This is a genomic window from Nostoc sp. CCY 9925 (genome assembly GCF_963920935.1).
Taxonomy (GTDB): Bacteria; Cyanobacteriota; Cyanobacteriia; order Cyanobacteriales; family Nostocaceae; genus Nostoc.
Map to the genome: position 1 here is coordinate 1 of NZ_CAWUDO010000017.1, position 56,598 is coordinate 56,598.

General features: G+C 40.7%; 60 protein-coding genes and 5 pseudogenes (1 of these 65 only partly in view). 40 read left to right on the plus strand and 25 right to left on the minus strand.

Annotation, left to right across the window (positions count from 1 at the left end; all coding sequences use genetic code 11):
* A partial coding sequence (locus tag ACM0OY_RS11480) for a HEAT repeat domain-containing protein (RefSeq protein WP_414569080.1) occupies positions 1–2,971 on the minus strand: 2,971 nt, incomplete at its 3' end.
* Positions 2,972–3,264: 293 nt separating this feature from the next.
* The gene (locus ACM0OY_RS11485) at positions 3,265–4,230 is read right to left on the minus strand and encodes an NAD(P)-dependent alcohol dehydrogenase (RefSeq protein ID WP_414568984.1); all 966 of its coding nucleotides are present in this window, start codon (positions 4,228–4,230) and stop codon (positions 3,265–3,267) included.
* Positions 4,231–5,341: 1,111 nt separating this feature from the next.
* Here ACM0OY_RS11485 and nifB point away from each other — a divergent pair.
* The 7 genes from nifB (at position 5,342) to nifD (ending at position 13,167) form a co-directional block, all read left to right on the plus strand.
* Complete coding sequence (gene nifB / locus ACM0OY_RS11490) at positions 5,342–6,787, plus strand: nitrogenase cofactor biosynthesis protein NifB (RefSeq protein WP_414568985.1); 1,446 nt, start codon at positions 5,342–5,344, stop codon at positions 6,785–6,787.
* A gap of 132 nt (positions 6,788–6,919) precedes the next feature.
* Complete coding sequence (locus ACM0OY_RS11495) at positions 6,920–7,273, plus strand: 4Fe-4S binding protein (protein ID WP_414568986.1); 354 nt, start codon at positions 6,920–6,922, stop codon at positions 7,271–7,273.
* Positions 7,274–7,433: 160 nt separating this feature from the next.
* A complete protein-coding gene (gene nifS, locus ACM0OY_RS11500; protein WP_414568987.1) occupies positions 7,434–8,639 on the plus strand; it encodes a cysteine desulfurase NifS in 1,206 nt (401 codons plus the stop codon).
* Between the two features lie 99 nt (positions 8,640–8,738).
* Positions 8,739–9,638, plus strand: a complete 900-nt coding sequence (nifU, locus tag ACM0OY_RS11505; protein WP_414568988.1) for a Fe-S cluster assembly protein NifU — start codon at positions 8,739–8,741, stop codon at positions 9,636–9,638.
* A gap of 298 nt (positions 9,639–9,936) precedes the next feature.
* The gene (locus tag ACM0OY_RS11510) at positions 9,937–10,293 is read left to right on the plus strand and encodes a group I truncated hemoglobin (RefSeq protein WP_414568989.1); all 357 of its coding nucleotides are present in this window, start codon (positions 9,937–9,939) and stop codon (positions 10,291–10,293) included.
* 375 nt (positions 10,294–10,668) lie between these two features.
* Complete coding sequence (nifH, locus tag ACM0OY_RS11515; protein WP_162397600.1) at positions 10,669–11,562, plus strand: nitrogenase iron protein; 894 nt, start codon at positions 10,669–10,671, stop codon at positions 11,560–11,562.
* Between the two features lie 162 nt (positions 11,563–11,724).
* Positions 11,725–13,167 carry a nitrogenase molybdenum-iron protein alpha chain gene (gene nifD / locus ACM0OY_RS11520; protein WP_414568990.1) on the plus strand — a complete coding sequence of 481 codons (1,443 nt, stop codon included), beginning with the start codon at positions 11,725–11,727 and terminating at the stop codon, positions 13,165–13,167.
* Between the two features lie 271 nt (positions 13,168–13,438).
* Here nifD and ACM0OY_RS11525 read toward each other — a convergent pair whose 3' ends face one another.
* Complete coding sequence (locus tag ACM0OY_RS11525; RefSeq protein WP_414568991.1) at positions 13,439–14,470, minus strand: hypothetical protein; 1,032 nt, start codon at positions 14,468–14,470, stop codon at positions 13,439–13,441.
* Positions 14,471–14,575: 105 nt separating this feature from the next.
* Between ACM0OY_RS11525 and ACM0OY_RS11530 the strand changes: the two genes are divergently transcribed.
* The gene (locus ACM0OY_RS11530; RefSeq protein WP_414568992.1) at positions 14,576–15,127 is read left to right on the plus strand and encodes an REP-associated tyrosine transposase; all 552 of its coding nucleotides are present in this window, start codon (positions 14,576–14,578) and stop codon (positions 15,125–15,127) included.
* 234 nt (positions 15,128–15,361) lie between these two features.
* Here the strand turns inward: ACM0OY_RS11530 and ACM0OY_RS11535 are convergent, their stop codons facing one another.
* The 3 genes from ACM0OY_RS11535 to ACM0OY_RS11545 all read right to left on the minus strand — a co-directional run bounded on the left by ACM0OY_RS11535 (position 15,362) and on the right by ACM0OY_RS11545 (position 17,173).
* Positions 15,362–15,562: a hypothetical protein gene (locus ACM0OY_RS11535; protein WP_414568993.1), complete on the minus strand. Its 201-nt coding sequence runs from the start codon at positions 15,560–15,562 to the stop codon at positions 15,362–15,364.
* On the minus strand, positions 15,549–16,070 hold the full coding sequence (locus tag ACM0OY_RS11540) for a type II toxin-antitoxin system VapC family toxin (RefSeq protein WP_414568994.1): 522 nt from the start codon (positions 16,068–16,070) through the stop codon (positions 15,549–15,551). Before ACM0OY_RS11540 ends, ACM0OY_RS11535 begins: the two co-directional genes overlap by 14 nt.
* Before the next feature lie 524 nt (positions 16,071–16,594).
* The gene (locus tag ACM0OY_RS11545) at positions 16,595–17,173 is read right to left on the minus strand and encodes a hypothetical protein (protein WP_414568995.1); all 579 of its coding nucleotides are present in this window, start codon (positions 17,171–17,173) and stop codon (positions 16,595–16,597) included.
* Between the two features lie 442 nt (positions 17,174–17,615).
* Here ACM0OY_RS11545 and ACM0OY_RS11550 point away from each other — a divergent pair, with 442 nt between their 5' ends.
* On the plus strand, positions 17,616–18,266 hold the full coding sequence (locus tag ACM0OY_RS11550) for a TraX family protein (RefSeq protein ID WP_414568996.1): 651 nt from the start codon (positions 17,616–17,618) through the stop codon (positions 18,264–18,266).
* Positions 18,267–18,317: 51 nt separating this feature from the next.
* Here ACM0OY_RS11550 and ACM0OY_RS11555 read toward each other — a convergent pair whose 3' ends face one another.
* A complete protein-coding gene (locus tag ACM0OY_RS11555) occupies positions 18,318–18,455 on the minus strand; it encodes a DUF6653 family protein (RefSeq protein WP_414569081.1) in 138 nt (45 codons plus the stop codon).
* Positions 18,456–18,968: 513 nt separating this feature from the next.
* Between ACM0OY_RS11555 and ACM0OY_RS11560 the strand changes: the two genes are divergently transcribed.
* Positions 18,969–19,394: a hypothetical protein gene (locus ACM0OY_RS11560; RefSeq protein WP_414568997.1), complete on the plus strand. Its 426-nt coding sequence runs from the start codon at positions 18,969–18,971 to the stop codon at positions 19,392–19,394.
* 195 nt (positions 19,395–19,589) lie between these two features.
* Here ACM0OY_RS11560 and ACM0OY_RS11565 read toward each other — a convergent pair whose 3' ends face one another.
* The 3 genes and pseudogenes from ACM0OY_RS11565 to ACM0OY_RS11575 form a co-directional block, all read right to left on the minus strand.
* Complete coding sequence (locus tag ACM0OY_RS11565; RefSeq protein WP_414568998.1) at positions 19,590–20,777, minus strand: calcium-binding protein; 1,188 nt, start codon at positions 20,775–20,777, stop codon at positions 19,590–19,592.
* A gap of 159 nt (positions 20,778–20,936) precedes the next feature.
* On the minus strand, positions 20,937–21,497 hold the full coding sequence (locus ACM0OY_RS11570) for a hypothetical protein (RefSeq protein ID WP_414568999.1): 561 nt from the start codon (positions 21,495–21,497) through the stop codon (positions 20,937–20,939).
* A gap of 378 nt (positions 21,498–21,875) precedes the next feature.
* Positions 21,876–21,959 (minus strand): annotated as a pseudogene (locus ACM0OY_RS11575) (hypothetical protein); the annotation flags it as partial.
* A gap of 64 nt (positions 21,960–22,023) precedes the next feature.
* Between ACM0OY_RS11575 and ACM0OY_RS11580 the strand changes: the two are divergent.
* Both ACM0OY_RS11580 and ACM0OY_RS11585 read left to right on the plus strand, forming a co-directional pair.
* Positions 22,024–24,219: an ATP-binding protein gene (locus tag ACM0OY_RS11580; protein WP_414569000.1), complete on the plus strand. Its 2,196-nt coding sequence runs from the start codon at positions 22,024–22,026 to the stop codon at positions 24,217–24,219.
* Positions 24,220–24,865: 646 nt separating this feature from the next.
* Entirely contained in the window at positions 24,866–25,513 is a 648-nt protein-coding gene (locus ACM0OY_RS11585) for a class I SAM-dependent methyltransferase (RefSeq protein ID WP_414569001.1), read from the plus strand.
* Positions 25,514–26,282: 769 nt separating this feature from the next.
* Here the strand turns inward: ACM0OY_RS11585 and ACM0OY_RS11590 are convergent.
* Entirely contained in the window at positions 26,283–27,080 is a 798-nt protein-coding gene (locus ACM0OY_RS11590; RefSeq protein ID WP_414569002.1) for a dienelactone hydrolase family protein, read from the minus strand.
* 237 nt (positions 27,081–27,317) lie between these two features.
* On the opposite strand from ACM0OY_RS11590, the gene ACM0OY_RS11595 reads away from it, so the two are divergent.
* Positions 27,318–27,857, plus strand: coding sequence for a DUF2267 domain-containing protein (locus ACM0OY_RS11595; protein ID WP_414569003.1), 540 nt, complete (start codon positions 27,318–27,320; stop codon positions 27,855–27,857).
* A 266-nt stretch (positions 27,858–28,123) separates the two neighbouring features.
* Complete coding sequence (locus ACM0OY_RS11600; RefSeq protein WP_414569004.1) at positions 28,124–29,113, plus strand: helix-turn-helix domain-containing protein; 990 nt, start codon at positions 28,124–28,126, stop codon at positions 29,111–29,113.
* Between the two features lie 189 nt (positions 29,114–29,302).
* Here ACM0OY_RS11600 and ACM0OY_RS11605 read toward each other — a convergent pair whose 3' ends face one another.
* Positions 29,303–29,608, minus strand: a complete 306-nt coding sequence (locus ACM0OY_RS11605) for a hypothetical protein (protein WP_414569005.1) — start codon at positions 29,606–29,608, stop codon at positions 29,303–29,305.
* A gap of 343 nt (positions 29,609–29,951) precedes the next feature.
* On the opposite strand from ACM0OY_RS11605, the gene ACM0OY_RS11610 reads away from it, so the two are divergent.
* Positions 29,952–30,452, plus strand: coding sequence for a hypothetical protein (locus ACM0OY_RS11610; RefSeq protein ID WP_414569006.1), 501 nt, complete (start codon positions 29,952–29,954; stop codon positions 30,450–30,452).
* A gap of 138 nt (positions 30,453–30,590) precedes the next feature.
* On the opposite strand, the gene ACM0OY_RS11615 is transcribed toward ACM0OY_RS11610, so the two are convergent.
* The 4 genes from ACM0OY_RS11615 to ACM0OY_RS11630 are packed head-to-tail and all read right to left on the minus strand — an operon-like array spanning position 30,591 to position 32,906.
* On the minus strand, positions 30,591–30,785 hold the full coding sequence (locus ACM0OY_RS11615) for a hypothetical protein (protein ID WP_414569007.1): 195 nt from the start codon (positions 30,783–30,785) through the stop codon (positions 30,591–30,593).
* Between the two features lie 32 nt (positions 30,786–30,817).
* Positions 30,818–31,216, minus strand: coding sequence for a type II toxin-antitoxin system VapC family toxin (locus tag ACM0OY_RS11620; RefSeq protein ID WP_414569008.1), 399 nt, complete (start codon positions 31,214–31,216; stop codon positions 30,818–30,820).
* Positions 31,201–31,476, minus strand: a complete 276-nt coding sequence (locus ACM0OY_RS11625) for a hypothetical protein (RefSeq protein WP_414569009.1) — start codon at positions 31,474–31,476, stop codon at positions 31,201–31,203. The genes ACM0OY_RS11620 and ACM0OY_RS11625 overlap by 16 nt, the downstream gene beginning before the upstream one ends.
* An 11-nt stretch (positions 31,477–31,487) precedes the next feature.
* The gene (locus ACM0OY_RS11630) at positions 31,488–32,906 is read right to left on the minus strand and encodes a site-specific integrase (RefSeq protein WP_414569010.1); all 1,419 of its coding nucleotides are present in this window, start codon (positions 32,904–32,906) and stop codon (positions 31,488–31,490) included.
* 110 nt (positions 32,907–33,016) lie between these two features.
* Between ACM0OY_RS11630 and ACM0OY_RS11635 the strand changes: the two are divergent.
* The 13 genes and pseudogenes from ACM0OY_RS11635 to ACM0OY_RS11695 form a co-directional block, all read left to right on the plus strand.
* Positions 33,017–33,175 (plus strand): annotated as a pseudogene (locus tag ACM0OY_RS11635) (nitrogenase molybdenum-iron protein alpha chain); the annotation flags it as partial.
* A gap of 289 nt (positions 33,176–33,464) precedes the next feature.
* Entirely contained in the window at positions 33,465–35,000 is a 1,536-nt protein-coding gene (gene nifK, locus ACM0OY_RS11640) for a nitrogenase molybdenum-iron protein subunit beta (protein ID WP_414569011.1), read from the plus strand.
* A gap of 157 nt (positions 35,001–35,157) precedes the next feature.
* Positions 35,158–35,505, plus strand: a complete 348-nt coding sequence (locus tag ACM0OY_RS11645; protein ID WP_414569012.1) for a Mo-dependent nitrogenase C-terminal domain-containing protein — start codon at positions 35,158–35,160, stop codon at positions 35,503–35,505.
* Positions 35,506–35,849: 344 nt separating this feature from the next.
* Entirely contained in the window at positions 35,850–37,262 is a 1,413-nt protein-coding gene (gene nifE / locus ACM0OY_RS11650) for a nitrogenase iron-molybdenum cofactor biosynthesis protein NifE (protein WP_414569013.1), read from the plus strand.
* On the plus strand, positions 37,263–38,600 hold the full coding sequence (gene nifN, locus ACM0OY_RS11655) for a nitrogenase iron-molybdenum cofactor biosynthesis protein NifN (RefSeq protein WP_414569014.1): 1,338 nt from the start codon (positions 37,263–37,265) through the stop codon (positions 38,598–38,600).
* A gap of 63 nt (positions 38,601–38,663) precedes the next feature.
* Positions 38,664–39,077, plus strand: coding sequence for a nitrogen fixation protein NifX (nifX, locus tag ACM0OY_RS11660; RefSeq protein WP_414569015.1), 414 nt, complete (start codon positions 38,664–38,666; stop codon positions 39,075–39,077).
* Positions 39,074–39,550 carry a NifX-associated nitrogen fixation protein gene (locus ACM0OY_RS11665; protein WP_414569016.1) on the plus strand — a complete coding sequence of 159 codons (477 nt, stop codon included), beginning with the start codon at positions 39,074–39,076 and terminating at the stop codon, positions 39,548–39,550. The genes nifX and ACM0OY_RS11665 overlap by 4 nt, the downstream gene beginning before the upstream one ends.
* A gap of 179 nt (positions 39,551–39,729) precedes the next feature.
* Positions 39,730–39,948, plus strand: coding sequence for a CCE_0567 family metalloprotein (locus tag ACM0OY_RS11670; protein WP_414569017.1), 219 nt, complete (start codon positions 39,730–39,732; stop codon positions 39,946–39,948).
* Positions 39,945–40,262, plus strand: a complete 318-nt coding sequence (nifW, locus tag ACM0OY_RS11675; protein ID WP_414569018.1) for a nitrogenase-stabilizing/protective protein NifW — start codon at positions 39,945–39,947, stop codon at positions 40,260–40,262. Before ACM0OY_RS11670 ends, nifW begins: the two co-directional genes overlap by 4 nt.
* 10 nt (positions 40,263–40,272) lie before the next feature.
* The gene (locus ACM0OY_RS11680; RefSeq protein ID WP_414569019.1) at positions 40,273–41,076 is read left to right on the plus strand and encodes a HesA/MoeB/ThiF family protein; all 804 of its coding nucleotides are present in this window, start codon (positions 40,273–40,275) and stop codon (positions 41,074–41,076) included.
* Between the two features lie 117 nt (positions 41,077–41,193).
* On the plus strand, positions 41,194–41,565 hold the full coding sequence (locus tag ACM0OY_RS11685; RefSeq protein ID WP_414569020.1) for a HesB/IscA family protein: 372 nt from the start codon (positions 41,194–41,196) through the stop codon (positions 41,563–41,565).
* Between the two features lie 101 nt (positions 41,566–41,666).
* Positions 41,667–41,966: a 2Fe-2S iron-sulfur cluster-binding protein gene (locus ACM0OY_RS11690; RefSeq protein WP_073640065.1), complete on the plus strand. Its 300-nt coding sequence runs from the start codon at positions 41,667–41,669 to the stop codon at positions 41,964–41,966.
* Positions 41,967–42,066: 100 nt separating this feature from the next.
* A complete protein-coding gene (locus ACM0OY_RS11695; protein WP_414569021.1) occupies positions 42,067–42,318 on the plus strand; it encodes a FeoA family protein in 252 nt (83 codons plus the stop codon).
* A gap of 389 nt (positions 42,319–42,707) precedes the next feature.
* Here the strand turns inward: ACM0OY_RS11695 and ACM0OY_RS11700 are convergent, their stop codons facing one another.
* Complete coding sequence (locus tag ACM0OY_RS11700) at positions 42,708–42,917, minus strand: TOBE domain-containing protein (RefSeq protein ID WP_414569022.1); 210 nt, start codon at positions 42,915–42,917, stop codon at positions 42,708–42,710.
* Between the two features lie 399 nt (positions 42,918–43,316).
* On the opposite strand from ACM0OY_RS11700, the pseudogene ACM0OY_RS11705 reads away from it, so the two are divergent.
* The 3 genes and pseudogenes from ACM0OY_RS11705 to ACM0OY_RS11715 all read left to right on the plus strand — a co-directional run.
* Positions 43,317–43,562: pseudogene (locus tag ACM0OY_RS11705) on the plus strand (CP12 domain-containing protein); the annotation flags it as partial.
* Between the two features lie 263 nt (positions 43,563–43,825).
* Positions 43,826–45,112 carry a nitroreductase family protein gene (locus ACM0OY_RS11710; RefSeq protein WP_414569023.1) on the plus strand — a complete coding sequence of 429 codons (1,287 nt, stop codon included), beginning with the start codon at positions 43,826–43,828 and terminating at the stop codon, positions 45,110–45,112.
* An 18-nt stretch (positions 45,113–45,130) separates the two neighbouring features.
* A complete protein-coding gene (locus ACM0OY_RS11715) occupies positions 45,131–45,508 on the plus strand; it encodes a hypothetical protein (protein ID WP_414569024.1) in 378 nt (125 codons plus the stop codon).
* 65 nt (positions 45,509–45,573) lie between these two features.
* Here ACM0OY_RS11715 and ACM0OY_RS11720 read toward each other — a convergent pair whose 3' ends face one another.
* The 4 genes and pseudogenes from ACM0OY_RS11720 to ACM0OY_RS11735 form a co-directional block, all read right to left on the minus strand.
* Complete coding sequence (locus ACM0OY_RS11720) at positions 45,574–46,056, minus strand: hydrogenase maturation protease (RefSeq protein WP_414569025.1); 483 nt, start codon at positions 46,054–46,056, stop codon at positions 45,574–45,576.
* Positions 46,057–46,072: 16 nt separating this feature from the next.
* Positions 46,073–46,207 (minus strand): annotated as a pseudogene (locus ACM0OY_RS11725) (element excision factor XisI family protein); the annotation flags it as partial.
* Between the two features lie 96 nt (positions 46,208–46,303).
* Positions 46,304–46,726 (minus strand): hypothetical protein, encoded by a 423-nt coding sequence (locus tag ACM0OY_RS11730; RefSeq protein WP_414569026.1) that lies wholly within the window; start codon positions 46,724–46,726, stop codon positions 46,304–46,306.
* A 163-nt stretch (positions 46,727–46,889) separates the two neighbouring features.
* The gene (locus ACM0OY_RS11735) at positions 46,890–47,270 is read right to left on the minus strand and encodes a winged helix-turn-helix transcriptional regulator (RefSeq protein ID WP_414569027.1); all 381 of its coding nucleotides are present in this window, start codon (positions 47,268–47,270) and stop codon (positions 46,890–46,892) included.
* A 119-nt stretch (positions 47,271–47,389) separates the two neighbouring features.
* Between ACM0OY_RS11735 and ACM0OY_RS11740 the strand changes: the two genes are divergently transcribed.
* Positions 47,390–48,127, plus strand: coding sequence for an SDR family oxidoreductase (locus ACM0OY_RS11740; protein ID WP_414569028.1), 738 nt, complete (start codon positions 47,390–47,392; stop codon positions 48,125–48,127).
* Between the two features lie 54 nt (positions 48,128–48,181).
* Here ACM0OY_RS11740 and ACM0OY_RS11745 read toward each other — a convergent pair whose 3' ends face one another.
* The gene (locus ACM0OY_RS11745) at positions 48,182–48,412 is read right to left on the minus strand and encodes a type II toxin-antitoxin system Phd/YefM family antitoxin (protein ID WP_414569029.1); all 231 of its coding nucleotides are present in this window, start codon (positions 48,410–48,412) and stop codon (positions 48,182–48,184) included.
* Positions 48,413–48,536: 124 nt separating this feature from the next.
* Between ACM0OY_RS11745 and ACM0OY_RS11750 the strand changes: the two genes are divergently transcribed.
* Genes ACM0OY_RS11750 through ACM0OY_RS11760 form a run of 3 tightly spaced genes read left to right on the plus strand, consistent with a single transcriptional unit; the run spans position 48,537 to position 49,681 of the window.
* On the plus strand, positions 48,537–48,824 hold the full coding sequence (locus tag ACM0OY_RS11750) for a DUF433 domain-containing protein (protein ID WP_414569030.1): 288 nt from the start codon (positions 48,537–48,539) through the stop codon (positions 48,822–48,824).
* Positions 48,821–49,186 carry a DUF5615 family PIN-like protein gene (locus ACM0OY_RS11755; RefSeq protein ID WP_414569031.1) on the plus strand — a complete coding sequence of 122 codons (366 nt, stop codon included), beginning with the start codon at positions 48,821–48,823 and terminating at the stop codon, positions 49,184–49,186. Before ACM0OY_RS11750 ends, ACM0OY_RS11755 begins: the two co-directional genes overlap by 4 nt.
* A 24-nt stretch (positions 49,187–49,210) precedes the next feature.
* The gene (locus ACM0OY_RS11760) at positions 49,211–49,681 is read left to right on the plus strand and encodes a hypothetical protein (protein ID WP_414569032.1); all 471 of its coding nucleotides are present in this window, start codon (positions 49,211–49,213) and stop codon (positions 49,679–49,681) included.
* 94 nt (positions 49,682–49,775) lie between these two features.
* Here the strand turns inward: ACM0OY_RS11760 and ACM0OY_RS11765 are convergent, their stop codons facing one another.
* Positions 49,776–51,371: a nickel-dependent hydrogenase large subunit gene (locus ACM0OY_RS11765; protein WP_414569033.1), complete on the minus strand. Its 1,596-nt coding sequence runs from the start codon at positions 51,369–51,371 to the stop codon at positions 49,776–49,778.
* On the opposite strand from ACM0OY_RS11765, the gene ACM0OY_RS11770 reads away from it, so the two are divergent.
* Positions 51,356–51,484: a hypothetical protein gene (locus ACM0OY_RS11770; RefSeq protein ID WP_414569034.1), complete on the plus strand. Its 129-nt coding sequence runs from the start codon at positions 51,356–51,358 to the stop codon at positions 51,482–51,484. The genes ACM0OY_RS11765 and ACM0OY_RS11770 overlap by 16 nt on opposite strands.
* Positions 51,485–51,515: 31 nt before the next feature.
* Here ACM0OY_RS11770 and ACM0OY_RS11775 read toward each other — a convergent pair whose 3' ends face one another.
* Both ACM0OY_RS11775 and ACM0OY_RS11780 read right to left on the minus strand, forming a co-directional pair.
* Entirely contained in the window at positions 51,516–52,478 is a 963-nt protein-coding gene (locus ACM0OY_RS11775; protein ID WP_414569035.1) for a hydrogenase small subunit, read from the minus strand.
* Positions 52,479–52,884: 406 nt separating this feature from the next.
* A pseudogene (locus ACM0OY_RS11780) lies at positions 52,885–53,676 on the minus strand (Rpn family recombination-promoting nuclease/putative transposase).
* A gap of 564 nt (positions 53,677–54,240) precedes the next feature.
* Here ACM0OY_RS11780 and ACM0OY_RS11785 point away from each other — a divergent pair.
* The 4 genes from ACM0OY_RS11785 to ACM0OY_RS11800 all read left to right on the plus strand — a co-directional run.
* Positions 54,241–55,209: a hypothetical protein gene (locus ACM0OY_RS11785; RefSeq protein ID WP_414569082.1), complete on the plus strand. Its 969-nt coding sequence runs from the start codon at positions 54,241–54,243 to the stop codon at positions 55,207–55,209.
* A gap of 88 nt (positions 55,210–55,297) precedes the next feature.
* Positions 55,298–55,564, plus strand: a complete 267-nt coding sequence (locus ACM0OY_RS11790; protein ID WP_414569036.1) for a hypothetical protein — start codon at positions 55,298–55,300, stop codon at positions 55,562–55,564.
* Positions 55,565–55,572: 8 nt separating this feature from the next.
* Complete coding sequence (locus ACM0OY_RS11795; RefSeq protein ID WP_193921925.1) at positions 55,573–55,797, plus strand: hypothetical protein; 225 nt, start codon at positions 55,573–55,575, stop codon at positions 55,795–55,797.
* Positions 55,798–55,926: 129 nt separating this feature from the next.
* Positions 55,927–56,598 carry the 5' portion of a NifU family protein gene (locus ACM0OY_RS11800; RefSeq protein WP_414569037.1) on the plus strand. It continues 171 nt past the right edge of the window, so 672 of the gene's 843 nt are visible here — the first part of the coding sequence; its start codon is at positions 55,927–55,929; the stop codon falls past the right edge of the window.

Here is a 56,598-nt window from a genome sequence, read left to right on the forward strand (position 1 = left end):
TCGCTAATTCTTGGACTGCTGCACGTCGCACATTTTCGTGCTTATCCTGGGTAGCGCGTTCTTTGAGGATGGATTTGGTATCGGGGTCATCTTTGAAGTTGTTCGCTAATTCTTGGACTGCTGCACCTCGCACATCTTCGCGATTATCCTGGGCAGCGTGTTTTTTGAGGAAGGTTTTGGTGTCAGGGTCATCTTTGAAGTTTTTCGCTAATTCTCGGACTGCTAAACGTCGAACAATCGTGTGATCATCCTTAGTAGAGCCTTCTTTGAGGATGGATTTGGTATCGGGGTCATCTTTGAAGTTTTTCGCTAATTCTTGGACTGCTGCACCTCGCACATCTTTGTCATCATCCTGGGCAGCGCGTTCTTTGAGGATGGATTTGGTATCGGGGTCATCTTTGAAGTTGTTCGCTAATTCTTGGACTGCTGCACCTCGCACATCTTCGCGATCATCCTGGGTAGCACGTTCTTTGAGGATGGATTTGGTGTCGGGGTCATCTTTGAAGTTGTTCGCTAATTCTTGGACTGCTGCACGTCGCACATCTTGTTGATCATCCTGAATAGCGTGTTCTTTGAGGAAGGTTTTGGTGTCGGGGTCATCTTTGAAGTTGTTCGCTAATTCTTGGACTGCTGCACCTCGCACATCTTTGTCATCATCCTGGGTAGCGCGTTCTTTGAGGAAGGTTTTGGTGTCAGGAGATTCTTGCCAGGCCATTACAATTGCTGTGACTGCTTGAGTGCGAATTTCCTGAACTAGCTTAGTTTCTTTTCTATTTCGCCAGATGTCGTAATAGTAGCAGAGGTCATATTTAGTTAAATCTTTAAGCTCGTTAAGTAATTGAGTAGCCGTTGACGCAATCGCCGAGCGATTTCTCACTTCTGCAAGACACTTAGCCGCTAAAAAGAGATTGACAAATTTTTCCTCTTCACCATCTTGCACCATTAAATACTCAAGAATCTCACCAACAAATCTTGGCTCAATCATTCCCGCAATTAGCAGCAACACCTCATGCCAACTTTCATCTTGCCAGTGTTTGCCAAAAACTTCATTCTTAAGTTCCTCAAGAGTCAGCGTTTGCGTTTCTTTAAACTGCCAGACAAACTCCCAAGCAGAGAAATATTCTAAAAATGTCCGATGCACAAAAGCATAATAATCCGCACCCAGGAAACATAACATAAAGTTACGAGTCCGCAGTTGATTAATCATCACCCGCGCAACTTCTCTGGGTTTATCAAATTCTATGGTTTTGAGATAATCAGTCAGAACTTTGACTAAATCATTTTCATTAATTAAATTACCAGCTAAACCTTTCTCACCAGTTTGCATAAGATAAGCAACCTGACGCAGCATCGCTTGTTTATCTTTATAATCAATAGTCTTGGGATCTAACCTCTTATCTTCAATCAAAACGCGCTCCACATCCCATTGATGCAGCAGTACCCGCGATGCTTGATTATAAAGCTCCGCTCTATCTCTTGGTAGCTCTTGATTCCGATTCAGAATTGCCATCATCGTCAACAGCAGAGGATTTCCCGCCAATTCTGCAATAGATTTGGAAGCTGCAATTCCTCTTTGTAGCCGTTCCCGTTTTCTCACTTTATCTACTGCATCGGTAAAAGTTAACTCATGCCAACGGTAGATAAAATCCTGAATTTGTTCTGAGTCTAAATCTTGTAAGATAAAGTGGCGAAACTCAGCATTAAGCAATCGTTGCGGTTTATAGCCAATAATCCGAGAAGTGACAATTACCTGCACATCAGGATAGTCATTAGTAAAGCGATGAATATCAGTAATTACATCCTCTCGCTTACCAGGGTCAAATACCTCATCCAAACCATCAAACATCACTAAGGCATTACCAGCTTTTAATTGTTTATCTAGTTCAAGCTGATTTAGATGATGAATTGCCCCACTACATTGATGAAAAAATTCGAGAAAATTATTGCACTCTTTATCTTCCCGTCGCCGCATATAAGTGCGTAATTCAATTAGCAAAGGAATAGGTAAAGATATAACATTATCCAGTGGTGACTCTGCCCAATTCAAAGCCAGAAATTGCAACAATGTAGACTTACCTGAACCAGGATCGCCCAAAATCACAGTATATTTATAATCTTGCTTCTTATTGACAACATCTAAAACTGAACGGATCGGCTGTTCAAAATAAACCCGTTTGTGGCGTTCTAATTCTTCTAATTCAACTGCTTCTACTTGTTCACTTTCTCGCAGCCGTCTAAGATGTTCTTTAGGCAGTTCGTGAACTTGTGGTAAAACTTGATGAGTTTCCCGGACATTTTGAGCAGTAAAAATCCGCCATAATTTCAGTTCGTTATAGGCATACCCGCTAGTATCTAAGCTATCTAACTTGAGATTGCCATAGCGTTCGCGGATTCCTTCTTGATATTTAACTAAATTAAAATCTACAATAACACCAGCAATTTCTTTGGTATTTATTTCAATATAAGACAACTTTTGTAATTCTAAGATGTGGTGTAATTCTTTTGAATCTAAAAGAAGTTCTTGGACTTGTGTCAAATACTGTTCTGTAATTGATTGCCAGTTAAACTTAGATGGCAGAGGTTTTAATTGCAGCTTGTTCCAACTATCTTCTAGGATTTTAGCGTCTAGAGATTCACAATTAATATCAAAAGCCTTACCAAGAGTTTCTGCAACCGACTTATCACTGATAAATTTTTTGATGTCTTTGGTGTACTCTTTAATCTCAGCTTCAGCAAGTTTGCAACGAACCTTTAACTGCTGTTGCATGAGTTGTAAAAATTCCTTTAAGGCTTTGCCAGCAGCAATTTCTATATCTTCCTTCTTAAGTTTCTGGAAAATCTTGCCAGGGATGCTTTTTAATAAATCTTTAGCCCAATCTTTAGCAGCATCCTTGGCTAAGTCTTCGAGAATGGGTTTAAAAATCAACCCGGCGGCCTGAGTTACACCCCAAATAACTAACCAGTCCAGCATAATACTCGCTTCTGTTGAGATTTTGACTACGAGTATATCCACTAGCTTGAGTAATGTTTCCAGATTTCAGGGTTATTGCGGAAATCTTACAGGTATCTAAGAACCTCTCTCCTGAAAGGCTATGGTGTACACACAAGTCACCAGTTTTACTCCAATACGCTTGGGATAAGTCAGAAAGCCTTCATGTAGAGACGCGATTTATCGCGTCTGAAAGACTGTCACGTTAGAGAGACGCGATTTATCGCCGTCTCTACAAGTGTTTTGGTCTTATCTGAACTATATTGCGCTATAGATTAATTGGAAACTGCGATGTCTACGACGGGCTGCGCCAACGCAATTTTACCCACTGCACGTCCAGTTTCACTATAACTATGAGCCGCCGCTAGTTCTTGCAAGGGATATGTGCGATCAATTACCACACGAATTTTACCCGCTTCAATCAATTCTTTGAGATAAACTAAGTCTTTGGCGTTAGGTTTTTCTAACACCAATTTAGATTTTTGACCGGGAAGAAACGCTGTTAAGACACTCTGGACAATGCTTTCCGGAGTGGGTAGGGTGCTGAGATAAATGCCGTTGGGTTTGAGGACTTTTTTAGTTTGAGAGAGCGATCGCTTACCCACTGCATCAAAAATAATATCGTACTGTGTCGTATCTTCAGTGAAATCTTGCCGCGTATAATCAATCACGCGGTCTGCTCCCAAAGATTTCACTAAATCCAAGTTTTTAGAACTGGTAACTCCCGTCACTACTGCCCCTAAAGCTTTAGCAATTTGTACTGCAAAAGTGCCTACACCGCCTGCTGCACCATTAATTAAAACATTTTGTCCTATTTGAATATTTCCCTGATCTCGCAGCGCTTGTAGAGCCGTAAGCCCTGCTAGAGGTACAGCCGCAGCTTCTTCATAAGACAAATTCGTTGGTTTGAACGTCGCCAAGTTTTCTGGGATAGCGGCAAATTCAGCATAACCTCCTCCAGGGAAGCTAGTACTGCCATAAATAGCATCTCCCGGTTTAAAACGCGTGACTTGGGAGCCAACTTCTACCACATCTCCCGCCACATCAAATCCTAAAATCTTCGGGAATTTGCTCCCTGTAAGCAAACTCAACATTCCCTGGCGGATTTTCCAATCAATGGGATTAACGCTACTGGCACGAACTTTCACAAGTAACTGCGTTGGCTGAATTTTCGGCTGTTCCAGGTCTTCATACTGCAAAACATCAGCGCCGCCATAGCGACGGATAACCATTGCTTTCATAACATTTCTCCTGCTACCCTGTTTTCTTTGATGAACTCAGACAGCTTATGAATCCAGTGTAGCGATGTCTACGACGGGCTACGCCTACGCTAAAGTTTGTAGTGAACAATTAAGAAAATTTATTGCGATCGCCAAGTCATGTTAGATTGAAGTTGATTGTTTTCTCGAAACACAAAATTCACCAGCCGCTACAACAACTTTCCTCCCATCTCCTCATACTCGGAATGAAAAAAAACGAGGTAAAAGTTAAATTTTTTGAAAAATATGTGCATCAATACATCCATTTTGATGAGCCTGTATGCCTTACCAGCTAAAAGTTAGAACCCTAATTGAATATCATTGCCAAAGTAAAAGTTAAAAAAAGATGAATTGCATTTTTAGCTGAAAAAAAATGATATGTTGGATACAGAATTGAATTTCGCACGTATCTGGAGTAGTACAACGTATTCTGCTCCAGTTTTTCCCCCAAATCCCTTGCTCTTTGTTGCTTTTGGCTGGATTTGAGGGCAATCTGAGTACACTTTTAAATAACTCAAACCCAGTTTCAAGTGAATTAAAATCCTTGCTGGGAGAAGATTTTGACTGAGTACAAAGAAATCCTGAACCCCTATCTCTAAACACTAGAACCCCAACCAAAAAATACTAGAACCCCTACCCGAAAAAAAAATTTCTAATTCTTGTAATGCTTAAAGAGTTAGGGTTTTTCGTATTTGAGTACAAGCTTAATAAATCCAATAAATTCTATCCTAGATAGACGCACAGCCTTGCTCAAATAAGGCTGATATAAATCTTATATCGCCAATTACTTAACGCTCCTACACAAAAACGAAGCGAAGAGTAAGTGGAGGGATGACATAGCACCGTGCCCCAAGTGAATAGAAGTCGTGGCTGTAAACACATAATTCTCCCAAGAACCGAACGTTGACACACACCAGCCCAAAATCAAAGCCCAAAATCAAATATCTACCGCCTGCCTTACTTGATAACAAGTCGCCCAAACCTGAGCGTTTGCAGGCAGTGTGCAAGCCACGACTTCAATTTCTGGGCATAGAGAGTAGCCACTGCATCTCCCACAGTGGCAGCCAAGTCCACCGACCTTTTGCGAAATTCAATGACATTACCGTCTACACGACTCCTCACCTCCCCCGCTACGGAATCGCCAACCCAAGCAAAATCTGGTGGTTGCGGCTGCGACAGCAGTACCACCGTGGAAATGGATGAAAAGCTCCAAGAACGCATTGCCAAACATCCCTGCTACAGCGAAGACGCCCATCACCACTACGCGCGGATGCACGTTGCAGTTGCTCCCGCCTGTAACATTCAATGTAACTATTGCAACCGCAAATATGACTGTGCTAACGAAAGCCGTCCTGGAGTTGTTAGCGAGTTGCTTACACCAGAAGAAGCAGCACATAAAGCTTTGGTGATTGGAGGCAAGATTCCTCAAATGACAGTCGTGGGAATTGCCGGCCCTGGTGACCCACTAGCGAACCCAGACAAGACATTCCGCACATTTGAGTTGATTGCCGAGCAAGCACCAGACATCAAACTTTGTTTATCTACCAATGGTTTAATGCTGCCCGACTACATCGATCGCATTAAACAATTAAATATAGATCACGTGACGATCACCATTAACATGGTAGATCCAGAGATCGGTGCTAAGATTTATCCTTGGGTTCACTACAAACGCAGGCGTTACAGAGGCATTGAAGGCGCAAGAATTCTCCACGAAAGACAGATGGAAGGATTGCAAGCCCTCAAAGAAGCTGACATTTTGTGTAAAGTCAACTCTGTGATGATTCCCGGAATCAATGACCATCACCTAGTTGAAGTGAATCGAGTCATTCGTGAAAAAGGTGCATTCTTGCACAACATCATGCCATTGATTTCTGCACCAGAACATGGCACACACTTTGGTTTAACCGGTCAACGCGGCCCCACACCCAAAGAACTCAAAGAAGTCCAAGACAACTGCTCTGGTAACATGAAAATGATGCGTCACTGTCGCCAGTGTCGCGCTGATGCAGTCGGCTTATTAGGAGAAGACCGCAGCCAGGAATTTTCTAAAGATAAATTCTTGGAAATGACTCCAGAATATGATGTAGAACAACGCGCTACCGTTCACGAAGGCATTGAGAAGTTTAAAGAAGAAATTAAAGTAGCCAAAGAGAAGGCGCTAGCCGGCAAGAAATTTGCCAACAGTCCTAAAGTCTTAGTTGCAGTAGCAACCAAAGGCGGCGGATTAGTTAACCAGCACTTCGGCCATGCTAAAGAATTCCAAATTTACGAAGTGGATGGTAATGAAGTTCGCTTTATCAGTCATCGCAAAATAGACCAATATTGCCAAGGTGGATACGGCGAAGATGCTTCGTTTGAGTATATTATGAAAGCGATCGCAGATTGCAAGGCAGTTTTAGTTTCCAAAATTGGTAACTGTCCCAAAGAAAAATTGCAACAAGCCGGTATACAGACTGTTGAAGCTTACGACGTAATTGAGAAGGTTGCTTTGGAGTTTTACGAACAACACGTTAAGGAATTAGGGAATCAGGAATAGGGACTGGGGATTAGGGACTGGGGGCTGGGAATTAACGAAGAATTTTCCCAATCAATACCCAATACCCAGTACCCAATACCCAGCACCCAATCCCCACTACCCAATCCCGAGTACCCAAAAAGGAGAATAATCATGGCTTACAAAGTTACTAGCCAATGTATTTCCTGCAATCTCTGTCTATCTGTATGTCCCACCAATGCAGTTAAAGTAATTGATGGACAGCACTGGATCGATCCTGAACTCTGCACAAACTGTGTTGGTAGCATTCATACGGTACCTCAGTGTAAAGCTGGTTGTCCCACCTGCGACGGTTGTGTGAAACAGCCTACTGATTATTGGGAAGGCTGGTTTGCCAATTACAACCGCGTAGTTGCAAAATTAACTAATAAACAAGATTACTGGGAACGTTGGTTTAAATGTTATTCCCAGAAATACTCAGAACAGTTAGAAAAACGTCAACCCCAAACAATGGGAGTAGAAGCCTAATAAGATAATTCATAATTCGTAATGGAAAATTAAACTCAAAAATTACGAATTGCTGAAGCTTAAAAGTAAAGGGCAACGGAGCAAAGGAATCTTGTACAGACGCTGATTCATCGCGTCTCCTAACTCCTAACTAAATTATTCTGATATCAAATTACAAACAATGCAAAAGAACTGCATCTATCTCGATAATAATGCTACTACCAAGGTAGACCCGCAAGTTGTAGAGGCAATGCTGCCTTACCTGACGGACTTTTACGGCAATCCCTCTAGTATGCATACCTTTGGCGGACAACTTGCTAAAGGTGTGAAAACAGCCAGAGAACAACTTGCAACCTTGTTGGGAGCCGATGAGTCAGAAATTGTCTACACCAGTTGTGGAACTGAGGGAGATAACGCCGCGATTCGCGCTGCATTGTTGGCGCAACCAGAAAAGCGACACATCATCACCACCCAAGTCGAACATCCAGCAGTACTGAATGTCTGCAAACAATTAGAAACCCAAGGTTACAGTGTTACCTACCTTTCGGTGAACAATCAAGGGCAATTGGATCTCAATGAACTAGAAGCGTCCTTGACAGGTAAGACCGCGTTGGTGTCAATTATGTACGCCAACAACGAAACCGGTACGGTTTTCCCGATTGAGCAAATTGGGTTACGAGTAAAAGAACATGGTGCTCTCTTCCACGTTGATGCGGTGCAAGTAGTGGGTAAAATCCCCTTGAATATGAAGACTAGCACCATCGATATATTAACCCTGTCTGGTCACAAGCTGCACGCACCCAAAGGAATCGGTGCTTTGTATGTGCGACGCGGCGTCAGATTCCGTCCTTTGCTCCTCGGTGGACACCAAGAACGCGGACGTAGGGCGGGAACAGAGAATGTTCCAGGAATTATTGGCTTGGGCAAAGCTGCGGAACTAGAACTGTTACACTTGGAAGAAGCGACAAAAAGAGAAAGAAGGCTGCGCGATCGCCTAGAAAAAACTTTACTTGCTACTATTCCCGATTGTGTAGTTAACGGTGACCCTACGCAGAGATTACCCAACACCACCAATATCGGCTTCAAGTACATTGAAGGTGAAGCAATTCTACTGTTGTTGAACAAATTCGGTATCTGTGCATCATCTGGTTCTGCCTGTACCTCTGGTTCGCTGGAACCTTCCCACGTCCTCCGGGCAATGGGCTTACCCTACACCACCTTGCATGGTTCCATTCGTTTCAGTCTGTCTCGCTACACCACAGAAACTGAAATCGACCAAGTTATAGAGGTCATGCCTGGCATTGTAGAACGTTTACGTGCCCTCTCACCCTTCAAAAATGACGACGCAGGTTGGTTGCAAGGACAGTCATTAGTCACTAGTCATTAGTCATTAGTCATTGGTTGTTAGTAACTGACAAATGACCAATGACAAAGGACAAAGGACAAAGGATGAATGACCAAGGACAAATGACAAAGGATAAAAGTTATGTGGGACTACACAGATAAAGTATTAGAACTGTTTTACAATCCCCAAAACCAGGGAGAAATTGAAGAAGTTAGCGAACCTGGTGTTAAGGTTGCAACGGGCGAAATCGGTAGCATTGCCTGTGGTGATGCTCTGAGACTGCACCTGAAAGTTGAGGTGGAATCTGATAAGATTCTGGATGCACGCTTTCAAACCTTTGGCTGCACAAGTGCGATCGCTTCTTCTAGTGCATTAACCGAAATGGTTAAAGGTTTGACTTTAGATGAAGCCCTGAAAGTGTCCAACAAAGACATTGCAGATTACTTGGGTGGTTTACCAGAAGCCAAGATGCACTGCTCTGTTATGGGACAAGAAGCCCTAGAAGCCGCAATCTATAACTATCGTGGCATTCCGTTAGATAGCCATGATGACGATGATGAAGGCGCATTAGTTTGTAGTTGTTTTGGTATCAGCGAATCCAAGATTCGTCGCGTGATTTTAGAAAATAATCTCACTGATGCCGAACAAGTAACAAATTATGTAAAAGCTGGTGGCGGATGCGGTTCCTGTCTGGCAAATATCGATGATATTATTAAATCAGTAAGACAAGAAGCAACCGCACCGGATCTCAACAATTACGGCGTCAAAGTTGCCACAGAAATTGTAACTTCTAAGGAGCGATCGCTAACCAACGTCCAAAAGATTGCTCTAATTCAAAAGGTTCTCGATGAAGAAGTCAGACCCGTACTGATTGCAGACGGCGGAGATGTAGAACTCTATGATGTAGAAGGCGATCGCGTGAAAGTTATTCTGCAAGGTGCTTGCGGTTCTTGTTCTAGTAGTACAGCAACTCTGAAAATTGCGATCGAAGCCAGATTACAAGATCGTGTAAGCAAAAACCTTGTAGTCGAAGCAGTTTAGGAATTGCTGTAGAAATTACGTAATCTACAAATACGCCCGAATATGCCTCAGCTAACAACAGAAAGTAGGATTTGAATTGAATAATTGTCTCCACTCAATGTTTCATACCAATTCGTCAAAAGAAAGTTACAGATTTCAATCAGCAAACTTCAATCAAATCTGACTTTCTTAATTACGAATTACGAATTACGAATTACGAATTGGTATCAGTCCTACTAACAACACACAGCATATAGGCGAAAGTATTAAGCGCCTAATTGCAAATTCCGTCATTCAACTCGCTTCAAAGGAGACAAACATGAGTACACTGTACGAAAAAATTGGCGGAAAACCTACTATTGAGAAAGTAGTAGATGAGCTTCACAAACGCATTCTTGCAGATAATACCCTGAAGCCTTTTTTCGCTAACACAGATATGGCCAAGCAACGTAATCATCAGATTACTTTCTTCTCTCAAATATTTGAAGGGCCAAAGGAATACAGCGGTCGTTCAATGGACAAAACCCACGCAGGTATGGCACTACAGCAACCACACTTCGATGCGATCGCCAAATACCTCAGTGAATCAATGTCTGTAGCTGGAGTATCCGCAGATGATACAAAAGCTGCACTAGATAGAGTCTCGAATTTGAAACCCGCTATTTTGAACAAATAATCGGACTTAGACATTGGTTGTTGACGAATATTTACGTCAATTCCTACTAAGTTTTACAAGCTGAAACACATTACGACGTATTTGTAAATTGCGTAATCTCTTAGTCATTAGCCATTTGACTAATGACTAAGAGAGAAGTCTGAGCGCCGGCTTCCGGCGATCAGAACTTCGGAAACAAATCACAAATTACAAATAGCAAAAAGAAAAGAAATTTAACTGGGAAATATATGCACTTACTTGTCTATGTTTTGACTGTGGAGCGATCGCCACCAGCGATGTTCTACAAACCCTCACAGCCATAGCTCTTACAGGCGTGAGACCCTCAAACAAACAAAAAAGACCCACCAACCAACCAATTGCAGGAAAACAAGAACAATGACTGACGAAAATATTAGACAGATAGCTTTTTACGGTAAAGGTGGTATCGGTAAATCTACCACCTCCCAAAACACCCTGGCAGCTATGGCAGAAATGGGTCAACGCATCCTCATCGTCGGTTGCGACCCTAAAGCTGACTCCACCCGTTTGATGCTACACAGCAAAGCTCAAACAACCGTTCTTCACCTCGCCGCAGAACGTGGTGCAGTAGAAGATATCGAAATCGAAGAAGTAATGCTGACCGGTTTCCGCAACGTTCGTTGCGTAGAATCTGGTGGTCCAGAACCCGGTGTAGGTTGCGCTGGTCGTGGTATCATCACCGCCATCAACTTCTTAGAAGAAAATGGTGCTTACCAAGACCTAGACTTCGTATCTTACGACGTATTAGGTGACGTTGTGTGTGGTGGTTTCGCAATGCCAATCCGCGAAGGTAAGGCACAAGAAATCTACATCGTGACATCAGGTGAAATGATGGCGATGTATGCTGCTAACAACATCGCTCGTGGTGTTCTTAAGTATGCTCACACCGGTGGCGTGCGTTTGGGTGGTTTGATTTGTAACAGCCGTAACACAGACCGGGAAATCGAATTAATCGAAACCTTGGCAAAACGGTTGAACACCCAAATGATTCACTACGTACCTCGTGACAACATTGTTCAACACGCAGAATTGCGCCGGATGACCGTTAACGAGTACGCTCCTGAAAGCAACCAAGCTAACGAATATCGGATTTTGGCTCAGAAAATTATTGACAACAAGAACCTAGCTATTCCTACACCCATCGAAATGGAAGAACTAGAAGAATTGTTGATTGAATTCGGTATTCTCGAAAGCGACGAAAATGCTGCCAAGTTAGTTGGTAAGACTGCTGCTGAAGCTCCTGTAGTCTAAGTCGCTGCTAAGAAATAACGCTTTAGCACAAGGAAAAAGGAAAAAGGAAGAATCTCATATTTGACCTTTGACCTTTTACCTTTCCCTCTAATCTCCCCCTTAACCTTAGAGGGGACTCTTAGTCCCCCTATGCCTGATCCTTACGAGTCACAGAGGCTAAGTATGACACCTCCAGAAAATCAAAACATCATCGAAGAAAGAAAAGAACTAATTAAAGAAGTTCTCAGTGCTTACCCAGATAAAGCTGCCAAAAAGCGGGAAAAGCACTTAAATGTATACGAAGAAGGTAAGAGCGATTGCGGCGTTAAGTCTAACATCAAATCTCTTCCTGGTGTAATGACCGCTCGTGGTTGTGCTTACGCCGGTTCTAAAGGTGTGGTTTGGGGTCCTATTAAGGACATGATCCACATCAGCCACGGCCCTGTAGGTTGCGGTTACTGGTCTTGGTCTGGTCGTCGTAACTACTACATCGGCACCACAGGTGTAGACACCTTTGGTACTATGCACTTCACCTCTGACTTCCAAGAACGCGATATCGTTTTCGGTGGTGACAAAAAACTCACCAAACTGATCCAAGAATTGGAAGTTCTCTTCCCTCTTAACCGTGGTGTTTCCATTCAATCCGAATGTCCCATCGGTCTAATCGGGGATGACATCGAAGCAGTAGCTCGGAACACATCCAAAGAAATTGGTAAGCCAGTTGTTCCCGTTCGTTGTGAAGGTTTCCGGGGTGTTTCTCAGTCCTTGGGTCACCACATCGCTAACGACATGGTGCGTGACTGGGTGTTCACCAGAGCCGACAAAGAGAAAAAAGAAGGCAAGTTACAATTCGAGTCTACTCCTTACGACGTAGCAATTATCGGTGACTACAACATCGGTGGTGATGCTTGGGCTAGCCGGATTCTGTTAGAAGAACTGGGCTTGCGCGTAGTTGCTCAGTGGTCTGGTGATGGTACAATCAACGAAATGTTGATGACACCGAACGTGAAGATGAACTTGATTCACTGCTACCGTTCGATGAACTACATCAGCCGTCACATGGAAGAAGCTTATGGTATACCCTGGCTAGAGTACAATTTCTTCGGCCCCACCAAGATTGCTGAATCCTTACGGGAAATTGCTTCTAAGTTTGACTCCAAGATCCAAGAAAACGCTGAGAAGATCATCGCTAAGTATCAGCCTACAATGGATGCGATCGTTAACAAGTATCGCCCCCGTTTGGAAGGTAAGACCGTTGCGATGATGGTTGGTGGTTTGCGTCCTCGCCACGTTGTACCCGCTTTCCAAGATTTGGGTATGAAGATGATTGGTACAGGTTATGAGTTCGCTCACAACGACGACTACAAACGTACCACCCACTATATCGAAAACGGCACCATCGTTTACGATGACGTAACTGCTTACGAATTCGAGGAATTTGTGAAAGCACTCAAGCCAGATTTAATTGCTTCTGGTGTGAAAGAGAAGTACGTCTTCCAAAAGATGGGTTTACCCTTCCGTCAAATGCACTCTTGGGATTACTCCGAACCTAGCGATCGCTCTTACAACTCAATTAAATCAATATTTTTTAGCTGCCGGATAAAAAAGAGCCTATTTCTAGCCTAAATCTAAGTTACAGGGTTATTCACTAACACTCTTTTTTAATGCTTTAGACAGTATAACTCTTATGGAGTCTGGTTTTGAGATTTGAAAAGCATTTTGCTTAAAGAAAAACTGTTAAATAAAAGACTATTTTAAATGACGATTTTTTAGATTAAAATATAGCAACTACGTGATTTGTTACTTATCTGACGTATGGACGTAGAAATCAGCGATTTGCAAAAAAAAGAATATCTTAGCGCACTGTAAAGCAAGCTCAGTTTTTGAATTACAAAAATTATTTCTCTATTCCTTGGGTGATATCACTAACAGTAAAATCTCCCTGGACAGAAATTCCTTGAAAAGATAAATATTGCTTATCTTTTTCTTCAAAATTAACCCATTTAGAAATTAATTCAGCTACTACTTCAGAGAAAGGAACTATAAATCTAAACAGAGCGAGTAATAGAACCAATCTAACTAATCCTGCTACACTCTCACTGAGAATAGACACAGAAAATAATGAAAATACTGGAGGAATAATAAAATACATAACTAGTAAGCTTAAAAATTTTGCAACTTGCTCTCGTTCGCTTAATGTTTTGGTCGTAGTTTTAGACGCAAATTCAACATCACCATTTTCATTATATGAATGTAATTTTATCTGAATCTCAGAATCGTTAGTTACCACAAATCGCACTCCTAACTTTTGTCCTCTCTCAATATGACCAATGCGGCACTTACGCTCAAATTCCCTAATACTTGAATCAGTGATCTTTTCTACTTTCATTTCAAATTCAGGCTCTGGTTCAAAGTAGAAATCTAAAATTTGAGTTCCTTGAAGAAACTCGAATCTAATTTCTTCTAATTTTATAACCGAGTTTCCAGTATTTTCTATATCAACTTTTATATTGGATAGATTTACTACTTCTTGTCCTTCATAAAGGACTTTAACTCTTTGTTTAACATTTTTTTCGACATTAACAAGACCTGTTTCGATATTGAGATTATAGGAAAGTTTCTTGCCACTCCCACTTTTTTTACTTATACTTGCCAAGGCATAGCCACTCAAAAAAGCAAGAATAGCAGACAAAACAGCAATTGCAACATTTTGTAAGAAAGGTTTATCAAGAAAAGCGTTTGCAGGAGTAGTTGAAGAAGATGCTGTCTGAGCATAAGTAATTTGAGAAATGGAGCAAATAATAATTGCAGATAACAAGAACAGTATTGTGAATTGAATTTGTTTTTTTCTCATTTTACCAAACCATTTTAAGTAATCATATAAAATATACAATAAAACATGAATGTCTAAAATGTTGGTATAAGTCAAATGCGCTCACCTAAAATTTAGTAGTAGTAGGGTGCGTTGTCGCAAAGCGCAACGCACCACATAAATCATGGGCATCCTAAAAACAAATGTCATCTCTTGATGTCCATGCCCAACTACCGCAGACTCTATGTTTCTGGAGCTACTTACTTCATCACCCAAGTTACTTATCAACGGCAACCCTGGCTTTGCTCTGATATCGGGCGTACTGCTGTTCGTGCTGCCCTTGGGCATGTCAGAAAAAATTATCCTTTTTCCATTGATGCATTTGTTCTTTTGCCCGATCATTTTCATACTTTATGGACTCTGCCTGTGGGAGATAGTAATCTATCGATGCGAATGCTTTTGATCAAACGTTTTGTGACTAAATACTACGGTCATCAGCTAGGGCTTGATGTGGCTATCTCCCGTTCACGAGAAAAACGAAAAGAAAGAAATTTATGGCAACGCCGCTTTTGGGACCATCTAATTAGAGACGATGTTGATTATGCCAATCATTGTGACTACATTCACTATAATCCTGTACGGCATCAACTCTGTGAATCACCACAACAATGGGCTTTTTCGAGTGTTCATCGTTTTATCCAGCAGAACATTTACTCGTTAGATTGGGGTAGCAATGGTGAGGTTGAACTTGTGTCTGATATTTGGGATGTTTGAAATGATGGTGCGTTGCGCTTCGCGACAACGCACCCTACTGAATTACGCGTGATGAGGGGATGCGATCGCATTAAACTGTTACTACCTCAATTAACAATTCTGGTATTTTGCTGAAATCTCGATGATTGCGAGTTCACAAAATTAATTTACGGGATAGTGCGATGCCTACGGTATTTACTAGCCAACGCACTCAATCATACTTAGTTTTGTCAGTTTGTTGAACTGCGATCGCTTCTATAGTTCTGTTTCAATACCTTGTTGTGCTGCTGATTCTAAAACTTTTTGGTGCTGTTCTTTGTACTGAATAAGATGGGGATATTGCTTTTGAAGTTCAATGTAGTAATTTACCAATTTATCGGGGTTATGTTCATTTTCCTGAGATATGATGTGCCGAATTTTACGTATTTGGCTGATTGCTTCATCATTCTTCGTCATCTTGCGCCCCTATTAACTCTAATGGCGTAACTAGTGTTGGAACGTATAACCCCAGCATAACGTTCAGCCGTCGGATATGCCCAAATTTATTAGCATTTGCTAAGTGGCGACAATTCCAAGTCAACAAAAAATCACATTTATGATACGAAGCTAGGGCAAGATGTAGTGCATCTCCAAGTGGATCTTTGGGCATCAGTTGTTGCTGAATATACACTTCAACAATTTCAGCGATCGCAGATTCAATTGGGATAAATAACAAGCCACTAATCAATTCTATTGCCTCGTTCTTTTGAGGAAAGTTACCTCGATTCAATTCATCCAGCACCGCGAGACTGGTTACAAGCACATAGTTATCACTTGCATGACTCCACCATTGGCGCGTCCACTCCCGCCGCGCCACCATATCAGGTTCCGTACGTACCTCGTAATAAAAACTGGGAATGGAGGTTTCAATGTAAACTTTTGGTTTCATTGCGGTAAGAGTCACATAAATGAAAGGCTTAACCATCTTTGTTAATGCCTGATACTCTCATATTACCGTTATTAATTAACCACCGAACTCAATCATGCTCGGTTTTGTGCAACCAGTTTAACGGCGTAGGCGTAGCCCGTCGTAGACATCGCATTTACTCAACAAACATCTGGCAATCGCACGATCAAGGGATGCAATGATATTAAACCGTCCAATCTTTAATTAACCATTCGGGTACTTTGCTGAAATCTCGATGATTGCGAGTTCACAAAATTAATTTACGGGGTAGAGCGATGCCTACGGTATTTGCTGGCCAACGCACTTAATCATACTTAGTTTTGTCAGTTTGTTGAACTGCGATCGCTTCTATAGTTCTGTTTCAATACCTTGTTGTGCTGCGGATTCTAAAACTTTTTTCTACTGTTCTTTGTACTGAATAAGGTGGGGATATTGCTTCTGAAGTTCAATGTAGTAATTTACCAATTTATCAGGATTGTGTTCATTTTCCTGAGATATAAATAAAGTCTTAATAGTACTGTTTCAGCAATGATTTTTGAGCTTCAGTCTGGGAAAGCTAGACCAGTCATGGGGTCACGAATATACAATCCTAGTGTGAGACTACGTATTGCTTCATCCCAAACAGGTATTAGTTGTTCTGCTTGATCTGCCCAATAATCGAATGTAATCAAGCACTGAACATTCGACCCTAAACCAATGCAAATCCGCGAAAAAGCTTCGCGTGGTTCTTCTTGGGTGTCAATAAACTTAATCTCTGTCCAGACAATTCTGGCGGTTTGGCGCTTGACGGTAATAATTTCTCCCTTTTCAATGGGGTTGCGACTGTCGTCTTCTACTACTTTCCTTAAGGTAGATTTGAGCGGAAACTCGCTCCAATCACGGGGGGGCAGTTGATTAAAAGATACTTCCAGACAGCAATCATCGTTGGGCGGTTTTTTATCGAGGAACTTGAAAGATTTTTCTTGTGGCTCAAAAACCCAATCTTGGGGGACATTGAAGCGAACAGCCCCGCGATTGGCGACAAATATTTTGTAGCCTGATGGAGATTCCCAACGATGGTCAGGTTTTAGTTCAAGCGTTTCTTTAATCCACTGGAGATTGCTTTTTTTACGCTTTGCCATAATGTTTTTATTATCTCTGGTGAAGAGTAAATCGCCGAACAGCCCGTCCTAACTGCGACTGCTGTCTAGACGCTTTGCAGCTTACCGCAGGCATCTGTTAGCGACGCAGGACGGTCACTTTTTAAGACAGATCGTCGTCCTTTTTGTTAATGTTATCAAATTGCTATAGCAATCTGCTTTGATTTGGAAAATTTATTTGCTTGGTGCGCGAAGCGCGATAGGCAGGTAAGTAGCTGGGCGAACGCAATGACGAACTATCTTATATTTATTTAGATCCATCTACTTAATAGGCAACAGGAAACCAGGCTTTTTTAGTTGTACCTAGCTTTGCAAAAATCAAATATGAGTTTTATAGCAATTTGAATAACTATTATATTAAAGAAAGAAATCAATAAGATTTTAGGGATTTTATATTCAGGAATCCAAGGGAAAACTCAGCATTGTGATTAAAGTTTCAGCTTTCAACATTAAAATCTTAGCAGCAGTATTCATGGTTATGGATCATGTGTGCTATTTGCTAATACCAGAGTTACTACTTTTGCACCTTGTTGGCCGATTGAGCTTTCCCCTTTTTGCATGGTTACTGGCTGAAGGCGAAAAACACACCCAAAATATATACCGCTATGGAAGTAGATTATTAATTACAGCAATTATATCTCAGCCAATCTACACTGTTGTTTTCAAAAGCTTCTCACTTAATATTCTTTTGACGCTTTTGCTTGGGCTTGGGATGTTGCGCTTAGTAAATCGTTGCTCCCAATTATGGCAGAAATTAACAATTACTGGATTGTGTGCAGTCGTCGCTGAAACCTTTGATTTTGAGTATGGAGCATATGGGATTGGAGTAATTCTATTGATGTCTCTAACAGACAAACTGAAGCCGAAAGTATGGTTGCTATACTGGTGTATCTTTCACTTGATTTTAGTAGTTATATCTAGGAGTTATTTAATTCAAAGTTGTGCAGTTTTTTCAGGATTAATTGTTTTTCAATTCAATGGTAAACAAGGTTCACGAGCTAGATGGTTTTATCTGTTCTACCCGGCTCATTTAATAATTTTAGGTATAATCAATTATTTAATACACTCCAGGTAGAATTGAGAATTGGATAAGCGATCGCCTAAATTAAATCATCCTTATGCTGCATCAGTACAGCCAGCTTTGATATTCTTGATTTACATCTTTCATGTCGTTGTAAAGCCACACCATGCGATCGATGAACCAAAGTTTACTTAGTCTCACTAGGGTATAACCCAACAGAGTAATCCAGCTGTTGAGTTCGATTAAGCCCCGTCAGGAGTAAAATTCTACCAAAAGCAGAGATACCATAAAGTAATCTATGCTTAATTTGATAAATAGTTTGACCAGTTTGATAGGCTAAGTCATTACAGCGTAAAAATCTAAATAAAGTCGAATTTAGTTAGCAAAATGGCATTTAACTTACTCAAAATAAGCTTTTAATTTCTCATTTTGGTGTTTTCCCCAAGTAAAAGAAGCTTTTACTTTCTCAAACCCCAGTTTGCTTACTCATTTTGGTGTTTTCCGCAAGTAAAAGAAGCTCTTACTTTCTCAAACCCCAGTTTGCTTACTCATTTTGGTGTTTTCCGCAAGCAAAACAAGCTTTTACTTTCTCAAACCCCAGTTTGCTTTGTTTTTTCAGTAGTTCGCGCATTGATGAGAAATATCGCGCTTGTAGCAAAAGCGATTGCAGATTTGGCGAATTTCTCTCAGGCTGATTCATACTGAAATTTTTTAAGGTAAATAATATTAACCGTATTGAATTACAAGGTGTAGATTATGGCTCGTAGAAAAAGAACTTCTCTAATCTTAGAAAAAGCAGTGCGTCGTGCTGTTGGCATAGACTCAATTGCTCCAAATTTAGATTTAGGCAATGGACTCACTTCGCCTGCCTTCTCAAGCCTGATTGAGAAGATGCGAACTAGAGAAAATGCATACAACAGTGCGCTTTCCAGCTTGGATAAGTTGTACCGCGAAATGCTGGAAACAGAAAATCAGTTGGGAGATATGACAGAACATATGCTCATGGCAGTTGCTACTCGATATGGCAAAAGCAGTGTAGAGTATGGTATGGCGGGAGGAGTTCCTAAGAACCAGCGTCGTAAGGGATTGCGAGGCGAGTCGCCAACTTCCAGTGCTGAGCAACCTCAGTTTGTTGCCAGTGTTGAGGGTAAGAATGGAAAAAAAGCAGCAGCAACAAGTTAGGATGTGTGCTGTTACTCAAAATTTTGTCAAGCCCAAAGAACTGAGGGCGATCGCTCTCAGTTCTTTGGATAATATTATTACGCTTTGCGATAACGCACCCTACAGAACAAATAGAATTTAGTTAAGGGAAAATCAGCAGTAAAAAAAACCGGGTTTTTGAAACGTTTTAATGAAGTGCGATCGCGTTCCTAACCCTTACACTAAATCTACTGAACCTGTATATCCTTTGAGGATTCCCAAAGAACCGCCACATGTATTAATTAGCGTGTCATTTCCAATGCGGCTGAAGCTGGCGTTTAAGCCACTGACATTTAAGCGATCGCTGCAACCAAAGTCATAGATGGTAGCAAAGCCACTGCTTCCCAGAATCACTGTATCTGTTCCTTCACCCAAATAGACTTTATCATTTCCCCCGCCTGTTACCTCCACAGATGAACCAAACAGGTTTGTATCCTTACTTAAAGGCTCAGGTAGACAAACTGTATTTCCCCTGAGATTTATGACATTATTGCCATTTCCCATACGGATAATATCATCACCTGAACCGGCAAAAATTAAATTATTACCTGAACCAGACTGAATAATGCTGTTAGTATCATTTGTAATAATTGTATCGTTGCCATCACCTGCATAAATTTTGGTAGAACTTAAGCCGGGGATTCCAACAGCCAGAATAAAATCCTCACCGCCGTCTGTTCTAATTGTAGTTTCACCATAGGCAAGAACAGCAATTTGATTGTCACCATCTCCAGCTATGATGCTTTGGTTATACGATGGTGAACCACTGTCAAAGATATAAGTCAATGATGAAATTTCACTGGTGATAACATCATTTCCTGAGCCTGTTCTAATTTTGGCATCTCCGGCTCCTAAAAAAATTAAGTTGTTGCCTTTTCCGGCATCAACAGTTCGGTCAGCAAATCCACTTAAATAGAAAATATCGTCCCCTGATCCTGCTGAGGCAACTAATTTTGGAATTGCGCCCAAGCCAATAATATTATCATCAGTATCGAACAGATAGTTTCCACCATAATCATCTAAAAAGTTGTTTCCACTGCCCAGACGAATTACGTGATTGCCTGCTCCTAAACTGACGTAATCATCTCCGGCTCCCGTATAAACAATTGCTTCAAATTCATTGGGATTGCAAGGCAATGAGCTAGTTTGTAAAACTTCACCATTAAAAATACTAGTATCAAAATTAAAGATGGAATCTACCTTTCTTCCTAATAAGACAACATCATTGCCACCTTGTGTCTTTATAATATTGTTGTTACCTTCTACAACCAACCAGTCTGGATTAGCAGTACCGCGTACTCTTTGATTACTCTCTTGAATGACTTGTTGAGTGTAGGTAATGCCGCGAAAAACTTGGGTTGTCATAAAAATTTCCTTTATAGCTCAATACAGTTGAGTGAAGCGCAAAAGTTATCTAGATGAGCTATTCTTCTGAAAAAATCAATATAATCCGGTGAATTTCCTAGAATTTTTCCTAACCATGAACTACACACACTTTAAGAATCTCGTAATAGCTGATTAAACTCAATCTTCCCAGTAAAATATTGCATCAAATACACATTCACTTTCAAAAATAGTTGGAATTTTTGCTTTAAATGGCAGTGGTTCGCGCAACTCTTCTAAACTCGGTAATAAAAATCCAAAATTTTCCAGTGTTGTAATAATTTCATCCAGTTCATTTGACCAGTTACCATTAGGAAGCTGCCTAATACGCCGATTTTCTAAAAAACCTCGCGAAATAATTGGTAGCTGTTGATGCTTAGTTCTTTGTTCTACACCATAGGTAGCAATTGGCGCTAGTCTTGACAAATAAACTACTATACCGTCAATACAATCTATATGGCCTCGACGAACAGTAGATTGACGATTGCTTTTAGCGCAAAAAACATGGACATAGGAAGCATAACCACTACCGTAACTATCGAATTGTGCTTCCACGTCTAGCAAAGGCGAACGGCGAAGTGTGGCAACAACAGCCTTTAGATGATTCTCAATGTCTTCTGGCAAACCACCAAAATATGGAAATGTATCACCAACAGGATTTCCATCAATAATTGATTGTAATTGCTTAACAGTGAGAATCATTCAGCGCTGGTTCTAAGTTTATGGTCTAATCTGTTCTTGAATATTTTAAGTGTAGACACGCATCGCATTTTGTCTTCTGTACAAAATGTGAATTGATGCTTCTGAATCATCCAACAGCAAACTCTATATACTGTCGTACATAAAGTGCATCATAGGCGATCGCAATATCTTGCTTAGAGGTTGTTTGAAAAGTATTTTTGGTAACATTTAAACCTCAAAAACCTAACCCCCCTACCCCCCTTCCCTACAAGGGAATGGGGGTTTCAAAGCCTCTCTCCTTGCAGGAGAGAGGAATGGAAGTGAGGTTTTTGGTATACATTTTGACTTTTCAAACATCCTCTAAGGCACTCCCTCACTCACACAGTTGATCGGCCATGTCTAAGACGGGGTACGCCTATACATATTCTCTGTCCCGTCATGCTGCACCCAAATTTTCCCATCCTTAACATCTAAACAAACGTGAGTATCTGGGCATCTTGGGAACTATATAGTAAATCAAATTAACATTAACTAGCAGTTTCCAGCAATGAAGACTCACTATTCTAACAAAGTAAAAGCGTTACCATTACAAATTGTTCTTGTTATTCCCTTTGTTATCCAAATTTTTGCAGCTGTCAGTTTAGTGGGTTATTTGTCCTTTAAAAATGGACAAAGGGCAGTTAATGACTTGGCAGAACAGTTAATAGATCGTACCAGTGACGTAGTAGATGAACACCTCAAGTCTTATCTTTCCATTCCGCAAACCCTGAATCAGATCAACGCAGATGCCATCCGCAGAGGAATATTAGATGTGCAGAATCGCCAAACCGTTGGCAAATATTTCTGGGATCAGATGCAAGCCTCTAACCTGACTTATATTGGCATTGGACTAACGACGGGTGAAGGAGTTGGTGCTGCTCGTTATGATGGGAAAACCATCACCATTGATGATTGGACAGCTAAGCCTCCTAACAATGTCTACACTTATGCTACTGACGATCGAGGCAATCGAACTCAGGTAAATACTCGGTGGGATTGGTTAAATTTTAGCGAATCTTGGTATATCGAACCTATAGAAGCTGGTAAACCCATTTGGACAAAGATTCTGGTTAACAACTTTCCCACCGGTCCCTACATCGCCGCCTCTACCAGTCGTCCAATCTATGATGCCAAAAATCGCTTGTTAGGAATGATTGCCTGCGATATCCATCTATTGAAACTCAGCAATTTCTTACACAGTTTGGATATTAGTAAGTCTGGGCGGGTGTTCCTTTTAGAACGCGATGGCGCATTAATCGCCACTTCCGGCACAGAAAAGCCGTTTAGGTTGGTTAATCAAAAGGCTGAGAGATTGCAAGCGATCGACAGTTCTGACCCAGTAATACAGAAGGTTGCCAAATATCTGCAAGCTGTTAAAGGGTTCAAGTCCATAACCGAAGACACAGATTTAGAGCTGGAAATAGAAGGAAAACGGCATTTTATCGATGTTGCACCTTGGCGTGACGAGTATGGTTTGGATTGGTTGTTAGTGGTGAGTGTGCCAGAAAACGCATTTATGGCGCAAATTAACGCCAACACACAGACAACGATCGCCCTTTGTTTAGGTGCATTAATTGTTGCCTCGGTGATGGGCGTGTTTACCTCCCATTGGATTGTAAGCCCAATTCTACGCCTGAATGGCGCAAGTAAAGCAATGGCATCCGGCAATTTAGATCAGACAGTAGAAACTAGCGGCATTCAAGAACTTAATACTCTGTCTAATTCTTTTAACTATATGGCAGGACAATTGCACGAATTGTTTACTGCTTTAGAGAAAAGCAAGGAAGAACTAGAAGACCGGGTAGAAGAACGTACCACTGAACTCAAAAATACATTAGAGGAATTGCAGCGCACTCAATCTCAAGTTGTTCAAAGTGAAAAAATGTCTAGTTTGGGACAATTAGTTGCTGGGGTAGCACACGAAATTAATAATCCAGTCAACTTTATTCATGGCAACCTCGCCCATGTCCAGGAATATACTCAAGATTTATTAGCATTTGTGCAATTGTATCAGCAGCGCGATTCTAACCCTGCTCCAGAAATTCAAATTGCTGCCGAAGATATGGATTTAGAGTTTTTGCAACAAGACTTACCAAAATTGTTGTCTTCCATGAAAGTTGGCACCGATCGCATTCGCCAAATTGTACTGTCGCTGCGGAATTTCTCCCGCATCGATGAAGCGGAATTTAAAAGTGTCGATATTCATCAAGGCATCGATAGTACTTTGATGATTTTGCAACACCGCCTCAAAGCTAAACCAGAACAACCTGAAATTCAAGTAATCAAAGACTACGGCAATGTACCTTTAGTAGAATGCTATGCCGGACAACTCAATCAGGTGTTTATGAATATTTTAGTGAATGCCATTGATGCGTTAGAAGAAAGTCATGCCAAGCTTAACTTTCAGCAAATTGAGGACAATCCCGGTAGAATTATAATTCGCACATCCGTCGTGAATACAACTTGGGTAGAAGTGGCGATCGCTGATAACGGAGTTGGTATTTCTCAAGAATTTCAGCAACGAATATTCGATCCCTTTTTCACCACCAAACCCATTGGCAAAGGAACAGGAATGGGCATGTCCATCAGCTACCAAATTGTCACAGAAAAACATGGTGGCAAACTAGAATGCTTCTCAACTATTGGAAAAGGAACCGAGTTTATTATTCAGATTCCTCTGCGAAAAGTTAATGGAGTGGTTTAACTATGTGTAATCAAGGTTTCCAGCTTCTGATAACGTACATTTAGCATACCAAGTACCAAAGAGCCAAATATTTCTCTATTTATTAAACCCACAACATTCGATTGCTAGCAATGTGGTAAATCAAAAGCCAGATGCTTGTACAATTAGAAACTGCCCTAGAGCTAGTCCAGAGCAGTGCTTGAAAAAAGGAGTTTTACATAGTTAGGAGACGAATAATATGTTGTCCCCTGGTTTAGAAATAATAAATTTGCTATAGGACTAGTATTTGATTTCTGAAAAAATCTAAGTATGTGTAGGGTGTGTTACGGCTTCCGTAACGCACCACCCGAAGGTTTTGGTGCGTTAGCCTACGGCATAACACACCCTACGTATATTTCAAAAATCAAATATGATTCATATATGTAATACTATTCACCTCAAGTTTGATGTTTTATGCAAAAAACTAAAAAATTCCGTTTTCTTCAATATAAGGTATAATTTAAAACTTAATTCTTATCGTAACCCCAAGTAAGCTACATTTTAGGAACCATTGGTTACCAATTGTAAAGTTCTTTTGCTGGTAATATAATATACGAAGTTTGGGCGTTAACAGATTATACAGTTGAACAGATAGTTAAAACTAGTAGTCCTATTTGTTAAAAAACCTATGCAGATAAATCAGGTAATTGAAACCTACGATCGCGGTGCAGTCGATTATGACGCAATTATGAAGCGTTACTGGCACATCGATCGCGAACCGCTAATTGCTTCCTTGCAGCTTCAGCCAGGACAAACTGTACTGGATGCTGCGGTAGGAACGGGTCTTAATCTTTGTGCCTATCCTCAAGGGGTGCATGTGGTTGGTATCGATCTTTCTCATAAGATGCTGGATGAAGCACGTAAAAAAACTGTATCCGCAGATATCACCTTCAAGCTATCCGATCTCTGCAATCTGGATTTTCCTGATAATACTTTTGATGCCGTAGCATCGGGATTTACGCTATGTGTCGTTGACGATCCAGTCCGTGCTATGGAGGAGATTTTACGAGTTACTAAGCCTGGGGCCTTGATTGCCATTCTTGATTATTGCAAATCGCAAGATCCAGAGATTGAGAAATGGCAAGAGTTAATATCTGATGGAGCTTCACAGCTAGGCTTCCCCACTGGGAAAATCAAGTGGAATGCATTGATGGATTATGACGAATTGATTTACAACAGTAAGCTGACTATTGAAGTGCTGGTAGACAATCGCATAGAAAGCCCCAACCCGTTTTCATGTGGTTGTCAATTACTGCTGAAAAATTCAAAAGTTTAAAAACTTAAACTGTAGGGTGCGTTATAGCAACGCTTCACGCACCAACATATCTGGTGCGTTACTTTATCAATAGACTGTCAACAATCCAAGAAAAATAAGTACAATAAGCATCGTATCAAGCAAAACTAAGCTAACTATAAACCAGACATTGATTGTATAACCTAAGAGGATGTTTGAAAAGTCATGATTGATGTATCAAATATTTTTTACCCCTCCCTAACCCTCCCCTTGTCAAGGGGAGGGAACTAGATTTCCGGTCTCCCCCCTTGGAAAGGGGGGATTAAGGGGGGTAATTAAAATCACAGCTAACCACTTTTCAAACAACCTCTAATGACTTAAAGTATAAGACAATCGTTCTATTAATAATTCCTACAATTATTGATGTATTAAATAAACAAGCACCAGCTATTCCAAACGCGTAGGAAAAACCATCTCCTCGCCGATTGATTGGCGTTGTTATATGGTTATAATACAGCAAAATAGCTAAGGTCTAAGGTTCCAAAAAAAATAGTATAAGCTATTAGCCACTTCCTGTTAGGCATAATCTGAGCAATAACAAAAGGAATAGTTAGCAACAAAATAAAAAATCCGATAATATCAATCATGAATAAATTTCCTTATTTTTTAGATGATTTGGAAATATCCATTAGTCACATAAAGTTTAGTAAAAGCAAATAGGGAGCGGGAAACAGAGACAGTCTAGAGTGCGATGTATCGCCTTCCTAACGCGCACAAATAAAAGCCTGTTGCCTATTCCCTATTGCCTGCTTTACAGGTTGTTTTTAAACAGTTCTAGAACATGTTGCCAAGCATCAGGAGCAGCTTCAGGATTGTAACTTGGGTGTTGTTCCATAAATGGATGCTTATCTTTGAAAAATCCAGCAAAGAATCCATGTCCGGCATCGTATCGAAATACGCGATGATTGATTTGATTTTTCTTTAATTCTGCTTCAATTTGCTCAGTTTCCTCCTGAGAAACTAATGTATCCCTTGTGCCAAAAAATGCATAAATCGTACCTTGAATTTGTGAAGTGCGATTAATAGTTGGAGTGTCTTCACCATAACTAGAAGTGGTAATTCCAGCACCATAAAAAGCAGCCGTGGCTTTGATATCGGGGAAAGTTGCAGCGATGTAAGCAACATGACCGCCAAAACAAAAACCAATGACACCAATGGCATCTTTTTTGACATTGGGTAAAGTTTTTAAGTAGGCGATCGCTGCTTGAATATCGCTTAAGATATCTTGATACTTTACTTGTTGATAGTATTCCAACCCCAGACGATAAGCTTCTGGACTAAACCCAACATCTTCAGGGCTAAAATCAGCCTCAAAACCGGGAGCAATACGTTGATACATTGCGGGGGCTATTGCTACATAACCTTGTTTAGCAATTAGTTCTGCGATATCTCGAATGTTACTGTTGATGCCAAATATTTCTGGAAAAACGATAACGGCGGCAAAGGTTCCCTGATGTGCTGGTTGAGCTAAGTAGGCATCGATTTCTAAGTCATTGTTAGGTATTTTGACTTTTGTAGTGTTAATTTCGATGTTTGTTATTTCTACCATCTTTTTTCCGGCCAGTTGATACCAACTTGTCTATTTTGACTGCTTTTTGACACGGATAGAAAATATTTATGCCAAGCTATTTTGTTGCGTCTTGGCAGCTAGTATTACTCAAAATTGAATTTCTAACTTTTGGGCAGACAGTATCTCAAACTTCTGGATGATACTAAGGGTTTTTGATTTATGCGACCTTACAGAGGTAAGCATAAAGACTCAATATTAAGAAGCACAAAAAAAACTATGCCAGATCAATCATTTAGAACAAACATACCAGAAGTCGATCCAACTGAGATTGAAGATACTCGAACTGCGATCGCTGATGAACATCGCTCGTTCTTAGAAAAAGTCATGGTCAAAGCCGGATTTGCAGATATATATGACGCCAGAGACTTTACTGAAGTTGTGTTTCGGGTGATGCGTGACTTGATGACGACAGAAGCAAGCGATCGCGTCGAGGGAGAACTGCATAAAGAAGCTGTGCCTACAGATGAGAAAGCACTCCAGTTTGAAATCGCCGATTTGTGGAAAGATACCAATCCAATTGTCGGATTTTTGAGCCGGGTTCGTCCACCTTGGCAAGGCCCAGGCATCTTTAAAATCGATTCCGATCGCTTCCTATTCCGAGTTGCTAATGAAAGCGGAATGCCGCGTTCAGTCGAGCGAGAACAGGCTGTTAAAGCTGTGTTTTCTGCCACGAAAGACGAACTTTCTCAAGAGCGGATTCAGGAAATTGCTAGCTGGCTCCCTGACTATGTACGTCAGCTTTGGGAGCAAGCTTAATTATAAGCCTGAAAAATTCAAGTCTGTTTGTGGATGATAATCCACAAACAGACTTTTTATATACAGCATATTTTAGGTAAATAGAGATGTCAGTATCATTTTTATGACCATGACTGCAATTCTTACTGCTTTGTTCCAGTATTTATGATGAATTAAAAAATTTAAATTATACAATTAACATCCGGAAGACAAAGGTGAAGATAGGAAAAATAGTGAAGATATGATTGTAACTTTCTTGTCTTGAGTTAATATAAAAGGCTTTCACAATGGTTACTACTCCTGTATACTATTTGCAAATTCTGGGCAATCCGAATATTGAAATTTCTCAAGATCAGGTGCGATCGCTTTTAGGAGAAATAGAAGTACAACTGCATCGTAGCGGAGTTTATCGACGTGCTTTAGCAATTGTGCAGAAGTTAATAGGCGAACAAACACATCAGGCTCAAGATTTATTAAAAGCCGTAGGTAGAGAAGCGATCGGTTTAGCATTTCAACAATTTGCCCAACAATATCAAAAAGTTGAAAAAGTTGAAACAGCTACAGATACAAACCAAGCCACAGAAATAGTCGATTCTTCACCAGAAATACACCAGGAAAATTGCACCCTCCAGAAGCAATCCTCTAAAAATACAGCAGAAAATTCGCTGTGGAAAAAACCACTACAATTACTGAATCATCAGAAAATTTCTCAAGCAGAACAAGCCGACCAAGCAGCCCAACAACGCATAGATAGCCTACGTCAAATCGGGCAACAACTCCAAAAAACCCGTCAGTCCAAAGGGCTTTCTTTGTACCACATCCATTTTTACACTCATATCCGCATGGAGCTGATAGAAGCATTAGAAAACGGTAACTGGCAAGAATTACCAGATGACATTTTTGTACGTGGATTTATCCGGCGTTATGGAGATTTTTTAGGACTTAATGGTGTTACTTTAGCTGCTTGTTTGCCAGTACAAGCAGCTATACCAGTAGCTCAATCCTTGTCGTATCAATCTAAAAAAGGAATGGGATTGGAAATTCGTCCGCCGCATTTATATGTAGGTTATACAGCTCTTCTTGCTGGTGCAATGGGAGGATTAGCTTTCATGTCCCAGCAACAAGCAAATACCAATATATCAATAGAGCAAGATAACTCTTCTTCTGTTTCACAATCATTAAAACAAGAATCCCCTACTGTTAAACCAGGGATTAAATCTACTAACACTGGTGTGGTTGTCGGATCTGATATTTCCCCACCAGAAGGATTATATTAACGAACTGCACCACAATTCAATTACATCTTACTAAAGCAGATTGCAAGTTGGTGAGGCAGAGATCGCCGTATGGTAGCACAGCTGTGCTACCCGCAAACAAAAGTATAAAAGGAATGCGATCGCCTGCTGATAAAATGAAGGTGCGTTGCGCTTTGCGACAACACACCCTATATTTGAGATGCGATGGTACTAAAACCCTACCCCTTGAAGAGGAAAAGCAACTGTACTACTTTCTCTGCGCCAAGTTGTTCCATTAGTCCAAGCTACATCATTCTCTGATCTTCTGCCCACATAGGTTTTATCTTTTCCGAACGTGACTTGAATTCGGTCGTTAGCAATACAGCTACCTCTCAAAGGAGTAGGATTGGGGTTATATACAACCAATTCATTGTTTCCGATGTAAGCTATCACACCTTTTGGCGCACCACCACCACGGTATATTCCTGTAAACCAATTACATGAAGCAGGTGACTGCGCTTCGACGGTTGAAGACATGAGCACACCAGAGTGGAAAACTGTAGCAAATGTTAAACCGGATAAAACAAACAATTTCTTCATGAACAATCCTCAAAAATAAAAATCAAGACAAATTGGAAAATAAATTACTTAGGCTATCGATAGAACGTAAAATTACAGATATTATGTAATTTCTTTAACGCCCTCAAATTTACGATACTAGTAATAACGTAGTTTTCTCATACTACAAACATCGCTTCAAGCTGAAAAGCGGAAAATAGCGGATTAAATAAAAATTACTAAAAAGACGGAGAATAACGGAAAAATACGGATAAAGTCTGCTAAAATTACAAAAATTATATTTTATTTATAAATATGCAATATGCAACTTCACGAACTATTAGAATTTGTGGATGAAGCTGTTTATCTCAAGACAGGTAAGCATCTCAATGACTTGCAGCGTGGAGTTATTGAAGGAACACTAAAGTATCAAACATATTCTGATATTGCAGATAATTGTGGTTGTAGCCCTGGTCATGCCAAGGATATAGGATATGAACTTTTGCAAATGTTATCTGATATTTTTGATGAACCAGTTGATAAAGGTAATCTGAAATCAGTTTTAGAACGTCAACGCAATATCAATATTTCTCTGGGTAAAAATACAATTAATGGTAATATAATTGGCTGTATAAACGTTAATTCCAAACAACCTAAAATTAAAGCAAACAAAAATAATTCTGATACTTCTAACTCACAGCAACGTAGTGAAAATAAAACTAAGATTGATAAATTACGGCAGTTTGGTTTAAATGATGAGCAAATCGCACAAGCATTAGAGTTGCCCTTGGAGGTTGTTAAACAGGTAGAGCTCGAAAAGTAGTTAAGCTAATCATTTACTTTATTGTTAGCAGGTAGGGTGTGTTGTCGCGTAGCGCAACGCACCATGCCATTTAACGGCGTTCCTCAATGATAGTTTCAGAAACAGACTTTCCCTCAACCTGAATTAGTCTTCGTTCAGCTATGGTTCGTAAGCAAAATGCTTAATCTGCTTTACTAAACCAGAATCGATTAAAGCTTGGTGAAATGCTGCTTGCTTGAGATTTTCCTCTTTAACAGCAAGATACTTTTGAATTGTCTGGCTAAGTTGTTGAAGCTCTGTTGTTTCCAGTGTCTCAAGTTGTTTAAGTATTTGCTTCAAAGTTTCTGTTACCATACATTTTTTATGTAGATTTATTTCCAAAATAGCTATTCCCAGTCTTCATACTTCAAGCCTTCAATACGGCTAAATTCACGGGTATTGTGAGTGACGAGGGTGAGGTCATTTGCTAAAGCAATCGCAGCAATTAACAAATCATTTGCTCCAATTGGAGTTCCCAAAGCATTAAGACGAGCGCGAATCTTTCCAGCTATTTTTGCAGCTTGGCGATCCAGGGGTAAATCAACAAACTCAGCAAATAAATTTTCTAGATGAATCAGGTTTATATCAACGTTTGCACTTTTATAAGCTCCGTAATACAGTTCGCTATAAACAATGGTACAGATATAAATTTCTCTAGAAGGAATTGATAGAATTTTTTGTGTAACAGATGAATTTGGTGAATTCAGAATTTGAATACATGCATTTATATCTAGAAGGTAAGCCATTGAATTTCCTCCCGTTCCTCAAAGGGAAGTTGTTCTGGACGTTCAAGCGGCTCACCTTCCCAGCTACCTATTACTTCATCAATAAATCTATGAGAGTATCCAAGTTCTTGGGGCGTTTGAATAGAAGACTGTGAGGATTTTTTTGTCACAGCTTGAAAGACAATTACTACATCTAATTCTTGGTTGGTAATTTCAGGTGGAAGCTGTACTTGCAAAATTCCATCATCACCAATAAATGTTCTAATCCTAATACTTTCCATTTCTTAAAAATTTAACTCCGTTTATAAACTAACTCCATCTTCAACTTATCAATCTCCAACTTCAACTTTTCATTCTCTATTCTCAGTTTAGCATTCTCCTCCCTAATCAACTCAACTTCATTCCTCTTACTCAACGCCTGATTCATCGCCAACTTTCGCATATCTAGCGAGAACCAACGCTGATAAGTTTGCGTGTGAACTTGTACGCTATGCCCCAAATTATCTGCCGCTGCTTTAATTGGAATCCCCAAAATATGCGCTCGAATTGCCCAAGCGTGACGTAAATCATAAGGCTTAAAATCTAAGCCGATTTTACGAAACCACCAACTAACTCGCTGTGTTAAAGCCGTGATTTCTGCATGATTGGTATTATCTTTTTTACTAATTGCTGTTGCCAACATTTCTAAATATTTGGGATTTCTTAAATCAAATTCATCAATCCATTGTTTATATAAAGGTAAAGCTTCTCTCTCCCCAGTTTTACAATCTTTATGAACTTTCCATGTCAAATCTACATTTTCTTGACTTAACCACCAACCGATATCAGGATTAGTAAAAAGCTCTCGCGGTCGTAAACCAAAAACTGCTAACATTCCATAAGCCCAGCGCCAAAGTTGCCAGCTATCTTGAACATTTTGGTTAACTTGGTTGCCTCTGATATTTAAATATTCTTCAAACTTGCTAATTCCCTCAGCTATTTCTGCATCAGTCGGTATATTGCGGGAATTTTTCTCTGGCATTTTGGAATATTTAGACAAATCGATTTCGATTTTGAACGTCTGGCAAAATACAGCGATCGCTCTGGCTGCATTATACTTAGCCCATTCCTTATCTATTTTTTCAATTGCACTTATCAAATTATCCGAAGTCGCTAAATCTGTAGGATTAGTGAATCGCTTAGTTCGCGAAAAATAATAAAAAAATGTATGTTCGCTTTTTGTCGTGCGTTTGTGAGTTTTAAAATATTCATCTTCAAATTTTTCGAGTAATTCCCCAATTGTTTGAAAATCTTTTTTAATTGCCTCATTGCCTAAATATTTATCATTCCATTCAAAGGTTTTACGAGCAATTAACTTTCCTAATTCATACGCCTCTTCCTCAGCCGTTTTTAATCCATCCAAGTTAGCGGGAATATTTAAGCTGAGATTGTATTGCTTTCTGCCAGTACTGTTTTTATCCTTGTCTCCAGGTTTAATCGGTAACGTAGCGCGTAATTGCAGACTTCCATTCGATTCTCTAATTGTGACTTTTGTCTTTGCAGACTTCAAACGCAGATTTACTTTCTCTAATTCAAGTAGTACTTTTGATTTCATGTGTTCTCTTTGCTGCTGTGCTTGCAGACTTGAGCCAAAAAAACTGCCATCGGTAGATGAAACTGGCTCCAAGTCTGCAAAGGCTTGCTGATACTTGTCTTTACCCTGGTTATGCATCGCTGTGGTTTTAGCCTATATTTAGCCTAAAAATAAATGTGTTCTCAGCGAACAATGTTTAATTCTGACATTGCTTACTGCAAACATTAGGCTGTTTAAAAAAATTAAACCACAAAAAGGATTACTCCGGTCCTTATCACGGTTATGATGGCTTTGCTATCTTCGCTCGCGATATGGATTTGGCACTCAACAGCCCAACCTGGGGATTAATTGGCGCTCCCTGGAGCAAAAAAGCTGAAGCTAAAGCCACAGCTAAAGCAACTGCCTAAAAAAAATGAGAGAGACATAAGTACCTGGGGCTAATACCCCAGGAGGGAGTTGGGAATACAAAATTCAAAATTCAAAATTCAAAATGATGTGTTTTGCTTTTTGCATTTTGAGTTTTGAGTCATATTTCCACTCCCTCCCTCCTCTATCATGTCTGGTTGAAGATTTATTGTTTAGGCTGACACAAAGACGCGGTGACGCGGAGAGTTTTTTGGATAAGTCATTAGACCGACATGATATTACTGCCGATTCCTCGATTAGTAATAAACTCAGCAAGCTTGGAGACCAGAAATGCCTCAGAATCCAGATAAAATTCAAGACCACGTAGAGCTGTTTCACCAGCCGGAATACCAACAGCTATTTGAAAACAAAAAGCAGTTTGAAAACGGTCACGACCCCGAAGAAGTTGCGCGGGTTGCAGAATGGACTAAGGGTTGGGATTACCGCGAAAAGAACTTTGCTCGTGAAGCTCTAACCGTCAACCCTGCTAAAGGTTGCCAACCTTTAGGAGCAATCTTCGCTGCTGTTGGATTTGAAGGCACTCTGCCCTTTGTTCAAGGTTCCCAAGGTTGCGTTGCATACTTCCGTACCCACTTAACCCGTCACTACAAAGAACCATTCTCTGGTGTGTCTTCTTCAATGACTGAAGATGCAGCGGTGTTTGGTGGACTGCAAAACATGATTGACGGCTTGGCGAACTCTTACCAACTCTACAAGCCCAAGATGATTGCTGTCTGCACCACCTGTATGGCAGAAGTAATTGGTGATGACTTACAAGCTTTCATCAACAACGCTAAGAAAGCTGGTTCGGTTCCTCAAGATTTCCCAGTTCCTTACGCTCACACCCCCAGCTTTGTTGGTTCCCACATCACTGGTTACGACAACATGATGAAGGGAATTCTTTCTAACTTGACCGCAGGTCACAAGAAAGAAACCAGCAATGGTAAAATCAACTTCGTTCCAGGTTTTGACACCTACGTTGGCAACAACCGCGAAATCAAGCGGATTGCTTCTCTGTTTGGCTTTGACTACACAATTCTAGCTGACAACAGCGATTACCTGGATTCACCCAACACTGGTGAGTTCGATATGTATCCACGTGCTACAAAGCTGGAAGATGCAGCAGATTCAATTAATGGTAAAGCTACAGTATTCCTGCAATCACACTCCACAGTCAAAACCCGCGAGTACATCGAAAAAGAATGGAACCAACCAACCGTAGTTTCCCGTCCTTGGGGTATTAAAGCTACTGATGAGTTCTTGATGAAACTCAGCGAACTATCTGGTAAGCCCATTCCTGAAGAATTGGAAATCGAACGCGGTCGTGCAGTTGACGCAATGACTGACTCCCATGCATGGATTCATGGAAAGCGCTTCGCTATCTACGGTGAACCCGATTTAGTGTACAGCGTTGTGGGCTTCATGCTGGAAATGGGTGCTGAACCAGTGCATATTTTGGTTCACAACAGCAACGAAGTATTTGAAGCAGAAATGAGAGAACTGCTTGCTTCTAGCCCCTTCGGTCAAAATGCAACCATCTGGGGTGGTAAAGACCTGTGGCACATGCGTTCCTTGTTGTTCACCGAACCCGTAGACTTGTTGATTGGTAACTCCTACGGTAAGTACCTGTGGCGCGATACCAAGATTCCCCTCGTGAGAATCGGCTACCCCATTATGGATCGTCACCACTTGCACCGCTACAGCACCATCGGTTACCAAGGTGTAATCAACTTGCTCAACTGGGTTGTAAATACCTTGTTTGAAGAAATCGATCGCAACACCAATATTCCTTCTAAGACCGATATTTCCTACGATTTGATTCGTTAGGAATTGCACAGAAACGCAAGTTATTAGGGACTGAGGGGTAGGGACTGGGGACTAGGGATTGGGGACTGGGGACTTAATTATTCCCAATCCCCAATACCCAATACTCAGTACCCAATACCCATTCCCGAATTTAGCATTTACCTGAGGCATTAAATCAATGGAAACTATCAATAAAACTCACACCCACACTCATACTCATCCTCATCCTAATTACCATCCACCTAACTATCAAAAACGCGGGATATTTAGCAATATCCTCAATCCTTTACGTCGTGTGGTGGATGGAATTGAGGTTAAAAATAATCGCTTCGCTCATTTAATTTGCCAAACAATTCCTTGCTGTTGTCCTTTTGAACGGCAAATAAAATTATTTGGGCGGTCTTTTGATATTCCACCATTGTGTAAACTCAATCCTTTATATGATGAGTTTGTCGGATTGCGTTTTCGTGCTTTATCTTATCTTGCAGATGTATGTGGAGAAGATGTCACGAAATATATTTGTTAGTCATTAGTCATTGGTCATTAGTCATTGGTTATTATAGCGATTTCCAATTGAGTGAGGTACACAAACTTTTGTTTTTAAACGCAGAGGGGCGCAGAGTCAAGCGCAGAGTTACGCAGCGAAAAGTTTGAGCGGCCGGCTTCCGGCGTAGACCCGAAGGGGCTTGCCTGAGGCATCAAAGCTTTTCAAGACAGAGGTTTGAGCAATAGTCATAGATCCCCAGTTATTAGTTATTCAAAAAACAAATGACCAATGACTAATGACCAATGACTAATGACTAATGACTAATGACCAATGACCAATGACCAATGACCAATGACCAATGACTATTCACAAAGAGAAGAGAGATGAAAAGCACCCAAGGCAAAATTAACGAGTTGCTCAGTGAGTCAGGATGCGAGCATAATCAGCATAAACAATCAGAAAAGAAAAACAAGTCTTGCGCCCAACAGGCACAACCTGGCGCTGCTCAAGGTGGCTGTGCTTTTGATGGGGCGATGATTGCTTTAGTACCGATCGCGGATGCGGCTCATTTAGTCCACGGGCCGATCGCCTGTGCTGGTAATTCCTGGGGCAGTCGTGGTAGTCTCTCTTCTGGGCCGCAACTCTACAAGATGGGCTTTACGACTGACTTAAGTGAAAATGATGTCATTTTCGGTGGCGAGAAGAAGCTCTACAAAGCGATTCTGGAACTTCACGAACGCTACCAGCCAGCAGCAGTATTTGTCTACGCTACTTGCGTAACTGCTCTGATTGGCGATGATATCGATGCAGTTTGCAAAGCCGCAGCTGAGAAAATTGGCACTCCAGTTGTCCCGGTAATTGCTCCAGGATTTATTGGCAGTAAAAATCTCGGCAACCGTTTTGGCGGTGAAGCTTTATTAGATTATGTTGTCGGGACAGCAGAACCGGAATCCACAACGCCTTATGATATTAACTTAATAGGCGAGTACAACATCGCCGGGGAAATGTGGGGAGTCACGCCGCTGTTAGAAAAATTAGGCATCCGCATTTTGTCCAAAATTACGGGCGACGCTCGGTACAATGAAATTCGCTATGCCCATCGCGCCAAGCTGAATGTGATGATCTGTTCGCGGGCGCTGGTGAACATGGCGAGAAAGATGGAGGAGCGTTACGGCATTCCTTATATTGAAGAATCTTTCTACGGCATCGATGACATGAATCGCTGTCTGCGAAATATTGCTGCTAAATTAGGCGACCCCGATTTACAAGCACGCACAGAAAAGCTGATTGCTGAAGAAACTGCGGCTTTAGATTTGGCACTGGCTCCCTATCGCGCTCGACTCAAAGGTAAGCGTGTTGTATTGTATACTGGCGGTGTGAAGAGTTGGTCGATTATCTCGGCTGCGAAAGACTTGGGGATTGAAGTTGTTGCTACTAGTACTCGGAAAAGTACTGAGGAAGATAAAGCCAAAATCAAGAAGTTGCTGGGTAACGATGGCATCATGCTGGAGAAAGGCAACGCCCAGGAATTGTTACAGCTGGTGAGAGATACTCAAGCAGACATGTTGATTGCTGGAGGTCGTAACCAATACACCGCCTTAAAAGCCCGGATTCCTTTCTTGGATATCAACCAAGAACGTCACCATCCTTATGCAGGTTATGTAGGGATGATTGAGATGGCGCGGGAATTGTACGAAGCTCTTTATAGTCCGATTTGGGAGCAAATACGCAAGCCGGCTCCTTGGGACGAGAACGCGGGGAGTGCTTTCACTGCGTCAATGGAAGAGGTAATCTAAATGGCGATCGTTACTGTTTCTAACAAATCACTGACGGTTAATCCTCTCAAGCAAAGCCAAGCTTTAGGCGCGTCTTTAGCTTTTTTGGGATTGAAGGGGACGATGCCTTTATTCCACGGTTCTCAAGGTTGTACTGCTTTCGCAAAAGTTGTGCTGGTGCGCCATTTCCGGGAAGCGATTCCCTTAGCCACCACTGCGATGACGGAAGTCACTACGATTTTGGGTGGCGAAGAAAATGTGGAACAGGCAATTCTGACTTTGGTAGAAAAGGCTAAACCTGAAATTATTGGTTTATGTACTACTGGGTTGACGGAAACTAGAGGAGATGACATCGAAGGTTTTCTCAAGGAAATCCGGAAACGCCACCCAGAATTGCATGATTTGGCGATCGTATTTGCTCCGACTCCCGATTTTAAAGGTGCCCTGCAAGATGGTTTCGCCGTCGCTGTGGAAAGCATAGTCAAGGAAATTCCGCGGGCGGGTGGGATTAAAACCGAACAAGTGACGATTTTGCCGAGTGCTGCTTTTACGCCAGGGGATGTACAGGAAATCAAAGAGATGGTGACGGCTTTTGGCTTGGTGCCCATCTTTGTACCTGACATCGGCGCTTCCCTTGATGGACATTTGGAAGATAATTACAGCGCGGTTACAGTTAGCGGAACTACCTTAAAACAGCTACGAGAAGTTGGTTGTTCTGCTTTCACTTTGGCTTTAGGCGAAAGTATGCGCGGTGCTGCCAAGATTTTGGAAGAGAGATTTGGCACTCCTTACGAGGTGTTTGGCGAACTGACTGGATTAGAACCAGTAGACGAGTTTCTCCAAGCATTGGCGATTTTGAGTGGTAACAGCGTACCGGAAAAATACCGCCGCCAACGTCGTCAGTTGCAAGATGCGATGTTAGACACGCACTTTTATTTTGGTGCTAAGCGAGTTTCTTTAGCACTGGAACCCGATTTGTTGTGGTCAACAGTCCATTTTCTGCAATCAATGGGAGCGCAGATTCATGCTGCGGTGACAACGACGCGATCGCCTTTACTCGAAAGACTCCCAGTGAAAAGCATTACCATCGGCGATTTAGAAGACTTTGACGGTTTAGCAGCAGGTTCAGATTTGCTGATTGGTAACTCAAATGTCGGTGCGATCGCCAAACGTCTTAGCGTTCCTCTTTATCGTCTGGGATTGCCCATTTACGACCGCTTAGGTAATGGTCAGTTTACCAAAGTTGGTTATCGAGGCACAATGGAAGTTTTGTATGGCATGGGTAACCTCTTTTTAGAGGCAGAAGAAGCAAGAGTTAAGCAGTTACAAGAATTAGGAATTGTGGGCGCGGATTTTTGAAGAAAGAATTCTGATTTCTGACTCCTGAATTCTTTATTCAAAACTTTAAAGAGGAGAATTACGATGAAAATTGCCTTCACTACGAGTGACCGAGTTCATATTAATGCTCACTTTGGATGGGCAAGGTTAATTGACGTTTATGAAATTTCCAATGAGGGATATCAATTTGTAGAAACCCTCAACTTTGAAGGTGAACTCAAAGAAGATGGAAATGAAGATAAAATCACACCAAAACTGGAAGCATTAAACGATTGTACCATTGTTTATGTAACAGCAATTGGTGGCAGCGCTGCGGCTCGGTTAATCAAAAAAGGTGTTACCCCAGTGAAGGCGCGATCGGAAGAAGAAGAAATTAGTGAAGTACTAAATAAATTAGTGCAAACCTTGAAAGGTAATCCTCCACCTTGGTTGCGTAAAGCTTTACAGCAAAAACCTGCCAATTTTACAGATGAAGTTGGAGACGAAGCAACAGTATGACTATAAATAATAGTGTTAACGGAACCGCTCCCACCGAAGTCTTGAGTTCCCCTTTTCTCAAGGTATTAATCAAACAGATTCGGGGTCAAGATAGCTATGGAATTTACCGTACTTGGTCGGATGAATTACTTCTCAAACCCTTTATTGTTACCAAACAAAAGAAACGGGAAATTTCCGTTGAAGGTGAAGTTGATCCGGTAACTCAAGCTCGGATTATGGCATTTTTTCGAGCTGTAGCCGCCGGTATTGAACAGGAAACAGGCTTGATTTCTCAAGTTGTAATTGATTTGAGTCATGAGGGATTTGGCTGGGCGCTGGTTTTTTCTGGTCGTCTTTTGGTAGCAGTAAAAACCTTACGTGATGCTCAAAGATTTGGCTTTGATTCCCTAGAAAAATTAGCCCAAGAGGGAGAAAGCTACATCCAAAAAGGTATTGATTTGGCGAAGCGGTTCCCGGAAGTAGGAAAGCTGTAATAATTTTAGATTTTGGATGACGATTTGTAGAGACGCGATTTATCGCGTCTTGAATCAAGGATGTGTTGCTCACGCAGAGACGCAGAGGCACAGAGAGGAAGATGAGAGATATTGAGCGATCGCAAATCATTATTATCCAATCCAAAATCTAAAATCCAAAATTCATTGTGGGGTTGTTGATGGTGCAAGCGGAAGAAACAAGGATTGAGGAACTGAAAGGACAAATTAGACGGCTGAATAGTAAAGCAGGTCAGATGAAGATGGATCTGCATGATTTAGCGGAAGGTTTGCCAACAGATTACAAACAACTTATGGATGTTGCAGCTGCAACTTATGAAATATTTCATCAGTTAGATGAACTTAAGCAACTGCTGAAAGAATTGGAGAACGCTAAATGACTGGAACTATCGAAGAATTCAAAAAGCTCGTAGATGCAGAAGAATTTTTGCAATTCTTTAATTTGCCCTACGACCAACAATTTGTGAATGTAAATCGTCTACATATTTTGAAAAAGTTTTCTCAATACATCAAGGAAGTTGATGATAATTCTGCCGATTTAAGTCCAGAAGAAAGGCTAAATCAATATTCTTTGGCTTTGCAAAAAGCTTATCAGGTATTTATCGAGTCAACACCTCACGAACAAAAGTTGTTCAAAGTGTTTAACGACAAGCCGAAAAATGTAGTCACACTGACAGAACTCACTTCTGATTAGGAGGTATAAATTGGTAAACCTAACGCCTACCGAATTAGAACGCTATCGTCGCCAAATGATGCTGCCTAATTTTGGCGAAGCAGCACAGAAGCGCCTGAAGTCAGCAACAGTTTTGGTTACGGGTGTGGGGGGATTGGGTGGTACGGCGGCGCTTTACTTAGCAGTAGCAGGCGTTGGGCGGCTAATCCTAGTCCGGGGTGGTGACTTGCGGCTAGATGATATGAATCGTCAGGTTTTAATGACGGACGATTGGGTAGGTAAGCCAAGGGTATTCAAAGCTAAGGAAACTCTGGATGGGATTAATCCTGATGTCCAGGTGGAAGCGGTTCATGATTATATCACCCCGGAAAATGTGGATGAATTGGTGCAATCCGCTGATATGGCTCTTGATTGTGCCCATAATTTTACGGAGCGCAATTTGTTAAATGAAGCTTGCGTGCGCTGGCGTAAGCCAATGGTGGAAGCTGCAATGGACGGGATGGAAGCTTACCTGACAACGATTATTCCTGGTGTGACTCCTTGTTTGTCCTGTCTGTTTCCGGAAAAGCCTGATTGGGATCGGCGCGGCTTTTCAGTTGTAGGTGCTGTTTCTGGGACGCTGGCTTGTTTAACCGCGCTGGAGGCGATTAAGTTAATCACTGGGTTTAGTCAGCCTTTATTGTCGCAATTGCTGACTATGGACTTGAGCCGACTGGAATTTGCCAAGCGCCGTTCTTACCGCGATCGCTCTTGTCCAGTATGCGGTAATAGTGCGCCCTGGAGATACGCTCAACCCAATTCAATGGAAGCCAGCGGTATTGCACAGAATGGCTAATTAGTCATTAGTCATTAGTCATTAGTCATTAGTCATTAGTAAAAAACAAGGGACAAATGATAACTGACAAATGACAAACACAAACAATAAAGGACGAACAATAAATCAGGAGATCTAATGACTGTAACTTTATCAGAAAAAGCAGAATTTCATCTGCGAGCATTTCTACGAGGTTCCGCACCCGACGCTAATGGCGCAACTAAAGGTGTCCGTTTCTCTGTCAAAGATGGTGGTTGCAGTGGCTACGAATATGCAATGGATATCACTAGCAAACCCCAAGCAGACGATTTGGTAATCCAGCAAGGCAAAGTGCTGGTTTACGTTGACGCCAAAAGTGCGCCGTTATTAGAAGGAGTGATAGTTGACTTCGTTGAGGGTGTGATGGAAAGCGGCTTTAAGTTCATCAACCCCAATGCAACTGAGAACTGCGGTTGTGGAAAGTCTTTCAAAACAGGTGACTGTACGCCTACTGGTGTACCTTGCAGCTAACACTATTGCTTGTGTCGGGCGATCGCATTGCAGAGCGATAGGTTGACTCAAAATTTTCGGGAATTAAACCTAATTGTATAACGTTTGAGGAGAATCTGGAAATGGCTACCTACCAAGTTAGATTAATCAACAAAAAAGAAGATCTCGACACGACAATTGAAGTTGACGAAGAGACTACTATCTTAGAAGCAGCACACGAAAACGATATTGATTTGCCAGCTTCTTGCCATGCAGGTTCTTGCTCTAGCTGTGTTGGCAAGGTCGTTGAAGGTGAAATTAATCAAGAAGATCAAAACTTCCTAGATGACGACCAAGTTTCTAAAGGATACGCTTTACTTTGTGTAACCTATCCTCGTTCTAATTGCACAATTAAAACACATCAAGAAGCATATTTGGTCTAAACTTTTACTTTGATTGCTGTTTTTAGCAACTAAATAAAAATGAAGGATGAAGTATATTTTCATCCTTCATTTTTTATAATTGATAATTCATCATTTATTTATGTTTACACCTTTTAGTGTGACTGGTTGCTCATTAGAATTGTTGAGGGTAGGAGAACAAGGAATTATAACTTTCTGCAAAATTAAAGATGAAACAATTTTAAACAAACTTATATTAATGGGCATAAAACCAGGAAAATCTATTACTGTACAACAACGGTTACCCTCGTTAATTCTTGAGGTAGGAAATGCATCTTTTATAGTAGATATGGAAACTGCACGTGCTATTTATGTCAGAATAATTAAATTATGAATTATTTGTAGCAGCAAATTTTATTTTTATTTGATACAACAAATTTCAAGCGTATTACTGGGATAAATAATTGTTTTCTTAAGTAGGGTGTGTTATGCCATAGGCTAATACCATTTCCAAAAATTTTTGCGACACATGAATCGTCTGTAGGGGCGTACAGTTGTACGCCCCTAGCTGTGTATCTTTATCAGGTATTTCGTGAAATGGTATAACGCAGCATTAAAAATTCAAGGCGCGTTGCGCGACAACACACCCTACATCTGAATCCTTTTATAAATAACCTCTAATAAATTTTCGACCTCACTCCTTTGTTAACTAATTTTAGGAGTGAGGTCACTAATTTATAGATTATGGATGCAATTCGGTATCAGAAGTGAATTGGCTATTTTTTAATCAACAGCAACTAATACATCTGATGATTTAATCACTGCATAAGCTGTTTTACCTTCTGCAAGTCCCAGCTTCTCCGCTGAGGATTTTGTGATAATTGACACTAGCTCTACTCCTGGTGCTAGCTCTATAGTTATTTCAGTATTAACTGAACCAGGTACAACTTTTTTAACAGTACCTTTGAGAGAATTACGAGCACTAATTTCCATTTGTCTTTTGTTTGTTGTTATGAATACTCAAATAAGGTAGCAAATGATAGTTATAAAAATCAAGTTATTTGAGATTTCTTAATAAGTATAAGAAAAATACACCAAAGTTCATTCTTAATATATCTGCCGGATGTTGACTTTTATAATTTTTTATTTACACGAAGCTAGTTAATTGCTAGATACTATTTGCTCACAATATTATAGTTATATCAGCTATCTGCTATTAGTCTAATTTCTAAAATAAAACTGTCAAAACTACTCAAAGCCACTATGTTTTCATAATTTTTTAAGTTTTTGATTTCAATATGTATGGGGATCTTTATAAATGATTCATAATTCAAACTTATCAGAGTGATAATATATAACTAAGCTAAATTTTTGCTAGTAAACCTAGACAATATTATCAATAAAGGTGAGTTTGTAAAGAAACCAAAACTAACATTCTTATGGAAAGAACTTCAAAGAGCTATTTCCAATGCTCGCTCAATTTATGCTAATTATGGTTCATTTTCTAAAAGAGCGATCGCAGCTTGGGATTTTGTAGATGAACTCGAAGCAGAAGCTGGTTTTTATGGCGCATCTAAACTCGAAAAATCAGCAAGAGGATTATTCTCAGATTGTGAAGACCTAGTGGCGATCGCTTAATAGACTTACTAGGCTATTAGCGTAAATTAGAGCATTGATTTAGTAATCACAAGGCTCAAATTTCAGCTAATGATATAGGTTGTGAAAAAATGGTGGGCAATGCTCACCATTCTGTTTTACAAGCAGATTTGTGCTTGTTAATTAGTGAAAGTTGTGGGGTTGGAAAAATAATTATGAGTCAAACTTTGAGTCAAGAAAGAACCCAATCGACTATAAAGCAATTGATTTCGCCAGCAATGCAGAAGTATTAAGGATACTCAAAAATGCCACAAAGCAAAATATCGGGCAAAGCCTATCATGAAGCAACCAAGCATTCTTACTTATCGGTACAGGTCGATCCAAATTATGTAGATGCTTCAACCCAGCCATCTGCATTTAAATTCTATCCAAAATTTTATCGAAGAGTGAAATTAAATGTCAATAATCCCGTTCACTCTTTTATATCTTTAACTAGTGCAATAACACTAGAAAAAATGTATAAAGATAGTCTCGATAAATTGCGAGTGAATCCATCAGCAGGCGCTCTGTATCCTACGGAGGTTTACGTACAGCTTCGCAAAATTCCGGGAATACTAGATGGAATTTATCACTTAGAAGTTGAGAATAATTGTCTAACACTCATCTATGAATTAATTGATGATGGGCTAGAGAGTTATATTATACCGGACAAAAGTATCAACGGATTCATCTTTTTAATTAGCTGTGTTTATTATAGGTCTAGCTGGAAATATCAAAATAGAAGCGTGAGATATTGCTTTTTGGATAGCGGACACCATTTAGGTGCCATCGCAGCTTCGGCTTATCTCCATGAAAAAGATATACAACTAATTTTTGATTTCGATAAACTTGGTCTCAATTTAGCTTTGGGATTTGAGAATAAAGAGTTTATCACAGCTTGTGCGGTGTCAGGAGAATTACAAGAAAAGAAAGTCAGACCCTTAAGGATGAAAATTCCTTTTGTTTGCGGTACTGATTACTTTGAGCCTAATCAATTCATTGAAGATACCTATCAGGCTACGGCTGTACAAAGGAGTAGTAAGAAACAACTCAAACAGCCTCAGTTTAGCTATGACAAGGATAAATTTCATCAAACTGTTTTGAATAGGCGTTCTATTAGACGTTTCCGGAAAAATTCTATTTCTCAAGAAGATTATCTATATATAATGCAGCAACTTGAGCAGCCAATACCGACAGAAAATTATGAGGAAATAGATATTTACTCGGTGGTACATCGAGTAGAGGGAATGTCATGCGGGTTATATAAAGGTACATATCTGATTAAGACGGGTAATTTTAGCGAACAGACAGGTTACTTATGTATTAATCAAGCTATTGCTAGAGATAGCGCTGTAACTTTATTTTTCGTATCTGATTATTTAAACTACCAAACTGCTATGCAAATAGCTGGTTTTCTAGGACAGAGACTTTATTTAGCTAGTAATTATTTGGGGATTCAATGTAGCGGAATCGGTGCTTTTTATGATGATGAAACCCAGAAATTATTAGAAATAAATAAAGATGTAATTTACGCAATGGTGATTGGAATATAAGCAGGAAAGGAAAAAGATATGGCTAGAAAGATGTATTTCTTCAACGGTGATGATTCGCATCCAGTACAACCGACATCGGCAGATATTATATTGCGGCAACAGTTAGAGTATTCTATTAGTAAGTACTTTTATGATGGTTGCGATCGCACAATTCAAAATCTCTTATCTAATTGTCGGTGGTATGTCACAACCCACGCCAGCGCGATGACATTAGTAATTGAATGTCCCGACCAAGTTACCAATTGGCGGATATTACAACAAATAGTCCCAATGGGGACATTACTTAACCAAATTATCAGCAGCGCCAAAATCCGCGTCTGTCCCCCCGAAGGCCAAGGCGTACCTTTTGAAATGAGAGTAGATGAACTCTCTGTATACCGTGACTTGGCGGGGTGAGGAGATGGGGAGACACGGAGAGGCGGGGACGCGGAGAATAATTAAAATAACTAATGCCCAATGCCCTATGCCCGATGCCCTATGCCCACATTTTTGATAAGTGCAGCTACCTCTTCAAAAACCAAATCGGCAGAATGTTTCACAACAGGACTTAACTCTAGTCCCAAATCAAGATTTGCCGCTTCAATTAAATAAACTGTCACATCTTCAGGAAAGTCATTTTGAAAGATTTTCCGCCCAGCGGCTAAAGCATTATCCCAACGAAAATCATGCAAATTATAACTAGGTTCTGGCAAAGCTTCTAATTCTTGTCCTGGAACTTTAAACACAGCACCAGGCTCAGAATTAGTTGAACTTGCATCAATAATTATTAATTGTTTACTACCTCTAGCTTGAAACATTACTTCCATTCCTGCGGTGCCACAGTCATAAACTCGCACATGAGGATGAGGGTTTTGGGCTAGATATTTTTGTAGGCGTTGAGCGATAATTACGCCTACAGCATCGTCACTGCGATTGAGATTTCCGCAACCAATAATAGTTAGCATAAGAAAACATTTTTATTTAAGCGGTTGCAAATTCAGTTAAAGCCCGTTCGCTTGGAGAGTGAAAAGCTAACACAATATCACTTTGGGGAACCCCTGCGTTTAATAATTCCGTGGCAATACCTTCTTGAGTCCAATCTTCTTCGATCCAAAGTAAAGTCTGTACTTCAGGCAATTAGTAGTAACTGAAACAGAGGCTCTGACTAATAGTACAGACAAAGCCTCTGAAAAATAATTTATCAGCAGGAAACTAAAACTCTACACCATGTTTCTTAGCAATTTCAGTCAGTTTTTCACACTGATGTTGTGATGCTTTAGTTAATATTGTTTGTGCATCTTCTGGAGTTGTGCCCTCTTTAGGAATTAAATACTTGACATAAAGTGACACAAAATCAGCTACGATCGCTAAACCTGATAAACCATGTTTGTCAGCTTCCTTACCAGCGATCGCTGATACTAAACCTGCTTTAATTGGATCTGGTTTAACTTTCATAAACTGATCCACAAGCTTGGGAACATAATCTGCTGGCGGCAAATTATCTAACTTAGTTCTATCTGGAGTAAAGTTACATTCTGCGGCTTTTGCCTGTTCTAAAACACACCATTCTATGAATTCTTGCAATGCTGCATCGGGAACGCGAGGCAAATAATTATGTAGCGCTAAATCAGACACAAGCTTACCGTGTAAATTTATGTTTTATGCAAGTGCATTAAGCCAAGCCTAACCCACTATTTCTATAAGTTTTAGTGTGTTACGCTACGAGTTTTGAATAATTAGTCATTAGTCATTGGGCATTGGGCATTGGGCATTGGGAGAGGCAGAAGATGGAAGTTATTTAATTTTGAATTTTGAATTTTGAATTTTCAATTGATTTATCTCCTTCATCTCCCCGCTTCATAATCTTCAGATGTTCTTGTCCCCAGTCGCAAAGAGCTTTCAAGACTGGTATAAGAGTTTTGCCATAATCTGTGAATGAATATTCAACTTTGAGAGGTACATCTGAGTAGACTTTTCGGTTAATAATTCCATCATTTTCTAGTTCGCGAAGCTGTTGAATGAGCATTTTTTCTGTAATCTCAGGAATCAATTTTTTCAATTGGCTGTATCGTTTTACTTCATCTTTCAAGTGCCAGAGAATTAAAATCTTCCATTTGCCACCTAAAATTTTGAGTGTTGTTTGCACAAATAATGTGCCTTCAGTTTGCTGTTCGGACATGTAATTCGCTGAATTTCAACTTATACGTACTTACAAAAAAGTAAGTACTTTTCAAAAAGTAAGTATAAGTATACTTTTGGATTAGAGTAATTTATATCTCAATGCTGTAGAGGAAAATTATGGAAGTTTTAGGTGCAACGGCTCTGGTAACTGGCGCAAATGGAGGTTTAGGCAAGTACTTTGTAGAAGGGTTGAAAGCGCAAGGTGCAGCCAAAATTTATGCTGGCGCTCGCAAGGTAGAGGCGCTCAGTGAACTAGTTGCAACTGACCCGCAGCGAATTATCCCGATTCAGCTGGAAATTACTGATGAAGAATCTGTTCGCCAAGCATCATTAAAATGTCAAGATGTCAATTTGTTGATTAATAATGCTGGTGTGGGGTTGAATCAGGGATTGATTGCTGCACCCGATTTATCCTCAGCTAGAGCAGAGATGGAAGTTAACTACTTTGGAACGTTAATTATGTGCCGTGCTTTTGCCCCGATTTTGAAACAAAATGGAGGTGGAGCGATCGCCAACATGGTGTCAATGGTGGCGCGGGTAAATCTTCCTTTTAATGGCAGCTATGGTGCTTCTAAAGCAGCAGTTTTGTCCATGACTCAGGCGATTCGCGCAGAGTTGGCGGCTCAGAAAACGCTGGTGGTGGCAGTGTTACCAGGAGCGATCGATATTGGTATGGGTAAGTCTTTCCCCGATCCTAAAGTACCTCCAGAAGAAGTGGTTCGCGATACACTGCAAGCTGTGATTGATGGTACAGAAGATATTTATCCAGGAGAGCAGGCTAAGCAACTCAATGAACAACTGATGCAAGACCCCAAAGCAGTTGAAAAGTTTATTGCGACATTTTTACCAGGTTAAAAGAAGTGGTGGGGCGATCGCATTTGCTATTTTGGCGATCGCCCAAATTTGGAATCACAAAAATGCCAAAATTTCTTCTGGTAAAGGAGCATTAAAGTCATCAGGGACTATAAAACGCCCTTTATCCTGTCCTAAACTGTTGAGTCGATTTGATGAGGAACGAAACGGAACTAACTTGGCGATGGGAACGCCTCGGTTGGAAATAATGATTTCTTCTCCAAGTTTTACGCGTGATAAAAGTTTTGAGAGATTTGTTTTAGCTTGATGAATATTTACAGTTTCCATAAAATTAAACTAAGTTAGTAAACTGAGTTTAATTTAGTTCTCATAGTGGTGCAAGCGCGATCGCTAGATAAGCAGCAACCAGTACAATATGCAATGATAAGGGTAAAAATGAGTCATATAACTTATGCAAACTATTACTGACATTGGCACACTAATTATTCGTACACCTGGAACTCTTGGGGGTCGTCCTCGAATTGCTGGAACTAGAGTATCTGTTCAACGAATTGCAGCTTGGTATAAAACTGGAATGAATGCGGAAGAAATTGTTGAACGGATGGGTAATTTGACTCTTGCACAAGTTTATGCTGCTTTAACCTATTACCATGCAAACCAGGAAGAAATTGAAGGTTATCTGATTGCTGAGAAGTCAAACTATGAACAACTTGCTAATGAAATTGTTCAGTCAGTATGAGTAAAATACGACTGCTAATAGACGAAGATGCAATGGATCGTCGATTAGTAGCAGCCTTAAGAGCAAGAGGAATAGACGTAACAACTGTTGGGGAGCTAAGTACAACTGGTTTGAGCGATGAGGAACAGTTAGCTATTGCAACTGAACAGCAACGCGTTTTTTATACATTCAATGTTGGTGATTTTTGTCAGCTACACAACCTTTACATGACAGAAGGACAAACTCATTCAGGTATTATTGTTTCGTCACAAGATTATTCAGTTGGCGAGCAAATGCGGCGAGTTTTAAAGCTGATAGCAATTAAATCGGCCAAAGAGATGGAGAATCAGCTGGTTTTCCTTAGTAGTTATTCTGGAGAGTAAACAGAGCGATCGCAGCAAACTTTTATGGAGACTGAAGGCGCAATCTCACAGGTTGAATACGATATTTATACTGCTATTTGTCAACAGACGAATTTATTTCTATTTCATCGCCCCGATACAGTATTCAATAACTACACAGGTGACAATCCATTTCACAAATATCACAACGAGCAGCCACGCTTCTCTGGTGCATTCAAGTATAAGTGTTTAAGAAACAAGGGCATGATTGAAGATTATGAAGTGAAAAATACCCGTGAGTGGCGTTTGGAGAAGCGATTTCAAGTTGAAAATGGATATCGCTTTGTCTCAGAACTTGAACGACACGAATTTCAAAAAGCTCGTGGAATTTTTACCTTATCGCGGGTTGGGTTTAGTGAATCATGCGATTATGGACTTGTTCACATTGCTTACTCTATATGTGGGTACTACTTATTGTTTCACTTCAATGGAGCTATTTGGCAACGACAAATGTATTTTATGTCTTATGTTGTGTGAATTAAGCAAGCACACTCAAAATAGCTGCTTGGGAAACTCTAAACTACAAAAACTTTGGTGCGTTGCCCTACGACTAACGCACCTAATAATTAAATTAAGCAGTCCGAAAACGCGCCAACTCTTCACCCGTCTTCGCATCATGGGCGTGGACTGTACACACCAAACATGAATCAAACGATCGCGCCACATGACCAACTTCCACCGGATCGCTAGAATCGTAAATGGGTGTGCCAATTAAAGCTTCTTCAATGGGGCCGCGCATTCCTTCACCGTCACGAGGGCCGATATTCCAAGTACCAGGCGCAATCACTTGGTAATTCTTAATTTTACCGCCTTCTATTTCCACCCAGTGACACAAAGAACCCCGCGCTGCTTCCGTTGCACCCCAACCCTTGCCATCTTTTTCTTTGGGTTTGATATACCAAGGGTCGTTTAATTTGAATTCGCGTAAGCAGTGTTCGGCTTGACGATATAACTTGACAATTTCGTGCAGTCGTGCAAGCTGACGTACATGAATACTAGCACCACCCATCCGCTTGAAGACATCGAGGATGAAGGGGTCGTAGTGTTGCCAAGATTCGCCGTGTTTGCCACCTGCGACTAATTGACGCGCTAAGGGGCCGGCTTCCAAACGTCCGAAATCTTTGTGCAGGACGGCACTTGCCCAAGAGTAGGCGTTATCGAAGTCTTTGATATTATTGGCAGTAGGTTTAGTGGTGCGATCGCCAGGATGAATATCCGCTGTGCCTTCATCGTACCAGGAGTGAGTTGTATTCTCGCGGGTAAAGGACTGATCCATTAAAGTGTGAGTGTCTGCGAAGCTGTCATACACTCCACTTTTCATTATCATGGCGGCGTTTCGTCCTTCGATAGTTGGCTTTTGGTATTTATCCTCATGGGCTAAATATCCCCAAGTGACATATTTACCAACACCAGCGCCATATCTATCTAAACCGATGTCTAAACCCATGCGCCAATAAAAACCCAAATCGGATTCTCGATGATTGCGGTTTTCATCTAACCAATCCAAAAAGTCATCATAACTTTGGATTTGTTCGTAGCGTTCTAAAGAACAACCCAACCAAACAGGTTCTAACCAATTGGTGCGGAAATATTCCAGAATTGCCCAAGCGCGGGTAATATCTGTAAGGGTGGGGGCGCACATCACACCACCGGGAACCATGTAGCTAGAATGAGGCCATTGACCGCCCAATAGTGCATAAATTTCTACAGGTTTGGCGGAAATTGTCACGCCTAATTCGTAAGATTTACCAGTGAAGGCGGCAAAACGTCTGGTAGCTTCATCATAAAAGCGACTATTACGATATTTTTTATTAGTCAAATCAATGGCAAACAATCCATAAAAATAACGGGGTATACTTTGGATTGTTTCGACAATTTGACCGAGATTTCTTGCCAAAATTGCATTACGTGGAACTTCGGTTTCCCAAGCTGTATCTAATGCCCAAGATGCAGAAGTTAAGTGAGAACCGCCGCAAATTCCGCAAATTCGAGGCGTCACAATTAATCCGGCTTGGGGGTCTTTACCGCGTAAAATAATTTCAAATCCGCGAAATAGTTCCGCATGTGTCCAGGCGTTGACTACTCTTCCGTGTTCGATATCAACTCGGACATCTAAATCGCCTTCAACTCTACCAACAGGCGATATATCTAATGTTTGAATTCCCATTAGTCATTAGTCCTTGGTCATTGGTCATTGGTCATTGGTCATTGGTCATCGGTCATTGGTCATCAGTCATTGGTCATCGGTCATTGATTATTAGTAAAAAAACAAACGACTAATGACTAATGACAAAGGACTAATGACTAATGACTAAACTGTAAAAAAGTCTTCTTCTGCCCAAGGTGGCGCTGCGTCTTTGGCCACCATTGTGAGTAAGGCGTAGTCTTTTTTGTTGACTCCTGGCGGTAATTCTTTAGGAACCCCCATAACTGTTTGGGTTTTAAATACGGTTCCTGGTTTGAGGTCAAAGAAGGGAAATTCTGGTTCGGTGCAACCCAAACAAGGCATTCCGGCGCGGGTTTTGGAGGAGACGCGATTCCAGAGGATGCGGTTGCAGGAGGAATGGGTCATGGGGCCACGACAACCCAAGTCATAAAATAGGCAGCCTTTACGTTGACCAAATTCGGCGGTTGATGCTTTGTAGGCAAAATGAACGTTACGAGTACAACCTGTCTGGGTATAGGTGTTAAAGAACGTTTGCGGACGATGCAGTTCATCTAGGGCGATGTCTGCTATGCGTCCAGTAGCGATCGCCACTAATATCTGCGTAATCCAATCGGGATGTGCGGGACATCCAGGAATATTAATTACAGGTAATCCGGCTTGGGAGACGAAATCTTTCCCTAAAAAGCCGCCTTCTTGACGCTTGAGATATTGCAAACCTTCCGATTCGCTGGGGTTGGGTGACATGGCGGGAATTCCTCCCCAAGTGGCACAGTCTCCCACAGCTACAATAAATTGGGCAGCTTTGGCGAGGTCTGCTAACCAATCTTTCATGGGGCGATCGGCAAAACGGTTCCATTCCCCAGTGCCGTTGGGTGCGTTGACCACGCTACCTTCAAAGACCAAAATATCTAGGGAAATTGTGCCAGAAATACAATCCCGCAGCAATTTTTGTAAGTTATCCCCTATTTCCAACCCCAAGGATGGATGCCAAAGTACCTTAATACCAAAGTCGGCAATTAAATCACAGACTGTCGGTTCTTCGGCGTTGAGAAATGACATGGTGTTACCTGAACAAGCACCACCTTGTAGCCATAGTACGTTAGTCATCGGCTATGTGTCTTTCTAATGTTTACCATGCACGATTTAGGTGATAAAGCTTGTAGAGTCTCACCTGTTTATTGATATTTATTTTTCAACATAAGATATTTTTTGATTCAACTCGCTTTTATTAAAAAAGAATTAATTATTAGCAAAAGGTTATTTAGATTACACATGTAACTATTTTAACAAATAAAAAAATAGAATTTATCTCAAAAATAACTGTTTATCAGAAGATGTTTATTAACTCACAAAATATACTAATAAACCTGGTTAGAGTTGTTTTGACAATTTCAGCTACTAGAGAAGTTTATCCAACGAAATTGAGCGGTGTATATTTAATACAATAACTAAGTCAAATATAGCAAAATACAGAGGCGCAGGACATTGCGCCCCGACCTAGCATCTTATTGTTTTAGGATTTTGGTTGTGCAGCTTGCCTAACAATTTGTTCATCCAAACCTAAAGCTTGAGCTATCTGCTCAATACTTAAACCCAAGGCTAATAATTGGGGTATCACTTCTAACTTACCTTCTTGTTTACCTTCTTGTTTACCTTCTGCAAAAACATCTTGGTAAAATCTAGTTTGCCTTAACTCATTTAATCCAAACATTTTTCCTATCTCCTCCTGACTCAATCGCGGCAACTTGTAGATTAATATCGTCTCTATCAATTGTATAATTTCCCTAATAGTAACGACATCTGATATTTGCTGTCGGGCACTGTTGACTATTTCTATAGCTTTTCTTGTGGCAGTTGATTCGGGTTCAACGATCAGCTTAACTGTCTATATGCCGATTGATGATGCGTCAATTGAGCTTAATTCGTCAAGATAAACACGAGTTACTCGTTGTGAGTTAAGTATTTCGATATATCTTTCGGTATTTCCAGTATCAACGCTGCGGTTCGGGAAGATGACAACACCACGCCAATTGTTAGTTAATTCAGTTTTGTCAAGATAGTTAAAGATTTCGGTGAATAAACGTGAGTATAATTTTTTGTCTGGTTGAAATTGGACTTCAGCAAAATAAATCGGTAAGTCTGGTGTATTTGGCAGGAAGACGCCATCGATTCTAAATGCCAGCTGTTTGACTTCGACTGAGGAAAATTGATAAGCGCTAGCTAGTTGTGGTGGTTGGTTAATCAGTTCAAAGAAAGTGCTGGGTAGACTTTGAAAGATGCGATAAAAGATACTGTCTGTTTTCAAGGTAGCTTGTTTTACAGTTGATAAACATATTTTACACTTCGGTGTTCATCTGTGTAGGCGTAGCCCGTTGTAGACATCGCTAACTCGAATTTGGCATCAAATAAATTTGATAACTAACGCCTTGATTCTATTTTTATTTGGTCGTACTCCACTACCCAATGTCACAAAAATTGCCTATAAATATACTGCATATATGTATGTCAATAATTCAATAAATAATATTTGGATTGTGTTTAGTCATGATACAAAAAATATTTTCAAAATATAAGGTGTTTAAAGCTGACATTAATATTGGCAATTTCCCCCTAGAATTTGAGGAATAAGGTGTTTTATATTTTAGGGATTAGAGATTAGGTATTGAGGATTGGGTACTGGATACTGGGAAAACTCTTCCCTAATCCCCAATCACCAGTCCCCAGTTCCTAACTTCTAAAGGGGAATTCCGCCAAAAGGACTCGAAGCCTGCGTAAATCAGTATGGCCCGTGACGAGATGCCAAGCGCGTCTTAATCATTCGTGGGTGTCAACAGACTCAATTCCCAATTGGCTAGAGTATGGCAGAGTTATGACCCCTAGCATTACAGATTCAGCGGTGAAGGCTGCGATCGCGGCTGTTGCATCGGAGTCAGCATCAGCAGATGAAAAAATCCAAATGCTGATTGAGATTGCACAAGGCTTTCAAAAAAAGCCCAAAACAGCCCAAGATTTGCGGAATGCAGTTAGCTTATATTACCGGGCCTATGAGATGTGTGGTGAGGAGTATCCCCTACTGAAAGCCAGGGCGCAAGTAGGGATGGCAGGAACGTTACAGGCAATACCGGATGTTAGCACACAACTGCTAGTACAAGCGAAAGTCGGTTATGAAGAAGCGCTACCGGCTTTACAACAATTAGCTTCGCCGGAGGAATTGGCAGAAGCACAGATGAATTTCGGGCTAGTGTTACAGTCACTTGTGCCGTATAATTTAGCGCGGATAACTGATAGTATCCAAGCTTATCATGAAGCTTTGCGAGTATTTACTTGGCAGGATTACCCACAAGAATATGCCATTTTATACAATAATATTGCGATCGCTTATCTTTCCATGCCCTTAGCATCGGAACGGGAATACTTGCGTCAAGGGTTAGCAGTGCAATCATTTGAGACAGCGCTAAAGCATATTAATCTGATTGACCATCCCAGAGAATATGCGATGTTGCAAAATAATTTGGGTAACGCTTTGCAATATTTAGTGAGTTCTCATCCTGTGGAGAATAACTTAAGAGCGATCGTAGCTTATAACGAAGCGCTAAAAGTGCGTAATTCCAAAGATACACCTTTAGAGTACGCTAACACAATTTCAAACAAAGCTAACGCCTTATTCAATTTACCAGACGACCCAGAAAATCCAGAGGTTGGTAATCCTCAAAATCTCTTACAAGCGCGTGCATACTATGAACAAGCATTAGAAATATTTACGAAACACCAACAGATGGAACAAGCAGAAATAGTAACTAAAGCGTTACAAGATGTGGAAGCTGAAATTAAAAGTTAGGAGTTATTAATTTTTCATCTAACTTAACTCTTCACTCCTAGATCTTGACTCGCGACTCCCTCAATTAAATTAACGAGGAAAACAGAGAATGCAAGAAATTTTGACCAGCCATACTATCAGAGATTTTCTCACAAGTTTAGTAGCAGGAGATCTCAACATAGCAACGGAATTTATTTGGCTAGTCACAGCAATAGTTTTATCTATGATTGGCGGTGCTATTGGTGGGATACTATTAGCTGGTAAAGATATAGGCTATCAGTTTTCAGCAATGCTTGGTGCTTTATTTGCTCCTGCTGGCGTAATTCCCGCCATTATTATAGGGCTAGCCATACTAAATTTGTTGAAAAATTATTAGGAGGAAATATGTTAGAAATCGGGTGGTTTTCTGCCAAGTTATTTTTCAAGGGAAAGCTACTGCGCGATCCCATATATTTTATCCAGCGAACTGCTATTGCTACTGCTGTAGGTTCGCTACTGCTAGTGTTATTCGCACAAGCTGAAATTCCCTTTTGCTTACCAGTAACATTATCTAGCTTAGTGACAGGCATGATTATGCCATTTCTGCTCAAAGATTTCAAAATGAAATGAATTTTCACTTGTCATTTGTCCTTTGTCATTGGTCATTTGTAAATAACCAATGCCCCATGACGCCACTTGCTTCAAGTCGGCAAAGCCGCCCAACGCAGTGGCTCCCCAATGCCCCATGCCCTATATCCTATGTCTAATCTTGAAGAATTAGTTCAGGAAATTAACCGCTTTGAGGCAATTATATCCGAGTGGGATGAAAGCCAACGGTGTGTAGCAGTAGGCTTAAAAAGAGCAATTGAAGCTTTGCATAAAGCAGCATTGACCAATTTGATTAAAAGCCTCAAACAAGAATCAATGCCTGCTTTGCGTCATGCTGTTAATGATGAAGTAGTATATGCAGTATTGCTTTATCACGAATTAGTTAAACCACCAAAACCAGCACTAGCGCAGCGTATTCAGACTGCCCTTGAAGAAGTTCGCCCAGGCTTAAAAAGCCATAATGGTGATATAGAATTAGTAGCGATTAAACCACCAGATACAGTAGAAGTTAAGTTAACAGGAACTTGCAGCAGTTGTCTGGCTTCTACTTTGACTTTATCTCAGGGAGTAGAACAAGCAATTAAAAACCATTGTCCTGAAATAACCAAAGTCGTTGCTGTTAATAATAATGCTACTGTTAATACAGTAAATTCTAGTTTAATAAGTCCATTTTCTTCACAGTTAACTTCTACTTGGGTAAAAGTAGCAACTATCGAACAAGTTCCTGAATTGGGTGTCTTAGCAGTACAACTTGCTGGTACTTCGCTAATTTTATATCGCCGAGGTGTTACGTTTAGATGTTATCGTAATGCTTGCGCTCAT

Bases quoted from the DNA above. Each gene is read 5' to 3' on its own strand.
- ACM0OY_RS11485 (WP_414568984.1), bottom strand. From the start codon at position 4,230: ATGAAAGCAATGGTTATCCGTCGCTATGGCGGCGCTGATGTTTTGCAG.
- nifB (WP_414568985.1), top strand. From the start codon at position 5,342: ATGACATTACCGTCTACACGACTCCTCACCTCCCCCGCTACGGAATCG.
- ACM0OY_RS11495 (WP_414568986.1), top strand. From the start codon at position 6,920: ATGGCTTACAAAGTTACTAGCCAATGTATTTCCTGCAATCTCTGTCTA.
- nifS (WP_414568987.1), top strand. From the start codon at position 7,434: ATGCAAAAGAACTGCATCTATCTCGATAATAATGCTACTACCAAGGTA.
- nifU (WP_414568988.1), top strand. From the start codon at position 8,739: ATGTGGGACTACACAGATAAAGTATTAGAACTGTTTTACAATCCCCAA.
- ACM0OY_RS11510 (WP_414568989.1), top strand. From the start codon at position 9,937: ATGAGTACACTGTACGAAAAAATTGGCGGAAAACCTACTATTGAGAAA.
- nifH (WP_162397600.1), top strand. From the start codon at position 10,669: ATGACTGACGAAAATATTAGACAGATAGCTTTTTACGGTAAAGGTGGT.
- nifD (WP_414568990.1), top strand. From the start codon at position 11,725: ATGACACCTCCAGAAAATCAAAACATCATCGAAGAAAGAAAAGAACTA.
- ACM0OY_RS11530 (WP_414568992.1), top strand. From the start codon at position 14,576: ATGCCCAACTACCGCAGACTCTATGTTTCTGGAGCTACTTACTTCATC.
- ACM0OY_RS11535 (WP_414568993.1), bottom strand. From the start codon at position 15,562: ATGACGAAGAATGATGAAGCAATCAGCCAAATACGTAAAATTCGGCAC.
- ACM0OY_RS11540 (WP_414568994.1), bottom strand. From the start codon at position 16,070: ATGGTTAAGCCTTTCATTTATGTGACTCTTACCGCAATGAAACCAAAA.
- ACM0OY_RS11545 (WP_414568995.1), bottom strand. From the start codon at position 17,173: ATGGCAAAGCGTAAAAAAAGCAATCTCCAGTGGATTAAAGAAACGCTT.
- ACM0OY_RS11560 (WP_414568997.1), top strand. From the start codon at position 18,969: ATGGCTCGTAGAAAAAGAACTTCTCTAATCTTAGAAAAAGCAGTGCGT.
- ACM0OY_RS11565 (WP_414568998.1), bottom strand. From the start codon at position 20,777: ATGACAACCCAAGTTTTTCGCGGCATTACCTACACTCAACAAGTCATT.
- ACM0OY_RS11570 (WP_414568999.1), bottom strand. From the start codon at position 21,497: ATGATTCTCACTGTTAAGCAATTACAATCAATTATTGATGGAAATCCT.
- ACM0OY_RS11580 (WP_414569000.1), top strand. From the start codon at position 22,024: ATGAAGACTCACTATTCTAACAAAGTAAAAGCGTTACCATTACAAATT.
- ACM0OY_RS11585 (WP_414569001.1), top strand. From the start codon at position 24,866: ATGCAGATAAATCAGGTAATTGAAACCTACGATCGCGGTGCAGTCGAT.
- ACM0OY_RS11590 (WP_414569002.1), bottom strand. From the start codon at position 27,080: ATGGTAGAAATAACAAACATCGAAATTAACACTACAAAAGTCAAAATA.
- ACM0OY_RS11595 (WP_414569003.1), top strand. From the start codon at position 27,318: ATGCCAGATCAATCATTTAGAACAAACATACCAGAAGTCGATCCAACT.
- ACM0OY_RS11600 (WP_414569004.1), top strand. From the start codon at position 28,124: ATGGTTACTACTCCTGTATACTATTTGCAAATTCTGGGCAATCCGAAT.
- ACM0OY_RS11605 (WP_414569005.1), bottom strand. From the start codon at position 29,608: ATGTCTTCAACCGTCGAAGCGCAGTCACCTGCTTCATGTAATTGGTTT.
- ACM0OY_RS11610 (WP_414569006.1), top strand. From the start codon at position 29,952: ATGCAACTTCACGAACTATTAGAATTTGTGGATGAAGCTGTTTATCTC.
- ACM0OY_RS11615 (WP_414569007.1), bottom strand. From the start codon at position 30,785: ATGGTAACAGAAACTTTGAAGCAAATACTTAAACAACTTGAGACACTG.
- ACM0OY_RS11620 (WP_414569008.1), bottom strand. From the start codon at position 31,216: ATGGCTTACCTTCTAGATATAAATGCATGTATTCAAATTCTGAATTCA.
- ACM0OY_RS11625 (WP_414569009.1), bottom strand. From the start codon at position 31,476: ATGGAAAGTATTAGGATTAGAACATTTATTGGTGATGATGGAATTTTG.
- ACM0OY_RS11630 (WP_414569010.1), bottom strand. From the start codon at position 32,906: ATGCATAACCAGGGTAAAGACAAGTATCAGCAAGCCTTTGCAGACTTG.
- nifK (WP_414569011.1), top strand. From the start codon at position 33,465: ATGCCTCAGAATCCAGATAAAATTCAAGACCACGTAGAGCTGTTTCAC.
- ACM0OY_RS11645 (WP_414569012.1), top strand. From the start codon at position 35,158: ATGGAAACTATCAATAAAACTCACACCCACACTCATACTCATCCTCAT.
- nifE (WP_414569013.1), top strand. From the start codon at position 35,850: ATGAAAAGCACCCAAGGCAAAATTAACGAGTTGCTCAGTGAGTCAGGA.
- nifN (WP_414569014.1), top strand. From the start codon at position 37,263: ATGGCGATCGTTACTGTTTCTAACAAATCACTGACGGTTAATCCTCTC.
- nifX (WP_414569015.1), top strand. From the start codon at position 38,664: ATGAAAATTGCCTTCACTACGAGTGACCGAGTTCATATTAATGCTCAC.
- ACM0OY_RS11665 (WP_414569016.1), top strand. From the start codon at position 39,074: ATGACTATAAATAATAGTGTTAACGGAACCGCTCCCACCGAAGTCTTG.
- ACM0OY_RS11670 (WP_414569017.1), top strand. From the start codon at position 39,730: ATGGTGCAAGCGGAAGAAACAAGGATTGAGGAACTGAAAGGACAAATT.
- nifW (WP_414569018.1), top strand. From the start codon at position 39,945: ATGACTGGAACTATCGAAGAATTCAAAAAGCTCGTAGATGCAGAAGAA.
- ACM0OY_RS11685 (WP_414569020.1), top strand. From the start codon at position 41,194: ATGACTGTAACTTTATCAGAAAAAGCAGAATTTCATCTGCGAGCATTT.
- ACM0OY_RS11690 (WP_073640065.1), top strand. From the start codon at position 41,667: ATGGCTACCTACCAAGTTAGATTAATCAACAAAAAAGAAGATCTCGAC.
- ACM0OY_RS11695 (WP_414569021.1), top strand. From the start codon at position 42,067: ATGTTTACACCTTTTAGTGTGACTGGTTGCTCATTAGAATTGTTGAGG.
- ACM0OY_RS11700 (WP_414569022.1), bottom strand. From the start codon at position 42,917: ATGGAAATTAGTGCTCGTAATTCTCTCAAAGGTACTGTTAAAAAAGTT.
- ACM0OY_RS11710 (WP_414569023.1), top strand. From the start codon at position 43,826: ATGCCACAAAGCAAAATATCGGGCAAAGCCTATCATGAAGCAACCAAG.
- ACM0OY_RS11715 (WP_414569024.1), top strand. From the start codon at position 45,131: ATGGCTAGAAAGATGTATTTCTTCAACGGTGATGATTCGCATCCAGTA.
- ACM0OY_RS11720 (WP_414569025.1), bottom strand. From the start codon at position 46,056: ATGCTAACTATTATTGGTTGCGGAAATCTCAATCGCAGTGACGATGCT.
- ACM0OY_RS11735 (WP_414569027.1), bottom strand. From the start codon at position 47,270: ATGTCCGAACAGCAAACTGAAGGCACATTATTTGTGCAAACAACACTC.
- ACM0OY_RS11740 (WP_414569028.1), top strand. From the start codon at position 47,390: ATGGAAGTTTTAGGTGCAACGGCTCTGGTAACTGGCGCAAATGGAGGT.
- ACM0OY_RS11745 (WP_414569029.1), bottom strand. From the start codon at position 48,412: ATGGAAACTGTAAATATTCATCAAGCTAAAACAAATCTCTCAAAACTT.
- ACM0OY_RS11750 (WP_414569030.1), top strand. From the start codon at position 48,537: ATGCAAACTATTACTGACATTGGCACACTAATTATTCGTACACCTGGA.
- ACM0OY_RS11755 (WP_414569031.1), top strand. From the start codon at position 48,821: ATGAGTAAAATACGACTGCTAATAGACGAAGATGCAATGGATCGTCGA.
- ACM0OY_RS11760 (WP_414569032.1), top strand. From the start codon at position 49,211: ATGGAGACTGAAGGCGCAATCTCACAGGTTGAATACGATATTTATACT.
- ACM0OY_RS11770 (WP_414569034.1), top strand. From the start codon at position 51,356: ATGTTTGAATTCCCATTAGTCATTAGTCCTTGGTCATTGGTCATTGGT.
- ACM0OY_RS11765 (WP_414569033.1), bottom strand. From the start codon at position 51,371: ATGGGAATTCAAACATTAGATATATCGCCTGTTGGTAGAGTTGAAGGC.
- ACM0OY_RS11775 (WP_414569035.1), bottom strand. From the start codon at position 52,478: ATGACTAACGTACTATGGCTACAAGGTGGTGCTTGTTCAGGTAACACC.
- ACM0OY_RS11785 (WP_414569082.1), top strand. From the start codon at position 54,241: ATGACCCCTAGCATTACAGATTCAGCGGTGAAGGCTGCGATCGCGGCT.
- ACM0OY_RS11790 (WP_414569036.1), top strand. From the start codon at position 55,298: ATGCAAGAAATTTTGACCAGCCATACTATCAGAGATTTTCTCACAAGT.
- ACM0OY_RS11795 (WP_193921925.1), top strand. From the start codon at position 55,573: ATGTTAGAAATCGGGTGGTTTTCTGCCAAGTTATTTTTCAAGGGAAAG.